Source organism: Croceicoccus sp. YJ47, from assembly GCF_016745095.1.
Taxonomy (GTDB): Bacteria; Pseudomonadota; Alphaproteobacteria; order Sphingomonadales; family Sphingomonadaceae; genus Croceicoccus.
This window is the reverse complement of record NZ_CP067087.1, coordinates 734,000-789,656: the sequence shown is the minus strand read 5'-3', so window position 1 is coordinate 789,656 and position 55,657 is coordinate 734,000. Positions and strand designations below refer to the sequence as shown.

58 protein-coding genes and 1 other RNA gene (2 of these 59 cut by a window edge) are annotated in these 55,657 nt (G+C 64.5%); 44 read left to right on the top strand and 15 right to left on the bottom strand.

What is annotated here, in order from left to right:
- Positions 1-542, top strand: the 3' portion of a protein-coding gene (gene clpP, locus JD971_RS03770) for an ATP-dependent Clp endopeptidase proteolytic subunit ClpP (protein ID WP_299309262.1). The gene continues 121 nt to the left of window position 1, outside the view; the window shows 542 of its 663 coding nt (coding positions 122-663); its start codon lies off the left edge, out of view; it ends in the stop codon at positions 540-542.
- A gap of 176 nt (positions 543-718) precedes the next feature.
- Positions 719-1,975, top strand: coding sequence for an ATP-dependent Clp protease ATP-binding subunit ClpX (gene clpX / locus JD971_RS03765; RefSeq protein ID WP_202086032.1), 1,257 nt, complete (start codon positions 719-721; stop codon positions 1,973-1,975).
- Between the two features lie 66 nt (positions 1,976-2,041).
- Here clpX and JD971_RS03760 read toward each other — a convergent pair whose 3' ends face one another.
- Positions 2,042-2,971: a cation diffusion facilitator family transporter gene (locus JD971_RS03760; protein ID WP_202086031.1), complete on the bottom strand. Its 930-nt coding sequence runs from the start codon at positions 2,969-2,971 to the stop codon at positions 2,042-2,044.
- A 355-nt stretch (positions 2,972-3,326) separates the two neighbouring features.
- On the opposite strand from JD971_RS03760, the gene JD971_RS03755 reads away from it, so the two are divergent.
- A complete protein-coding gene (locus JD971_RS03755) occupies positions 3,327-5,828 on the top strand; it encodes a TonB-dependent receptor (protein WP_202086030.1) in 2,502 nt (833 codons plus the stop codon).
- An 81-nt stretch (positions 5,829-5,909) separates the two neighbouring features.
- Here JD971_RS03755 and mtgA read toward each other — a convergent pair whose 3' ends face one another.
- Entirely contained in the window at positions 5,910-6,602 is a 693-nt protein-coding gene (gene mtgA / locus JD971_RS03750) for a monofunctional biosynthetic peptidoglycan transglycosylase (RefSeq protein ID WP_202086029.1), read from the bottom strand.
- 138 nt (positions 6,603-6,740) lie between these two features.
- Here mtgA and JD971_RS03745 point away from each other — a divergent pair, with 138 nt between their 5' ends.
- Positions 6,741-6,944 carry a ParD-like family protein gene (locus JD971_RS03745; RefSeq protein WP_202086028.1) on the top strand — a complete coding sequence of 68 codons (204 nt, stop codon included), beginning with the start codon at positions 6,741-6,743 and terminating at the stop codon, positions 6,942-6,944.
- Between the two features lies 1 nt (position 6,945).
- Positions 6,946-7,713: a type I methionyl aminopeptidase gene (gene map, locus JD971_RS03740; RefSeq protein WP_202086027.1), complete on the top strand. Its 768-nt coding sequence runs from the start codon at positions 6,946-6,948 to the stop codon at positions 7,711-7,713.
- Between the two features lie 62 nt (positions 7,714-7,775).
- Here map and rpoH read toward each other — a convergent pair whose 3' ends face one another.
- Together rpoH and JD971_RS03730 are read right to left on the bottom strand one after the other, a co-directional pair.
- Positions 7,776-8,675, bottom strand: coding sequence for an RNA polymerase sigma factor RpoH (gene rpoH / locus JD971_RS03735; protein WP_202087311.1), 900 nt, complete (start codon positions 8,673-8,675; stop codon positions 7,776-7,778).
- 131 nt (positions 8,676-8,806) lie between these two features.
- Positions 8,807-9,760 carry an RluA family pseudouridine synthase gene (locus tag JD971_RS03730; protein WP_202086026.1) on the bottom strand — a complete coding sequence of 318 codons (954 nt, stop codon included), beginning with the start codon at positions 9,758-9,760 and terminating at the stop codon, positions 8,807-8,809.
- 29 nt (positions 9,761-9,789) lie between these two features.
- On the opposite strand from JD971_RS03730, the gene JD971_RS03725 reads away from it, so the two are divergent.
- The 8 genes from JD971_RS03725 to rnpB all read left to right on the top strand — a co-directional run bounded on the left by JD971_RS03725 (position 9,790) and on the right by rnpB (position 18,041).
- Positions 9,790-10,155: a M67 family metallopeptidase gene (locus JD971_RS03725; protein ID WP_236672252.1), complete on the top strand. Its 366-nt coding sequence runs from the start codon at positions 9,790-9,792 to the stop codon at positions 10,153-10,155.
- 199 nt (positions 10,156-10,354) lie between these two features.
- The gene (locus JD971_RS03720) at positions 10,355-11,188 is read left to right on the top strand and encodes a UDP-2,3-diacylglucosamine diphosphatase (RefSeq protein WP_202087309.1); all 834 of its coding nucleotides are present in this window, start codon (positions 10,355-10,357) and stop codon (positions 11,186-11,188) included.
- Positions 11,188-12,231 carry a glycosyltransferase family 1 protein gene (locus JD971_RS03715; RefSeq protein WP_202086024.1) on the top strand — a complete coding sequence of 348 codons (1,044 nt, stop codon included), beginning with the start codon at positions 11,188-11,190 and terminating at the stop codon, positions 12,229-12,231. Before JD971_RS03720 ends, JD971_RS03715 begins: the two co-directional genes overlap by 1 nt.
- 99 nt (positions 12,232-12,330) lie before the next feature.
- Positions 12,331-14,451, top strand: a complete 2,121-nt coding sequence (locus JD971_RS03710; protein ID WP_202086023.1) for an RNA degradosome polyphosphate kinase — start codon at positions 12,331-12,333, stop codon at positions 14,449-14,451.
- A 55-nt stretch (positions 14,452-14,506) separates the two neighbouring features.
- Entirely contained in the window at positions 14,507-16,006 is a 1,500-nt protein-coding gene (locus JD971_RS03705; protein WP_202086022.1) for an exopolyphosphatase, read from the top strand.
- Between the two features lie 156 nt (positions 16,007-16,162).
- Positions 16,163-16,819 carry a histidine phosphotransferase family protein gene (locus JD971_RS03700; RefSeq protein WP_202086021.1) on the top strand — a complete coding sequence of 219 codons (657 nt, stop codon included), beginning with the start codon at positions 16,163-16,165 and terminating at the stop codon, positions 16,817-16,819.
- Positions 16,820-16,883: 64 nt separating this feature from the next.
- On the top strand, positions 16,884-17,561 hold the full coding sequence (locus JD971_RS03695) for an N-acetylmuramoyl-L-alanine amidase (protein WP_202087307.1): 678 nt from the start codon (positions 16,884-16,886) through the stop codon (positions 17,559-17,561).
- Positions 17,562-17,568: 7 nt separating this feature from the next.
- Positions 17,569-18,041, top strand: an RNA gene (gene rnpB, locus JD971_RS03690) — RNase P RNA component class A.
- Positions 18,042-18,062: 21 nt separating this feature from the next.
- Here the strand turns inward: rnpB and JD971_RS03685 are convergent.
- Positions 18,063-18,845, bottom strand: a complete 783-nt coding sequence (locus JD971_RS03685; RefSeq protein WP_202086019.1) for a metallophosphoesterase family protein — start codon at positions 18,843-18,845, stop codon at positions 18,063-18,065.
- Positions 18,846-19,113: 268 nt separating this feature from the next.
- On the opposite strand from JD971_RS03685, the gene JD971_RS03680 reads away from it, so the two are divergent.
- The gene (locus JD971_RS03680) at positions 19,114-19,941 is read left to right on the top strand and encodes a TorF family putative porin (RefSeq protein WP_236672250.1); all 828 of its coding nucleotides are present in this window, start codon (positions 19,114-19,116) and stop codon (positions 19,939-19,941) included.
- Positions 19,942-20,124: 183 nt separating this feature from the next.
- Positions 20,125-20,562 carry a VOC family protein gene (locus tag JD971_RS03675; protein ID WP_202086017.1) on the top strand — a complete coding sequence of 146 codons (438 nt, stop codon included), beginning with the start codon at positions 20,125-20,127 and terminating at the stop codon, positions 20,560-20,562.
- A gap of 81 nt (positions 20,563-20,643) precedes the next feature.
- Here the strand turns inward: JD971_RS03675 and nhaA are convergent, their stop codons facing one another.
- Entirely contained in the window at positions 20,644-21,867 is a 1,224-nt protein-coding gene (gene nhaA, locus JD971_RS03670; RefSeq protein WP_202086015.1) for a Na+/H+ antiporter NhaA, read from the bottom strand.
- 185 nt (positions 21,868-22,052) lie between these two features.
- Between nhaA and JD971_RS03665 the strand changes: the two genes are divergently transcribed.
- From JD971_RS03665 to JD971_RS03640, 6 genes are all read left to right on the top strand, one after another.
- The gene (locus tag JD971_RS03665) at positions 22,053-22,724 is read left to right on the top strand and encodes a glycosyltransferase (protein WP_202086013.1); all 672 of its coding nucleotides are present in this window, start codon (positions 22,053-22,055) and stop codon (positions 22,722-22,724) included.
- Between the two features lie 175 nt (positions 22,725-22,899).
- Complete coding sequence (locus tag JD971_RS03660; RefSeq protein WP_202086012.1) at positions 22,900-23,121, top strand: hypothetical protein; 222 nt, start codon at positions 22,900-22,902, stop codon at positions 23,119-23,121.
- Positions 23,118-25,229, top strand: coding sequence for an AAA family ATPase (locus JD971_RS03655; RefSeq protein ID WP_202086011.1), 2,112 nt, complete (start codon positions 23,118-23,120; stop codon positions 25,227-25,229). Before JD971_RS03660 ends, JD971_RS03655 begins: the two co-directional genes overlap by 4 nt.
- Positions 25,226-25,438, top strand: coding sequence for a hypothetical protein (locus JD971_RS03650; protein ID WP_202086010.1), 213 nt, complete (start codon positions 25,226-25,228; stop codon positions 25,436-25,438). Before JD971_RS03655 ends, JD971_RS03650 begins: the two co-directional genes overlap by 4 nt.
- Positions 25,431-25,826 (top strand): HNH endonuclease signature motif containing protein, encoded by a 396-nt coding sequence (locus tag JD971_RS03645; protein ID WP_202086009.1) that lies wholly within the window; start codon positions 25,431-25,433, stop codon positions 25,824-25,826. The genes JD971_RS03650 and JD971_RS03645 overlap by 8 nt, the downstream gene beginning before the upstream one ends.
- 85 nt (positions 25,827-25,911) lie before the next feature.
- A complete protein-coding gene (locus tag JD971_RS03640) occupies positions 25,912-27,411 on the top strand; it encodes a terminase large subunit (RefSeq protein WP_236672249.1) in 1,500 nt (499 codons plus the stop codon).
- On the opposite strand, the gene JD971_RS03635 is transcribed toward JD971_RS03640, so the two are convergent.
- Positions 27,408-27,671 carry a hypothetical protein gene (locus JD971_RS03635; protein WP_202086007.1) on the bottom strand — a complete coding sequence of 88 codons (264 nt, stop codon included), beginning with the start codon at positions 27,669-27,671 and terminating at the stop codon, positions 27,408-27,410. The two genes, JD971_RS03640 and JD971_RS03635, sit on opposite strands and share 4 nt — an antisense overlap.
- Between JD971_RS03635 and JD971_RS03630 the strand changes: the two genes are divergently transcribed.
- The 14 genes from JD971_RS03630 (at position 27,670) to JD971_RS03565 (ending at position 39,142) form a co-directional block, all read left to right on the top strand.
- Positions 27,670-28,032 carry a hypothetical protein gene (locus JD971_RS03630; RefSeq protein ID WP_202086006.1) on the top strand — a complete coding sequence of 121 codons (363 nt, stop codon included), beginning with the start codon at positions 27,670-27,672 and terminating at the stop codon, positions 28,030-28,032. The genes JD971_RS03635 and JD971_RS03630 overlap by 2 nt on opposite strands.
- Before the next feature lie 98 nt (positions 28,033-28,130).
- Complete coding sequence (locus tag JD971_RS03625) at positions 28,131-28,670, top strand: MerR family transcriptional regulator (protein ID WP_202086005.1); 540 nt, start codon at positions 28,131-28,133, stop codon at positions 28,668-28,670.
- Positions 28,670-29,020, top strand: a complete 351-nt coding sequence (locus tag JD971_RS03620; RefSeq protein ID WP_202086003.1) for a hypothetical protein — start codon at positions 28,670-28,672, stop codon at positions 29,018-29,020. The genes JD971_RS03625 and JD971_RS03620 overlap by 1 nt, the downstream gene beginning before the upstream one ends.
- Positions 29,017-30,237: a phage major capsid protein gene (locus JD971_RS03615; protein WP_202086002.1), complete on the top strand. Its 1,221-nt coding sequence runs from the start codon at positions 29,017-29,019 to the stop codon at positions 30,235-30,237. Before JD971_RS03620 ends, JD971_RS03615 begins: the two co-directional genes overlap by 4 nt.
- Positions 30,237-30,779, top strand: a complete 543-nt coding sequence (locus tag JD971_RS03610; protein WP_202086001.1) for an HK97 family phage prohead protease — start codon at positions 30,237-30,239, stop codon at positions 30,777-30,779. The genes JD971_RS03615 and JD971_RS03610 overlap by 1 nt, the downstream gene beginning before the upstream one ends.
- Positions 30,770-31,954 (top strand): phage portal protein, encoded by a 1,185-nt coding sequence (locus tag JD971_RS03605; protein ID WP_202086000.1) that lies wholly within the window; start codon positions 30,770-30,772, stop codon positions 31,952-31,954. Before JD971_RS03610 ends, JD971_RS03605 begins: the two co-directional genes overlap by 10 nt.
- On the top strand, positions 31,947-32,216 hold the full coding sequence (locus tag JD971_RS03600) for a head-tail connector protein (RefSeq protein WP_202085999.1): 270 nt from the start codon (positions 31,947-31,949) through the stop codon (positions 32,214-32,216). The genes JD971_RS03605 and JD971_RS03600 overlap by 8 nt, the downstream gene beginning before the upstream one ends.
- A gap of 11 nt (positions 32,217-32,227) precedes the next feature.
- Positions 32,228-32,461 (top strand): hypothetical protein, encoded by a 234-nt coding sequence (locus JD971_RS03595; protein ID WP_202085997.1) that lies wholly within the window; start codon positions 32,228-32,230, stop codon positions 32,459-32,461.
- Positions 32,454-33,488: a tyrosine-type recombinase/integrase gene (locus JD971_RS03590; protein ID WP_202085995.1), complete on the top strand. Its 1,035-nt coding sequence runs from the start codon at positions 32,454-32,456 to the stop codon at positions 33,486-33,488. Before JD971_RS03595 ends, JD971_RS03590 begins: the two co-directional genes overlap by 8 nt.
- 61 nt (positions 33,489-33,549) lie before the next feature.
- Positions 33,550-34,371, top strand: coding sequence for a glycosyltransferase family 2 protein (locus JD971_RS03585; RefSeq protein WP_256435303.1), 822 nt, complete (start codon positions 33,550-33,552; stop codon positions 34,369-34,371).
- A gap of 862 nt (positions 34,372-35,233) precedes the next feature.
- Positions 35,234-35,557: a hypothetical protein gene (locus JD971_RS03580; RefSeq protein ID WP_202085993.1), complete on the top strand. Its 324-nt coding sequence runs from the start codon at positions 35,234-35,236 to the stop codon at positions 35,555-35,557.
- A 130-nt stretch (positions 35,558-35,687) separates the two neighbouring features.
- A complete protein-coding gene (locus tag JD971_RS03575; protein WP_202085992.1) occupies positions 35,688-36,605 on the top strand; it encodes a sulfite exporter TauE/SafE family protein in 918 nt (305 codons plus the stop codon).
- Positions 36,606-36,643: 38 nt separating this feature from the next.
- Entirely contained in the window at positions 36,644-37,372 is a 729-nt protein-coding gene (locus JD971_RS03570; protein WP_236672247.1) for a TIGR02186 family protein, read from the top strand.
- Positions 37,373-37,468: 96 nt separating this feature from the next.
- Positions 37,469-39,142, top strand: a complete 1,674-nt coding sequence (locus tag JD971_RS03565) for an ATP-binding protein (RefSeq protein ID WP_202085990.1) — start codon at positions 37,469-37,471, stop codon at positions 39,140-39,142.
- A gap of 13 nt (positions 39,143-39,155) precedes the next feature.
- Here the strand turns inward: JD971_RS03565 and JD971_RS03560 are convergent, their stop codons facing one another.
- Both JD971_RS03560 and JD971_RS03555 read right to left on the bottom strand, forming a co-directional pair.
- Entirely contained in the window at positions 39,156-39,899 is a 744-nt protein-coding gene (locus tag JD971_RS03560; RefSeq protein WP_202085988.1) for a 7-carboxy-7-deazaguanine synthase QueE, read from the bottom strand.
- Positions 39,900-39,925: 26 nt separating this feature from the next.
- The gene (locus tag JD971_RS03555; RefSeq protein WP_202085986.1) at positions 39,926-42,688 is read right to left on the bottom strand and encodes a valine--tRNA ligase; all 2,763 of its coding nucleotides are present in this window, start codon (positions 42,686-42,688) and stop codon (positions 39,926-39,928) included.
- 209 nt (positions 42,689-42,897) lie between these two features.
- Between JD971_RS03555 and JD971_RS03550 the strand changes: the two genes are divergently transcribed.
- From JD971_RS03550 to JD971_RS03535, 4 genes are read left to right on the top strand one after another with little or no spacing between them, the layout of a single operon-like run.
- A complete protein-coding gene (locus JD971_RS03550; RefSeq protein WP_202087303.1) occupies positions 42,898-44,007 on the top strand; it encodes an ABC transporter permease in 1,110 nt (369 codons plus the stop codon).
- Between the two features lie 31 nt (positions 44,008-44,038).
- Positions 44,039-44,926 (top strand): ABC transporter ATP-binding protein, encoded by an 888-nt coding sequence (locus JD971_RS03545; protein WP_202087302.1) that lies wholly within the window; start codon positions 44,039-44,041, stop codon positions 44,924-44,926.
- Positions 44,927-44,935: 9 nt separating this feature from the next.
- Positions 44,936-45,880 carry an MlaD family protein gene (locus JD971_RS03540; protein WP_202085981.1) on the top strand — a complete coding sequence of 315 codons (945 nt, stop codon included), beginning with the start codon at positions 44,936-44,938 and terminating at the stop codon, positions 45,878-45,880.
- An 11-nt stretch (positions 45,881-45,891) separates the two neighbouring features.
- Positions 45,892-46,485: an ABC-type transport auxiliary lipoprotein family protein gene (locus JD971_RS03535; RefSeq protein WP_202085980.1), complete on the top strand. Its 594-nt coding sequence runs from the start codon at positions 45,892-45,894 to the stop codon at positions 46,483-46,485.
- Positions 46,486-46,531: 46 nt separating this feature from the next.
- Here the strand turns inward: JD971_RS03535 and JD971_RS03530 are convergent, their stop codons facing one another.
- Genes JD971_RS03530 through crcB form a run of 5 tightly spaced genes read right to left on the bottom strand, consistent with a single transcriptional unit; the run spans position 46,532 to position 49,749 of the window.
- A complete protein-coding gene (locus tag JD971_RS03530) occupies positions 46,532-47,230 on the bottom strand; it encodes an ATP12 family chaperone protein (RefSeq protein WP_202085979.1) in 699 nt (232 codons plus the stop codon).
- Positions 47,227-47,442, bottom strand: coding sequence for a hypothetical protein (locus JD971_RS03525; protein ID WP_202085978.1), 216 nt, complete (start codon positions 47,440-47,442; stop codon positions 47,227-47,229). Before JD971_RS03525 ends, JD971_RS03530 begins: the two co-directional genes overlap by 4 nt.
- Complete coding sequence (locus JD971_RS03520) at positions 47,439-48,095, bottom strand: HAD-IA family hydrolase (RefSeq protein WP_202085977.1); 657 nt, start codon at positions 48,093-48,095, stop codon at positions 47,439-47,441. The genes JD971_RS03525 and JD971_RS03520 overlap by 4 nt, the downstream gene beginning before the upstream one ends.
- Positions 48,092-49,330: an RluA family pseudouridine synthase gene (locus JD971_RS03515; protein WP_202085976.1), complete on the bottom strand. Its 1,239-nt coding sequence runs from the start codon at positions 49,328-49,330 to the stop codon at positions 48,092-48,094. The genes JD971_RS03520 and JD971_RS03515 overlap by 4 nt, the downstream gene beginning before the upstream one ends.
- Entirely contained in the window at positions 49,327-49,749 is a 423-nt protein-coding gene (gene crcB, locus JD971_RS03510) for a fluoride efflux transporter CrcB (RefSeq protein WP_236672246.1), read from the bottom strand. The genes JD971_RS03515 and crcB overlap by 4 nt, the downstream gene beginning before the upstream one ends.
- A gap of 339 nt (positions 49,750-50,088) precedes the next feature.
- Here crcB and rpsU point away from each other — a divergent pair, with 339 nt between their 5' ends.
- The 5 genes from rpsU to gatB all read left to right on the top strand — a co-directional run bounded on the left by rpsU (position 50,089) and on the right by gatB (position 54,352).
- Positions 50,089-50,295 carry a 30S ribosomal protein S21 gene (gene rpsU / locus JD971_RS03505; RefSeq protein ID WP_179408292.1) on the top strand — a complete coding sequence of 69 codons (207 nt, stop codon included), beginning with the start codon at positions 50,089-50,091 and terminating at the stop codon, positions 50,293-50,295.
- A 159-nt stretch (positions 50,296-50,454) separates the two neighbouring features.
- Positions 50,455-51,003, top strand: a complete 549-nt coding sequence (locus JD971_RS03500; protein WP_202085975.1) for an FKBP-type peptidyl-prolyl cis-trans isomerase — start codon at positions 50,455-50,457, stop codon at positions 51,001-51,003.
- 66 nt (positions 51,004-51,069) lie between these two features.
- Positions 51,070-51,372 carry an Asp-tRNA(Asn)/Glu-tRNA(Gln) amidotransferase subunit GatC gene (gatC, locus tag JD971_RS03495; protein ID WP_202085973.1) on the top strand — a complete coding sequence of 101 codons (303 nt, stop codon included), beginning with the start codon at positions 51,070-51,072 and terminating at the stop codon, positions 51,370-51,372.
- Complete coding sequence (gene gatA / locus JD971_RS03490) at positions 51,372-52,859, top strand: Asp-tRNA(Asn)/Glu-tRNA(Gln) amidotransferase subunit GatA (protein WP_202085972.1); 1,488 nt, start codon at positions 51,372-51,374, stop codon at positions 52,857-52,859. Before gatC ends, gatA begins: the two co-directional genes overlap by 1 nt.
- Positions 52,856-54,352 carry an Asp-tRNA(Asn)/Glu-tRNA(Gln) amidotransferase subunit GatB gene (gene gatB / locus JD971_RS03485; protein ID WP_202085971.1) on the top strand — a complete coding sequence of 499 codons (1,497 nt, stop codon included), beginning with the start codon at positions 52,856-52,858 and terminating at the stop codon, positions 54,350-54,352. The genes gatA and gatB overlap by 4 nt, the downstream gene beginning before the upstream one ends.
- A gap of 79 nt (positions 54,353-54,431) precedes the next feature.
- Here the strand turns inward: gatB and JD971_RS03480 are convergent, their stop codons facing one another.
- Positions 54,432-55,657, bottom strand: the 3' end of a protein-coding gene (locus tag JD971_RS03480; RefSeq protein ID WP_202085970.1) for a pitrilysin family protein. The gene runs 1,681 nt beyond the window's last position; 1,226 of the gene's 2,907 nt are visible here — the last part of the coding sequence; its start codon lies beyond the right edge, outside the window; the stop codon is at positions 54,432-54,434.

Genomic DNA, 55,657 nt, shown 5'->3' with positions numbered 1-55,657 from the left:
AACGGATCGTGTTCGTCACGGGACAGGTCGAGGACAACATGGCCTCGCTCATCGTGGCGCAGCTTTTGTTCCTGGAATCGGAGGATTCCACCAAGGACATCTCGATGTACATCAATTCGCCCGGCGGCGTCGTCACCGCCGGCATGGCGATCCATGACACGATGCAATATATCAAGCCGCGCGTCAGCACGGTGTGCATCGGTCAGGCCGCGTCCATGGGCAGCTTCCTGCTCGCCTCGGGTGAGCCTGGCATGCGCATCGCGCTCCCCAATGCGCGGATCATGGTGCATCAGCCGTCAGGCGGCGCGCGCGGCATGGCGTCGGATATCGAGATTCAAGCGCGCGAGATCCTGCGTATTCGCCGCCGGATGAACGACCTTTACGCGCAATATACCGGTCGCCCGCTCGACGAGATCGAGAAGGCGATGGACCGCGACACCTTCCTCGAAGCGGACGAGGCGAAGGAATTCGGCATCGTCGACAAGGTGTTCGTATCCCGCACCGACGCCGAAGGCACCGCCGCCGAGACGAAGCCGAGTTGAGCGGCAAAACGCCGCGGCGGCGATAATTTTGGCAGGGCCATCCGTTCTTAACCTGCGCGTCAGCACAAGTGCGTTATGCACATGCTGATGCGCAGGGCGGACAGCGACCTTGATTCTCGCAGGCGCAGGCGTAGATTTTATGACCCCGCCCGGATTCGGGCGATACAGGATAACTTATGACCAAAGTGAGCGGAACGGACAGCAAGAGCACGCTTTACTGCAGCTTCTGTGGAAAGTCGCAGCATGAGGTGCGCAAGCTGATCGCCGGACCGACCGTGTTCATCTGCGATGAATGCGTCGAATTGTGCAACGACATCATCCGCGAGGAAACCAAGGCGGGCATCGCCGGCAAGAAGGACGGCGGCGTTCCGCCCCCGGCCGAGATTTTCGCGACCCTGAACGATTACGTCATCGGGCAGGACCGGGCCAAACGCGTCCTGTCGGTGGCCGTGCACAATCACTACAAGCGGTTGAAGCATGGCGGCAAGAACGACGATGTCGAGCTGGCGAAATCGAACATCCTGCTCGTCGGGCCGACCGGTTCGGGCAAGACGCTGCTGGCGCAGACGCTGGCGCGCACCTTCGACGTGCCGTTCACGATGGCCGATGCGACCACGCTGACCGAGGCGGGCTATGTCGGCGAGGATGTCGAGAATATCATCCTCAAGCTGCTGCAGGCCAGCGACTATAACGTCGAGAAGGCGCAGCACGGCATCGTCTACATCGACGAGATCGACAAGATCACGCGCAAGGCCGAGAACCCGAGCATCACGCGCGACGTGTCGGGTGAGGGTGTGCAGCAGGCCTTGCTCAAGCTGATGGAGGGGACGACCGCGTCGGTCCCGCCGCAGGGCGGCCGCAAGCATCCGCAGCAGGAATTCCTGCAGGTCGACACGACGAACATCTTGTTCATCTGTGGCGGTGCATTTGCGGGCCTCGAAAAGCTGATTTCGGACCGGATGGCGAAGCGTTCGATCGGCTTTGGCGCGCATGTCGCCGATCCGGAAAAGAAGAAGGTCGGCGAGCTTCTTTCGAAGGCGGAGCCGGAGGATTTGCTGAAATTCGGGCTCATCCCCGAATTCGTTGGTCGTCTGCCGGTGATCGCCACGCTCGAGGATCTCGACGTCGATGCGCTGGTCAAGATCCTGAAGGAGCCGAAGAACGCTTTGATCAAGCAGTATCAGAAGCTCTTCGCGCTGGAGAATGTCGAACTGACTTTCACCGACGACGCGCTCGAGGCGATCGCGCAGAAGGGCATCAAGCGCAAGACCGGCGCACGCGGCCTGCGCTCCATCGTGGAGGCCATGCTGCTCGACACGATGTTCGACCTGCCGACGCTCGAAGGCGTCGCCGAGGTGGTCGTCGACAAGGATGTCGTCGAGGGCCGCAAGGAACCCGTGCAGGTGCACAAGTCCAAGGAAGAGGCCGCCTAAACCCGCGCCGTTTCCATGCGATAGCGAAGGGCCGGGGGGAAACCTCCGGCCCTTTTGCGTTGCGCCCTATACCACCGTGCCATCGGCGAGCGCGCAGCCCGCCTCGGGGTTGAGCTCCACCTGCAACGTGGTGTGATGCACCCCGTGATCGTGATCCAGCCGGTGCGCGACATCGTGCAGGAACGCATCGCCCGGATGTCCGCCCGGCATGACAAGATGCGCGGTCAGCGCGGTTTCGGTCGTGCTCATCGGCCAGATATGGAGGTCGTGCACCGCCGCCACGCCGGGCAGGCGGGACAGCGTTTGCAGCACCGCGCCTTCGTCCACGCTGTCCGGCACGGCGAGCAGGCCCATCTTCACGCTGTCCTTCAAAAGCCCCCACGTGCCCACCGCGATGATCGCGACGATCAGCAGGCTGGTCACGGGATCGATCCAGGCAAAACCGGTGAGCCAGATCAGCAGGCCCGCGCCGACCACGCCCGCCGAGACCGCCGCATCGGCCACCATGTGCAGATAGGCGCCGCGAATGTTGAGGTCGCCTTTGCGCCCGGCCATGAACAGCAAGGCGGTGGCCGTGTTGATGGCAATGCCGATCCCGGCGACGACCATGATCGGACCCGGCTCGACCGGGGCGGGATCGAACAGCCGGCGCAAAGTCTCGATCGCGATGGCGCCCAATGCGATCAGCAGAAGCGCCGCATTCGCGATGGCAGCGAGGATCGAACTGCTTTTCAAGCCGAAGGTGAACCGCGCCGAAGGGGGCCGCCGGGAAAGAACGCTCGCCCCCCATGCGATGAGCAGGCTGAGCACGTCGGAAAGATTGTGCCCCGCATCGGCCAGAAGCGCCATCGAACCGTAGATCAGCCCTGCCAACCCCTCGATCGCGACGAACCCGACGTTGAGAATCACGCCGATGGCGAACGCGCGCCCATAATCCTTTGGCGCGTGTGCATGCCCGTGCCCGTGGCCGTGCGAATGATCGTGTCCAATACCCATGCGGCGACCTATACCGCAAAAGCCACGGATGCGAACCGCCCCACCGCCCGATCCCTTTCGCCGAAGCGTTGCAGATTTACCGCAGTGCAGCGAAAATCTTTTTCGCCCTCTGCTCCCGTGCCAGAATCTTGCCGCAAGGCCGACGCTATACGGTTAACGGCGCCATTTCACCGCCTGTTTTTGAAAGCTTATTACAGGTTCCCAAATGACGCATGTTTTGTCACTCGATTGTCACGTAGGAGGCGTTAAGGGGGCGCCGAAAGCGGATAAACGGGCGAATCGCCGCATCGGGATTGCCCCGTTTTTTCCGCTTTAACGGGATTCGTAGTCACCACCGCATCAGGGGACATCTGCAATGAAGAACTTCCTCCTTGGCAGCAGCGCCGTCGTGGCGATCATGTTGCCGCTTTCCGCACATGCACAGTCGACCGGTTCGATCGACTTCAGCGAAGAAGACGTCATCGTCGTCACCGGCGCCCGCGACCGCAGCGTCGGCGGTGTCGAAATTCCCGACACGCCCAAGGCGAAGCAGGTTCTCAACCAGGAAATCATCCGTCGTCAGCGCCCCGGCCAGACGGTCAATGACATCATCAACCTGGTTCCGGGCGTCAGCTTTCAGAACAACGATCCCTGGGGTTCGTCGGGCGGTGGCTTCACCATTCGCGGCTTTGGCGCCGATCGCGTTTCGCAGACGCTGGACGGTCTGCCGCTGAACGATTCGGGCAATTACGCGCTCTACACCAATCAGCAGGTCGACCCCGAAGTGCTGGAAGAGGTGAACGTGAACCTGGGCGTCACCGACGTCGACAGCCCGACCGCATCGGCCACCGGCGGCACCGTCAACATCCGCACGCGCATCCCCGGCATGGAGCCCGGCATCACCACCACCATGTCGGTGGGCGATGTGTTCGCCAAGAACGATTTCCAGAATTCGCTCTACATGCGCGGGTTCGCGATGGTCGACACCGGCGACATCACCGGCGGCGGCCTGCGGGCGTTCGTTTCGGGCAGCTTCACCTCCTATGGCGTGCCCTACAACCCGTACAGCGAAGTCGAGAAGACGCAGTTCAACGGCCGTATCTTCCAGGATATCGGCAACAACGGCGACTTCATCTCGGTCGCGGGTCACTGGAACCAGAACCGCAACAATTTCGCCGGTTCGGAAGATCTGGAAGACCTGCTCGGCTTCTATGACGGCACCTTTACCAAGGCGGACCGCTTCAACATCTACCAGAAGGAAGGCGAGGCACCGTTCCCCTGCGCCGTTCCCGACGGGCAGGTGCTCGGCCAGGGCGGCGTCAATGGCTTGGCGGAACAGTACGACGATCGCGGCGGCTGCGGCGCGCCGTTCTATCGCCGCTACAACCCGTCCGACACGGGCAATATCCGCGGTTCCTCGCGCTTTACCCTTACCGACAGCCTGACCTTCACCTTCGATCCGAGCTATCAGTATGTGAAGGCCAACGGTGGCGGGCCCGACGATCTGCGCGAAGGTTTCTTCACGCCGCGCGGCACGACGACCCCGCTGACCGGTGCGTTCAACGGCGGCTATTACTTTGGCCGTGACCTCAACGGCGACGGCGATACGCTCGACCGCATCGCCGGCAACGATCCGAGCCAGACGCGCACCAATCGCTATGGCGTGATCGCCAACCTGATCTACGATCTGGCGCCGTCGCATCGTTTCCGTGTCGCCTACACCTGGGATCGCGCCCGTCACCGTCAGACCGGCGAAATCACCAACATGTTCAAGAATGGCGAGCCGAGCGACGTTTTCGCGATCGACAACCCGCTGCTCGACGTGAACGGCAATGAGGTGAACAAGCGCGACCGTCTGTCCTATGCGATCCTGCACCAGATTTCGGGCGAATATCGCGGCCGTTTCATGGACGATCGCCTGACGACCGTGCTGGGCCTGCGCGCGCCGTTCTTCGAGCGTGAGCTGAACCAGAACTGCTACACCACCAGCGCGAGCGGTTTCGTCGACTGTCCGACGCCGGGTCAGGATCTGTCGCAGTACGAGGCGGCGAACCCCAACTATGTCAGCCCGCTGTCGCGGACGTACAAGTATGACAAGCTGCTGCCGAATGTCGGCCTGACCTTCGCGGTCACCGATGCGGCTTCGGTGTTCGCGAACTATGCCAAGGGTCTCTCGGTGCCGGGTACCGACCCGCTGTACGACTCGCTCTTCGTTCGCGATGCGGCGGCGCCGGTTCCCGAAACCACGGACAGCTTTGACGCGGGCGTGCGTTTCCAGCGCGGCCGTATCCAGGCGCAGATCGCGGGCTGGTACACGAAGTATGAAAACCGTCTCGCATCCGCGTTCGATCCGGACGCCAACAATGGCGAAGGCGCGACCATCTTCCGCAACCTCGGCGAGGTCGACAAATATGGCGTGGACGGTTCCATCGCCTATCGCCCGACGACCAACACGTTGATCTACCTCTTCGGTTCGTACAACGACTCCGAAATTCAGGACGACGTGCTCGGCCCCAACAACGGCATCATCCCGACGGCGGGCAACCGCGAATCGGGCACGCCGGAATACAGCTTCGGTGCGCGTGGTCAGGTCGCTCTCGGCCCGCTCGAACTGGGCGTGCAGGGCAAGCGGACCGGCCCCCGCTTCATCAACGACACGAACGAGGATGAAGTCCCGGCCTACACGATCGTCGATCTCGACGCCCGTCTGAACATCGCCGAATTCCCCACGGGCGGCGACGTGGCGGTTCAGCTGAACGTGACGAACCTGTTCGACGAATATTACGTCGGCTTCTTCGGCGGCTCGCTCAACGATTTCGGCTTTGCCCAGATCGGTGCGCCGCGCGCGGCCAGCCTCTCGCTGATCATCGGCTACTGAGCCGCGACAGCACAGACGAAAGAAGCGCGGGAGGAGCGATCCTCCCGCGCTTTTTCGTGCGCGTCGTGCGCCGGTGGTGGGTCAGTTGTAAACGCAGGCGTCGAGGCCGTCGCGCTCCACCTGCCCGATGCGGGCGCGGATGGTATTGCCGTAACGGCGAGTGAAGCCCGACGGGTTCACCACCGAACGTTCCTTGGGCAAGGGGAGGGCGGCGGCCATGCGCGCGGCCTCATCCGCCGAGAGCCGGTCGGCGCCGTGGTTGAAATAGCGGATCGCACCTGCCTCGACCCCATAGGTGCCGATGCCCGTCTCCGCGATATTGAGATAGACCTCCATGATCCGGCGCTTGCCCCAGATCGTCTCGATCAAAAACGTGAACCACGCCTCCAGGCCTTTGCGGAAATAGCCGCCGTCCTGCCACAGGAAGGCGTTTTTCGCCGTCTGCTGGCTGATCGTGGAGCCGCCGCGGATGCGCCCGCCCTGCGCGTTGCGGGCCATGGCATTGGCGATCGCTTCGGCATCGAAGCCGTCGTGGGAGCAGAACTTGCCATCCTCCGCCCCGATGACCGCGCGGACCATGTTGCGGTCGATGTCGGACAGCGGGGTCCAGTCCTTGGTAATGCCATTGTCGTCCATCAGCATCGTGGCCGTCACCGGAACAGGCACAAGCGCATAGGCCCCCACCCATACCAGCGAAAGCACCACGAAGAGCAGCGCAAGGCGAAAGAGGAAGCCGAACAGGCGGGCGAAGATGTTGGAGGAGGATCGTGCCATGCGCGCCACGCTATCCGCGCGCCCCGCATCGGGCAATCCCGGTCGCCAGCAAGGGGCAGGATGCCGTGCGAATCTTGCCAATCGCCGGCCTACGATATACGAACCATATATGAACCGTATCGATAGAGGACTGACATCATGGGCATCGTGAAAATTGCCGACGATCTGCATGAGGATGCCCGCCGGGCGAGCACCGTCATGTGCCGCTCCATCAATGCGCAGGCGGAATACTGGATGAAGATCGGCATGCTGGCGGAGGCCAATCCCGCGCTCTCGTTCAATGAGATCGTCCGGTCGCAACTCGCCGCGGCGGATATCGACATTCCGGACCTCGCCGCCTGAAATGGTGAAGACGCCGGAGGAAATCGCGCTCATGCGCATATCGGGGCGGCTGCTGGCCTCGGTCTTCGAAATGCTGGATCGCGTGGATCTTGCCGGTCGCTCCACGATGGAGATCAACGATCTGGTCGAGCGTTTCATTACAGGCGATCTGGCGTCGCGCCCGGCGAGCAAGGGGCAATATGGCTTTGCCTATGTCCTCAATTGCTCGATCAATGCGGTCGTGTGCCACGGCGTGCCCAGCGCGACCGAATTCGTGAAGGACGGCGACATCATCAATCTCGACATCACGCTGGAGAAGAACGGCTTCATCGCGGATTCGAGCAAGACCTACATGGTCGGCGACGTCGCGCCCGCCGCGCGGCGGATCGTCCGCATCGCGCAGGAGGCGATGTGGCAGGGCATCGCGCAGGTGCGGCCGGGCGCGCGGCTCGGCGATGTCGGCCATGCGATCGAACGCCATGCGAAACGGAACGGCTGCTCCATCGTGCGCGAATATTGCGGGCACGGGATCGGGCGCGAAATGCACGAGGAACCGCAGGTGCTCGCCTTCGGTCGGCGCGGCACGGGGCAGCGGCTGGTGGAGGGCATGACCTTCACCATCGAACCGATGGTCAATCAGGGCACGCGGAAAGTCGCTACGCTGGACGACGGGTGGACCGTGGTGACGGGCGACGGCAAGCTATCGGCACAGTTCGAACATACCGTCGCGGTGACGGCGGACGGGGTGGAGGTGCTGACCCTGCGCCCGGGGGAGCGGCCGCTTCTGTAACGCAGAGGCCCACGAAAAAGGCCCGCGCATCGCTGCACGGGCCTTCTCCTGCGTATCTGGGGTCAGGCCGCGGCGGGGACGAGCCGTTCGCCGGCAATCCGCTGCATCGCTTTCTGCACCTTTTCAAAGGCGCGCACCTCGATCTGGCGGATGCGTTCGCGGCTGACGTCGTAAACCTGCGACAGTTCCTCGAGCGTCTGCGGATTTTCGGTCAGGCGCCGTTCGGTCAGGATGTGTTTCTCCCGATCGTTCAGCACGTCCATCGCATCGACCAGCATTTCGTGGCGGACCGATTTTTCCTCGGCATCGGCGACGGTTTCATCCTGAAGCGGACGGTCGTCGGTAAGCCAGTCCTGCCACTGGCTCGCGCCTTCCTCATCGCCGCGCATCGACACGTTGAGCGAGCTGTCCCCGCCCATCAGCATGCGGCGGTTCATGTTGACCACCTCTTGCTCCGGCACCCCGAGATCGGTCGCGATGGTCTTCACATCGTCGGGATGCAGGTCGGTATCCTCGAACGCCTCGAGATTCTTCTTCATCCGGCGAAGGTTGAAGAACAGCTTCTTCTGCGCCGCGGTGGTACCCATTTTGACAAGGCTCCACGAACGCAGGATATATTCCTGGATCGACGCCTTGATCCACCACATCGCATAGGTGGCGAGGCGGAACCCGCGATCGGGCTCGAACTTCTTGACGCCCTGCATCAGGCCGACATTGCCTTCGGAAATGAGGTCGGACACCGGCAGACCGTAGCCGCGATAGCCCATCGCGATCTTCGCCACGAGCCGCAGGTGGGACGTCACGAGCTGTGCCGCGGCCTCCCTGTCCTCATGCTCCTTGTAGCGAACCGCGAGCATGTATTCCTGCTCCGGCTTCAGCACGGGGAATTTCTTGATCTCCGACAAATAGCGGTTGAGGCTCTGCTCGCCGCCAAGGGCCGGGACGCTGGGTGATTTCGTAATTGCCACTTTCCTTCAAACCTTTCTATTCGTCAGCCCCCGGTCGCAGGCCCCTTCTGGGCACCTTGCATGTCGACGGCCACAAGATGGTCTTAGGCGAATTTCCGTCGTTTGGCCCGTTGAATTTCTTAATATCAACCACCAAGTTCTTCGATAAGTTCCAGCATGTCGTGCGGCAGGTCGCTTGTGCAGCGCACCTCGTCGTGTGTGACAGGGTGGACAAAGCCCAGCACCGCGGCATGGAGTGCCTGCCGGTGAAACGAGATTCGTTGGAGAATCGGCCGAAGCCGCGAATCGGAGCGCCCATAGACTGGATCCCCGATTAGCATGTGACCGATGGACGACATGTGAACGCGGATCTGATGCGTGCGCCCGGTTTCGAGCCTGCATTCGATGAGCGCCGCGCGGTCCAGCAGCCGCTCCGTGCGGTAATGCGTGACCGCGTGCTTTCCCCGCCCCGTATCGTCGGGCAGGACGGCCATCTTCTTGCGATCGTTTCCGCTGCGCCCGATCATGCCGCGCACCGTGCCCGACGGCGGCATCGGGCGGCCTTTCACCACGGCGCGATAGGCGCGCTCGATCGAATGATCGGCGAATTGCCGGGCCAGCCCTTCGTGCGCGACATCCGATTTCGCCGCCACGAGCAGCCCGGAGGTGTCCTTGTCGATGCGATGGACGATGCCGGGCCGCGCCACCCCGCCAATGCCCGACAATTGCCCCGCGCAATGGTGCAGCAGCGCATTGACCAGCGTGCCGTCCGCATTCCCCGCGGCGGGATGCACGACCATGCCCGCCGGCTTGTCCACCACGATCAGATGCTCATCCTCATACGCGATGGAGAGGGGGATCGCCTGCGCCTCCGCCTCGGCAGGAATGGCGCGCGGCACGGCGATGGCGAACGACGCCCCGTCGCCGACCTTCGTCGATGCGGAGGATGCGACCTGCCCATCGACCGTGACGCAGCCCTCGGCGATAAGCGCCTTCACCCGCTCGCGCGACAATTGCGTCGCCTCGGCCAGCGCCTTGTCCAGACGCGCGCCGCCAGCCGCGCCGCCGATCACGCCGGTAATGAGATTTTCGCCCCCCATGCTATGGAAGATGGGTGATGGAACCATGCTTGCCAAGAGCGGTCGCGGCCGCGGTGTTGAACGCGGCGGAAAAGGCGCACCCGCACGAGTGTTGCGGCTTGCTGCTCGGCCATGATGGGCGGATCGACACGGCGCGCCCGGCCCGCAACGTCGCGCCCGATCCCGCCCGCCATTTCGAGATCGATCCGCAGGCGTTGATCGAAGCGCATCGCGCCGCGCGGGCCGGTGGGCCGCAGGTCCTGGGCTATTACCATTCGCACCCCGCCGGCCCTGCGATGCCGTCGGCCACGGACCGGGCCATGGCATCGGGCGACGGGCGGCTCTGGGCCATTGCGGGGGAAGGGCGCGTGCGCTGCTGGCGCGACGGGGCGGGGGGCTTCCGCGAAGAAAACTAGCGCGTGTTTTCAAGGGTGTGCGGGTCACGGCAAGGCGATGCGCAACCTGCGGGTCATACTGCCCCGAAACGGTCATGCGGTCCCGTCATCCTTGTGCCCGTCGGCGGAAAAGGGATGCGGGGGACACATGGCGATCATTGCGAAAATCGGAGCAGGCGCGGCGCGCAGCCGGGCGGACGGCACCGCGGACGGCACCGCGATGAAGGCTCTGTCGAAGCAGGACAAGCGTTTCGGCCCGTCGGGGACGCCCCGCAGGCGGTACCGCTCGATCTGGATCTCCGACGTGCACTTGGGCACGCGCGGGTGCAATCACAGGCTGCTGATCGATTTCCTCGACCATTGCGACAGCGACCACCTCTATCTCGTCGGGGACATCATCGACGGGTGGCGCATGAAGAAGAAATTCTACTGGCCCGAGGGGCACAATGCGATCGTGCGCCGCGTGATGAAGCGGGCCAAGCGCGGCACGAAGGTCGTGTACGTCCCCGGCAACCATGACGAGATGTTCCGCCAGTTTTCGGGGCTGGACTTCGGCGGCGTCGAAATCCGGCGCAGCGCGGTGCACACCACCGCCGACGGGCGCCGGCTGCTCGTCATTCATGGCGACGAGTTCGATGCGGTGGTGATGGGGCAGCGCTGGCTCGCCTTTGCCGGCGACGCGGCCTACACCTTGCTGCTGCGCGCGAATATCGCGGTGAACGCGGTGCGGCGGATGTTCGACCTTCCGTACTGGTCGCTGTCCGCCCATGCGAAACACCGGGTGAAGGATGCCGTCGCCTTCATCTCCCGGTTCGAGGAGACGGTCGCGACCGCGGCGCGCAAGCGCAACGTCGATGGCGTGGTATGCGGCCACATCCATACCGCCGAGCACCGCGATTTCGACGGCATCGCCTATTACAACGACGGCGACTGGGTCGAGAGCTGCACCGCACTGGTCGAGCATTTCGACGGGCGGATGGAAATCCTCCACTGGCCGAGCGAGATCGCCGCGCGGGATGTAGCCGGCATGGCGTCCGGCAGGGCGGCGGCGTGATGCGGATCTGCATGGTTTCCGATGCCTGGCACCCGCAGGTCAATGGCGTGGTACGCAGCCTTCAGACGACATGCGATCATCTTCGCCGGCGGGGCCATGCGGTGACGGTCATCGGGCCGGACGCGTTCCGGTCGGTCCCGTGCCCGTCCTATCCCGAAATCCGGCTGGCCATCGCGGGGGAGCGCAGCGTGGGTGCGCGGATCGCGGATTTCGCGCCGGACATGCTGCATCTTTCGACCGAAGGGCCGCTCGGCCATGCGGCGCGGCGGTGGGCGCTGCGGCGGGGGTTTGCCTTTACCACCGCGTATCACACGCAATTCCCCGATTACCTGGCGCAACGAACAGGCTTGCCAGCTGCGGCCTTCTGGGGCTTCGTCCGCCGGTTTCACGCGCCATCGCATGCGACGATGGCCGCGACGCAAAGCCTGTCGCGCGATCTGACGCGGCGGGGCATCGGACCCGTCGTCCGGTGGGGGCGGGGCGTGGACCTCGAACAGTTCGGGCCGGACGGGCCGCGCGATCCGGTCATAATGGCGGCGCCCGGCCCGCGCCTCCTCTATACCGGGCGTGTCGCGGTGGAAAAGAACCTGGAGGCGTTCCTGCGATGCGTGCATCCCGGCACGAAGTTCATTGTCGGGGACGGGCCTGCGCGGGCCGCGTTGCAACGCCGCTATCCCGATGTGCATTTCCTCGGCACGAAGCGGGGGGAGGCGCTTGCCGCGGCCTATCGCGCGGCGGATTGCTTCGTGTTTCCGAGCCTGACCGATACGTTCGGACTCGTCATGATCGAGGCGCTGGCCTGCGGCGTCCCGGTGGCGGCCTTCGACGTGGCGGGCCCGCGCGACGTGTTGTGCGACACGGTCGCGGCAATGGGCGGCGACCTCGACGCGGCCATCGCAGCGGCGCTTGGCCGGGACCGGGCGGCGTGTGTGCGCCATGCCCGCCGCTTTACCTGGGATGCGGCGACGGATCAGTTCGAGAATGCGCTCGTCCCGATGCGCGCCGGAATGCGGCAGGAGAGGCGTGCCGGACAATCGGCCTGAAGCGCTCGCGCCCCGTTATCGCAGGGCCAGGTCTGCATGGCTTCATAATTCTGTCATACGTTGGCCGCATGCAGCGCCCATGATAGTGCGTGATGTGCGATGAGCTCCGATCCTCAACCCCTGTTCTTCAACCGTGAGCTGAGCTGGCTGGCCTTCAATCGACGCGTTCTCGACGAGGCATGCAATCGCGATTATCCACTGCTCGAACGGCTGCGCTTCCTGTCCATTTCCGGCAGCAATCTCGATGAATTCATCATGGTGCGCGTGGCCGGGCTCGCCGGGCAGGCGCGGCGCGGGATCGAGGAACCCTCGATCGACGGCCTGACCCCGTCGCAGCAATTGCGCGCGATCCACGAACAGCTTGACATCCTCAACACCGATCAGCAGGCGATCTGGCACGATCTTCAGGGCGAGCTGGCCGACGCGGGAATTGGCGTCATCGCGCGCGAACGGTGCAAGCCGGACATCGCCCGCTGGCTCAAGACCTTTTTCATCGAACATATTCAGCCCGTCATCACCCCGCAGGCGATCGACCCCGCCCATCCGTTCCCCTTCGTCACCAATCGCGGCATGGGCCTTTTGTTCAAGCTGACGCGGGTGTCCGACGGCATGCCGGTGATCGAGATGGTGCTGATCCCGCAATCGGTGCCGCGGTTCATCCGCGTGCCGGGAGAAAAAGCGCAATATATCAGCATCGAGCAGATGCTGTGCCGCCATGCCGCGCTGATGTTTCCGGGTTTTCGGGTGGAGGGCAACGGGCTGTTCCGCGTGCTGCGCGACAGCGACCTCGAGATCGAGGAGGATGCCGAGGATCTCGTGCGCCATTTCCGCACCGCGATACAGCGCCGCCGGCGCGGCGACGTGATCCAGCTGGAGATCGAGGAGGATTTCGATCCCGAGGCCGAGCTATTGCTGCGCGAGCAGCTCGGGCTGGACAATGCCATCGTGAAGAAGACCGACGGCCTCATCGGTATCGACCAGCTGTCCGATATTGTGGGCGAGGACCGGCCCGATCTGAAGTTCGAGGCGTATAGCCCGCGCTATCCCGAACGCGTGCTCGAACACGATGGCGATTGCTTTGCCGCGATCCGGGAGAAGGACATCATCATCCACCATCCCTACGAAAGTTTCGAGGTGGTGATCGATTTCCTGCGCCAGGCCGCGCGCGACCCCGATGTCGTCGCGATCAAACAAACGCTCTACCGTGCCGGCAACCAGTCCCCGGTGATCAGCGCACTGATCGCGGCGGCGGAGGCGGGCAAGACGGTGACCGCCGTGGTCGAGTTGAAGGCGCGTTTCGACGAGGAACAGAACCTGCTCTGGGCGAACGAGCTGGAACGCGCAGGGGTGCAGGTGATCTATGGCTTCGTGGATTGGAAAACCCATGCCAAGGTGTCGATGGTCGTCCGGCGCGAGGGCGAGGGTTACCGCACCTATTGCCATTTCGGGACCGGGAATTACCACCCCGCCACGGCGAAGATCTACACCGACCTTAGCTTTTTTACCGCCGATCCCAAGGCCGGGCGCGATGCGGCAAAGCTGTTCAATTTCATCACCGGCTATGTCGAGCCGCGCCGGACCGAACTGCTCCATTTTTCGCCCACCGGCCTGCGCGAACGGCTGTATGAATGCATCGACCACGAAATCGCCAATGCGCGCAAGGGGCGTCCGGCGGTCATCTGGTGCAAGATGAATTCGCTGACCGATCCCGACCTCATCGTGCGGTTTTATGCCGCGAGCAAGGCCGGCGTGCGGATCGCTCTCGTCGTGCGGGGCATCTGTTGCCTGCGGCCCGACGTGCCGGGATTGTCGGAGAACATCACGGTCAAATCGGTCATCGGCCGGTTTCTGGAACACAGCCGCATCTATGTTTTCGCCAATGGCGCCACGCTGCCCAACGGGCGGGCGCGGGTGTTCATCTCGTCTGCCGACGGGATGAGCCGCAATTTGGACCGCCGGGTCGAGGTGCTCGTCCCCTTGCGGAACCGGACGGTGCACGATCAGGTTCTGGAACAGGTGATGCTGGCCAATCTTCTCGACACCGAACGCAGCTGGCGATTATTGCCGGACGGGCGGTACGAACGCGTCGAAGATGGCCCGCGTCCGTTCAACCTCCACCGCTATTTCATGATAAATCCGTCGCTTTCCGGAAGAGGCGACGCTTTGGGCGCAGGCGAGGACGTGCCGCGTCTTTCCCTGCGCAAGGGGATACAGCCATGACAAGTGCCGCAACACGGGCCGGGCCGGGCCAATCCCGAACCACGGACAGCGCGCGATGACGCGCAGGAGCAGCCTGCGTTCGGGGTGGAGCCGCAATGGCCCGCGCCGGGCCATCGTCGATATCGGTTCGAACACCGTTCGCCTTGTCATCTATGACGGGCCGCTGCGCGTGCCGCGACCGCTGCACAATGAAAAGGTGACCGCACGTCTCGGCCGCGATCTCGCCACGACCGGGCGCATCGCCGATGCCGCGGCCGAGCAGGCGCTGGCCGCGCTCGCCCGGTTTGCGCTTCTGGTCGAGGAGATGGAGGTCGCCGATGTGGAGGTGGTCGCGACCGCCGCCGTGCGCGACGCGGAGAACGGGCCGGAATTTTTGAACGCGGTGCGCGGTCTGGGCTTCGCGCCCCGCCTGTTGAGCGGGGAGGAAGAGGCCGAGGCCTCGGCGCAGGGGGTGCTGGGCGCATTTCCCGGCGCGACGGGCATGGTCGCCGATCTGGGCGGGGGCAGTCTCGAACTCGTGCCCGTCGATGGCGCGGCGCCGCAGGCGGGGATCAGCCTGCCGCTCGGCACGCTGCGCCTGCCGCCCCTTCGCGAGAAAGGCGATGCGAAATTTGGCGCGAAGGTCGCCAAAATGCTGAAAGAGGCCGAACTTTCCCGGATCAAGGGGCAGACGCTGTACCTCGTGGGCGGGTCGTTCCGTGCATTCGGCCAATATGCGATGATCCGTGCGCAAAGCCCGCTCGAGGATGCGCATGGCTATATCGTCGACGCGGACGAGGCGCTTTCGCTGGCCCGGACGCTGGCGGATAGCAGCGTCAAGGCGCTGAACGATTTTGGCCGCATATCGTCCTCGCGGCGGGAAACGCTTCCGGACACGGCGGCATTGCTGGCGGTGCTGTGCCGCGAATTGAAGCCGGATACGATCCGCATCTGCGCATGGGGTCTTCGCGAAGGGCTGTTGTTCCGCAGGCTGGGCCCCGAAACGCGCAGCGGCGATCCGCTGGTCACCGATGTTGCCGCCTTTACCGCGGAGAGGGGCGGATCGCCGCGGCTGGCGACGATGATCGCGGGGTGGAGCGCGGCGGTGCGCAAGGATGGCGGCTATGCCGGGGAGAGCCTGCACCTCGCCGCGATATTGCTGACCCTGGCGAGCCGGGACATCGAGCCCAATCTGCGCCGGCAGCATGTGCTCGACTGGGCGCTGCGCAAGCGGTGGATGGCGATCCTGCCGGCCGAGCGCGCGATGCTGGCCTCCGCATTGCTGGCCGCCATTCGCGCCGAACCGGTGCCCGATGACGTCGCCGCCATGGCGAGCGAGAGGCAATTGCGCGAGGGGCGCATCTGGGGTCTCGCCGTGCGGCTATGTCAACGGCTCGGCGGGGCGTCGATCGGATCGCTCGTCGCGTCGGACCTCTCGATCGAGGATGGCACGCTCGTCCTCACGCTGAACCGCCGCCTGCTGCCGCTTTACGGGGAGGGGACGGCGAAGGATCTCGCCAATCTTGCCGACGCGTTGCGGCTGAAACCGGAAATGCGGGTCGGCGCGGTGGAGTAGCCGGGCGCCGCCGGCTGCGTTTTGCGGACGAACGGCTGGCGGGCCTTTCCTGTTGCGCGATGTGCCGCTATGGCACGGCCCTTCCGTTTTCGTAACGGCAAGGATGCGTTGCCGCGCATTGCCCGCCACCCATTCGCTCCGACAAGGTTCCCGCCCATGGCCGACCGTGACTTGACCGCAGACTGCACCCATCTGGCCAGCCTGCTGTGTTCCCGCCTTTGCCATGATCTGCTTTCGCCGGTGGGCGGCATGATCAATGGCGTCGAACTGCTCGAGGATGAGAGCGATCCGGGCATGCGCGAGCAATGCGTGACGCTCCTGTCGCAAGGCGCCCGGCGCGCGTCGGCAAAGCTGCGGTTTTTCCGGCTCGCCTTCGGGGTCGCGGGCGGTTTCGATTCGCAATTGCCGAGCCGCCACCTTCAGGAACTGGTCGAGACGCTGGCGGGCGAGGCGCGCGACGTGAAGGTGGATTGGGCCGTGGCCGTGCCGACCTTGCCCAAACCGGCGGCCAAGGTGCTGCTCAATCTCGCCATGATGGGGATCGAGGCCATGCCCCGCGGCGGCACCCTCTCCGTCGCGGCGGAGGAAACGGCCGAGGCGCATGAAATCGCCCTGCGCGCCGAAGGGCAGCGGGTCGTGTTCGACGCGGAACTGGGCCATGCGCTGGACGGAAAGATCGCGGCACAGGATCTGTCGGCGCATACCGCCGCGGCCGAGCTTGTCCGGCTGGTCGCGACCGACAGCGGCGGCGCGGTGCAGCATGCGATAAGCGAAGGCTCGCTGATTCTGGGTGCGGTCATCCCCCATGACTGACCGCCCGCGCGAAACGGGTCCGCTGCCGCGCGGTCCGCGTCCGGGCGAGATCGTGCATCGCGAGATGCTGTCCCCCAATTTCAACGAACGCACCCTGCCGGTGAGCATGGTGGTCATCCATTACACCGACATGCCCGATGTCGAGAATGCCGTCGACAAGATGTGCAACCCCGACGCGGCGGTGAGCGCGCATTACTGCATCACCCGCCCGGGCGAGGTCATCCGGCTCGTCCCCGAAACGAAGCGGGCCTGGCATGCGGGAAAATCGTACTGGCGCGGGCATACCGACGTCAATTCGGCCAGCATCGGGATCGAGCTCGACAATCCGGGGCATACCCACGGCTACGTCCCCTTTACCGAGGAACAGATGCAGGCGCTGATCCTGCTGTTGTCCGGCATTATCGAGCGTCATGACGTGCCGCGGGCGAATATCGTCGGCCATTCCGATGTGGCGCCGGAGCGTAAGGAAGACCCCGGTGAGCTGTTCGATTGGGAGCGGCTGGCGAAACTGCGGCTGGCGTTGCCGCGACCTGCGGTAAAGCTGGGCGATCCGTTCGACAATGACGGGGCGTTCTATCTCGCGCTCGAACGGTTCGGTTACGACATCACCAATGGCCCCGCCGCCGTCCGCGCGTTTCAGCGGCGCTTTCGCCCCGAACGCATCGACGGCGTCATCGACGGGCAGGTGCGCGCGCTGCTTTTCGCATTATTGCTGGACCGCGACCGCGGAAACGCTAGATAGGGGCGTGCCGGGGGGCCGGGCAGCCGCGTCGCATCACGGGGAAATCCTGATGTGCCGAGGAAAGTCCGGGCTCCACGAAACGAGGATGGCGGGTAACGCCCGCCGGGCGAGGCGATGGTGCAATGCGCACCGCGCCGAAGCTCAGGGACAGTGCCACAGAGAGCAGACCGCCGATGGTCCGGCAACGGACACAGGCAAGGGTGAAAGGGTGCGGCAAGAGCGCACCGCGCGGCCGGCAACGGTTCGCGGCATGGTAAACCCCATCCGGAGCAAGACCGAATAGGGGCGGCGCGCCGAAGGCTTCGTGCCAAAGGCAGGTCCGTTTCGGACCGTGATCGCCCGGGTTGGTTGCTGGAACGCCGTGGCGACATGGCGTCTAGAGGAATGGCTGCCATCGTGCGCCGCGTCCGCCGCCGCCCGCAAGGGCACGGCGGAAACGGGCGCGCGATACAGAACCCGGCTTACAGGCCCCCCGGCATCATATTGGGCGCGCACGGTATTTTACGGCAGCGCAGCCTCGATGAACCACCGCTCGCGCGCCTCCAGCCCGATCGCCGTCAACCGTCCGGAGGAATAGGCGCCGGTGTCGATCCCGATCCGGTGCGGACGTTTCGGCGAGGGCAGGATTTCCACCTCCTCGCGGATGGTGTGGCCGTGCACGATGCAATGGCTGTGCGGACCCGGATGCGACAGGAACGGCTCCCGGATCCAGCGCAGGTCGCGCGCGCTCTGCTCGGCAATATCCACGCCCGGCTTGATGCCGGCATGCACGAACAGGTAATCGCCGATAACGACATGCGTTTCCATCGCGCGCAGATAGGCCAGATGTTCGTCGGGCACGTATTGCGCCAGCAGAGCGCACAATTCGTCCAGCGTCGCATCGCGATACGCCTCGTTCGGGACCGGATAGGACAGGATCGTTTCCTTGCCCCCCACTTTCAGGAAATGGCGCAGCGCATCGGGATCCCCCAGCGCGCGAAGGAACATTTCCTCGTGATTGCCGATGATCGCGCGCATGTCGCCGGCCTGCGACAATTCGCGGGCGCGTTCGACCACGCCGGCGCTGTCGGGTCCGCGGTCGATCAGGTCGCCAAGCAGGACGATCGTCGTATCCGCGGCGGGGCGGGCGGCATCGTCGGCGCGGATCTTCGCGATCAGCGCGTCGAACAGGTCCAGCCGGCCGTGAATGTCGCCGATCGCATAGACCCGCCGCCCCGCGGGAACGGAGGGAGCGGATGCGTCATCGCGCGATCGTCCCATAAGATTGCCCAGTTTTCGAAACATGTCTCTCTGTCTGTTGCGCGAAAGCCGGTTCGCTACGCCAAAAGCCCGTCCGGTCCAAGCCGATCCGCAAGGGTAGCGCCGATGCCGCGTTGCAAAAACCACACACCTTATGGTCGGTCGGCGATGAAGAGCGAGTTAACGCTTGTGCAATGCGGCATTATTCTGCAGTTTTGTTGCGCAAGTGCACATTAGCCCGCAACGAAAAGAGGCCATGGCGCGAGCATCCAGGAGGAAGAGGGTCTTGGATAATTAAAGGGATTAAATCGCTATGACCGCTTTCACCCGCCGCGCCCTGGGCGCCGCTCTCGTTGTCGGGACCATGATGGCCGGCACCGCCCACGCACAGGATGTCGCCCCCCCGGGACCGTTCGAGGTTTCCGCCGATGTGGCACTGGTTTCCGATTACCGGTTCCGCGGCGTTTCGCAGACGGACGAGGAAATGGCGCTTCAGGGCGGTATCTCCGTTTCGCACGAATCGGGGCTCTATGCGGGGACCTGGGCGTCGAACCTTGCGGGCTGGGGCACGTTTGGCGGCTCAAACATGGAACTCGACCTCTACGGCGGCTACGTGTTCGAGCTTGAGAACGCGTCGGTCGATGTCGGCCTGACCTGGTACATGTATCCGGGCGGCTCGGACACGACCGATTTCGCCGAACCTTATGTAAAGCTCGGCTACGGTCTCGGCCCGGCGGACGTGCTCGTCGGTGTCGCCTACGCGCCGAAGCAGGAAGCGCTGGCCAATGTGGCCGCCACGCCGTTCAGCAACGGGCAGAAGGAAGACAATCTCTACATCTGGGGCGACCTGTCGACCGGCATTCCCAACTCGCCGATCTCGCTCAGCGCGCATCTCGGCTACTCGGACGGTAACCCCGGCCTCGGCCCCAACGGCACCAGCATCGCGCCGACCGGCACCTATCTCGACTGGTCGCTGGGTGCGGGCTACGCACTGGGCCCGCTCACGCTCAGCGTTGCCTATGTCGATACCGACATCAGCCGTGCGGAATCGGCCTATCTGCTGCCGAATTTCCAGAACACCAAGAACGGCGGTTCCATCGCCGACAGTCAGATCGTTTTCGGCGTTTCCGCCGGCTTCTGATCGCGTCATCCGGATTTCGGGGCGGTCCGCACAAGCGGGCCGTCCCGAACCGGTCGTCGCCACCCCACTCGATCCGGAAAAACCCTCGCACTGCGCCGCGGCAAATGCCAAGGGGGCCGCTGCGGCACCGCGTGCTCGACAGAGAGCGGGCGCTGCCATCACCGCGTCCGAACGAGGGGCTTCATGACCAAATTTCTCCACACGATGATCCGCGTCACCGACATCGACGCGACGCTTGCCTTCTTCGACCTGATCGGCGTGCACGAAGTGCGGCGGCAGGAATCGCAAGGCGGCCGCTTCACGCTCGTCTTCCTTGCCGCGCCGGGTGAAGAGGGCATTGCCGAGGTCGAGCTGACCTGGAACTGGCCGGCGGAGGATGGCAGCGCGCCCGAGGTCTATACCGGCGGGCGCAATTTCGGCCATCTCGCCTATCGGGTCGAGAATATCTACGACACCTGCGCAAGGCTGGCCGCCGCGGGGCACACGATCAACCGGCCCCCGCGCGACGGGCACATGGCCTTCGTGCGGACGCCCGACGGCATTTCGGTGGAGCTGCTGCAGGACGGCCATCTGCCGCCGCAGGAGCCATGGGCGAGCATGGAGAACACCGGAAGCTGGTGATTCCGCACAGATTACGCATGTGAAAAGGGGCGCCGGATCGACACCGGCGCCCCTTTCTTCTTGCAGATCGCGCAAACCCGCTCAGGCGGCCTGCGTTTCCTGCTCTTCCTCGGTATCGCCGCGCGGACCGGGGGCAAAGCGCAGCAGCGCAAATCCCAGCAGGGCGGAGATGAGCGAGCCCGACAGCACGCCGATCTTCGCCTCCTCCACCAGTATGGGATAGCGCGGGAAGGCGAGGGCGGCGATGAACAGGCTCATGGTGAAGCCGATCCCGCACAGCACCGCCGTCCCCCACAATTGCATGATCGAGGCGCCCTTGGGACGTTTTGCCAGGCCGAGCTTGTCCGCGATGGTGACGGCGCTGAAAATCCCGACCTGCTTGCCGATGACGAGACCCGCCGCAATGCCGAGCGGCAAGGGCGCCAACGCCCCCGCCAGCCCGACGCCGGCAAGCTCCACCCCCGCATTGGCAAACCCGAACAGCGGCACCACGAGAAACGCGTTCCACGGCAGCAGCGCATGTTCGAAGCGCAGCAGCGGGCTGTCCCCCTTCGCGTCGAGGCGCATGGGGATCGTGAACGCGGCAAGGACGCCGGCAATGGTCGCATGCACGCCGGAGTTCAGCACGCAGAACCACAGCACGATCGCCAGGATGGCATAGGCCCACGACCGGTCGATGCGAAACCGGTTGCACGCGATCATCACGCCCAGCACGACCATCGACAGGATGATCCACAAAAGCTTGATATTCGCGGTATAGAACAGCGCGATGATCGCGACTGCGCCGATGTCGTCCACGATCGCCACGGTGAGCAGGAACAGGCGCAGCGAGGAGGGCACCCGGTTGCCGAGCAGGCCCATGACGCCCATCGCAAAGGCGATGTCCGTCGCCGCCGGAATGGCCCAGCCATTGGTCAGCCCGGTTTCGCCCGCGCTCCTGATGACGAGGAGGAATACGGCGGCCGGCGCCGCCATCCCGGCGAAGGCGGCGATCACCGGCAGGCGCCGCGCCTCCGGATTGGACAGCGCGCCATTGGCCACCTCGCGCTTGATCTCCAGCCCGACGACGAAGAAGAAGATCACCATCAACGCATCGTTGATCCACATGTGCAGCGTGTCGAGCTTGGGAATCGGCGTCCAGGCGAGCTTGCCGTGGAACAGGTCGTGATACCCGTGGGCAAGCGGCGAATTGGCCACCAGCATTGCCAGGATCGCCACCACGATGAGCAGGATGCCCGAGGACGCCTCGCTGTCGAAAAACCGCTTGAGCGTGCGGTTCAGCACTTCTTTCGTGGCGATTACCATGGGCGTGCATCCTGCCCTGCGCGGATGAGACGGCAAGGGCCGAAAACGACCGGGCTCGATGCTGTGGATGCGAAGAAAGCGTTCATGCCGCCCCCTTTTCCCGAAATTGGCGGGCCTTGCAAGACACCGGGCGGCTTTGTAAGCAAAGTTGCACCGAGCGCCTCTGGGGCGCGGGGGGATAAGGGATGTGGGTCGCAGAAACGGGGTGGGTGCCTGCATTCTTTGCCGGGGTCGATGCCATCCGGCTGGAATTGTTGCTGTTTGCCGGTTTCTGGTTCTGTGTCGGCGCGCTCGACGAATTGCTGGTCGATGGCGTGTGGGCGGGCCTGCACCTGTCCGGAAAGGCGCGCACACCCGTGCTCGATGCCCCGCTTCGGGCCGAGCTTTCCGGACCGATCGCGCTATATGTCCCGGCCTGGCGCGAGGCGCAGGTCATTGGCACGATGTTGGCGCATTCTCTGCGCACCTGGCCGCATCGCGACCTGCGCGTGTATGTCGGATGCTATCCCAACGATCCGGCGACGGCGCGCGCCATTGCCGCGATCGCGCGGGCCGACCGGCGCGTGCGTCCGGCCGTCGTCGGCCATGACGGACCCACGACGAAGGGCGATTGCCTCAACGCGATCTGGCACGCGATGGTCCGCGACGAAATCGCGTCCGCCCGGCAGTATCGCGCCATCCTCCTTCAGGATGCCGAGGACATGGTTCATCCCGATGCGCTGACGCTGGTGGACGAGGCGCTCGACCATGCCGATTTTGTGCAATTGCCCGTGCGGCCCGAACCGCAATCGCGCAGCACGTGGATCGCGGGCCAGAATTGGCAAACGTCGCAAAATCAGATGCTTGCCGCCGCATAGCGGGAAAACTGTCCCTAACAGGATCAAGGACTTACGTCTGGAGGGAAAACCCCCGCGACCCGCCTGATCGCAAAATAAAAGCCCACGCGAAGGCGGCAACCAACGCGCGGGCGAAAACCAATAGCAAGCAGGCAACTGGCGATCGCAACCCTACCGGCAACGGGAGGGCGGTGCAATGCTGATCGCATTTCCGAACCTTCCCTGCCGCGCATGGCTGATCGAACCAACCGACGATGGCGAGTTCATCGGGCGATTCGTGGGCACCGGTTTTCGCGGGCCTGAGCGCACCGCCCCCGGTTCGCTGGCATTGGTCATGGACGCGCTGACGCAACCGGCCAACCGGCGCGGCTTGCCGATACTGGTGCACCGCGATTGCAAGCGGAGGGCCGTGGCATGACCGACCTTCGAACAATCGCATCTGTCATGGGCGGGGAAGTGAAAGGCAACCGCGCCTGTTTCCCTACGCCGGGGCATAGCAAAACCGATCGGGGCAGCTGGGCCAGCTTGGCAGATAGCGCGCCTGATGGCGTTCTGATCCATTCGACAAACGGCGGCGACCCCTTGGCGATCAAGGATCAATTGCGCGCGGCTGGCGTCCTGCCCCCACGGCTTTCTGAGAACGACAATATCCCCTGGCATCCGCCGATCGCGAAAGCTGAGGTTGCGCGGGACCATGCTGTGCGCTTGGGGAATGGGCAGCGAATCGTCGCAACGTTCGAGTTTGCGGACGGCGACGGCGAAACGATCTATCGCAAGCACCGGATCGAACCGGGCCGCGATGGGCGGGCAAAGGAGTTCGCTTTCGATCATCTGAACGCATCTGGAGGCTGGGTATCTGGCCGGGGGGATGATGCCGTTCCCTACCGTTTGCCCGATCTGGTCACGGCACACCGCGATCTGCCGATCTACATGGCAGAGGGCGAGGCCAAGGCGGATAAGCTGGCCAGCTGGGGCTTACTGGCGACCTCGCACAAGGATTGGAAGAGCTTCGAGTTCAGCGGCTATGTGAAGGGCCGCACGGTCTATATCCTGCCCGATAATGACGAGACGGGCGCAAGGGAAGCCGTGAAGGCGAAAGAGGCGATCGAACGGGCAGAGGGCACGGCGCATATCATCGAACTGCCGGGCCTTCCCCCGAAAGGCGATATTCTCGATTGGGCGGGCACGCCGGATGACCTGAGCAAGCTGATCGACAACGCCATTGCAGGCGATGACGATTGGCCCGCGCTCGACCTTGCCGCCTGTGCAAATGAGAAGGCACCGGCCCGTCAATGGGTGATAGATGGCTGGGTTCCCGCGAATAAGGCGACGCTGCTGGCGGGCGATGGCGGGGTGGGCAAATCCCTGCTGGCGCAAATCAAAGCCACCTGCGTTGCATTCGGGCGCCCGTTCATGGGGCTTAAAACAAAGCAGGCGAACGCCGCCTATGTAAGCTGGGAAGATGACGCCGACGAACTTTGGCGGCGGCAAGAATCAATCTGCGAGGTGCTGGGCATTCCTATGTCTTCGCTGAGCGGGCGGTTGTCGCTTGTGTCCTATACGGAGGAAGAAAACCCCTTCCTGGTTACGGCTGACGATAGCGGCCTACGGGTCACACCGCTTGGCAGGAAGGTCGAAAGGCTGGTGGAGCGGCACAACGTTGGGCTGTTGATCCTCGACAACGCATCGCAGATTGCCGGGATCGACCACAACGCGGTCGAAGAGGTTGCGCCGTTCGCTCACTGGCTGGGCACGCTGGCGACACGCCGCAACGGGGCGGTTGTCCTACTCCACCATACCAACAAGGCGGGGCAGGATTACTTGGGTTCCGTTTCCTACAATAATCAGTTCCGTTCGCGGATGCTGCTGGCGCGGCCAGAGGATTGCGAAAACCCTGACCTGCGTGCCCTGACGAACCCGAAAGCGAACTATGCGCAGGCCGGGAGCGGCATCACCCTTCAATGGTTCGACGGCGCTTTCATTCTGGAAAAGGAAGTGCCCGACGATACCCGCGCAGAAATGGCAGAGGTTATCAAGTTGAACGGCGAGAACGAAGCGTTCTTGCGGTGCCTGCGTGCCCGCATGAAAACAGAGGGGCGTGAGGTGGGGCCATCGATCGGACCGAATTATGCACCCGCCCGCTTCGCTGAAATGACAGAGGCAAAGGGCTTGCGGAAACCGGCGCTGGCGCGGGCAATGGAGCGCCTATTCCACATGGGAGCGATCACGACCGAACAGGTGAAACGCAAAGGAAACGATACGAAGACGATCATTGTCGAGGCTATTCCGGACGCTTCCGAACCGGCTTCCGAACCCCTTCCGAACACCACCTCCGAACCTATCCGAACCCCCTTCCGAACCGTTCCGAACACACACCCTATATATAAATATATACCGGGGGCTGGGCCTGATGGCCCCCGGCCCCCCGATGAAGATGATCCATACAACGTTCTGAACGACCCCGATGGATGGGTGGGAGAATGCCCTGCCGAACACGCTGCACGACTTGAAAGGGCAAAACGATGACCCCGCTGCATGAACTGATCGAAGGCTTGGAAGGCGAAGCACGCGCCGCTGCATTGAAGGTGCTGGACATGGTGAGCCGACCGCTGACCGTTCGCGAGATCGAGGTGCTGTTGCGTCATGGTGGCGTATCGAGGGCACGGGCCGTCAAGCTGGCTGGCACGCTCAAGCACCTGAACGTCATCTCGATCATAGGAGATGCCCGTGGCTGACTGGCCCTACAACACCGCCAACTGGCAAAAGCTACGCAAGGCGCATCTGTCGATCGAACCGTTCTGCAAGGGCTGCGCGGCGATGGGCAAGCCATACGTCATCGCGAACACGGTCGATCACGTTGTGCCTATCAGCGATGGCGGGCTGGCCTTCCCCGGCCACGATGGGCTGACAAGCTACTGCCCTGCCTGTCACTCAGCGAAGACGGCAAGGGGCAGCGAGGCCGGTGCGATACGTTCGATCAAGCCGCGCAAGGGCTGTGATGCCGATGGAAACCCGCTCGACGCATCGCATCCGTGGTCTGGAAAATCGCTCAGGGCTGATCCAGTAGGACCGCCACGGAACCACAAAACTCAATTAGTTTCGAAGGGGAAGCGCAATGGGTAAGCGCGGACCCGGTTCGGGGCGGCTGCGCGAGGCGGCGCGGGCCTATGATGACACGATGGTTGCGCACCCTTGGGAAAAGGAAGGGATGCCGGAAGCCGATAAGGTTCTGGCGTTCCTGGGCACCCTGCCGATTGTATCAGGGCTGCGCGCTGGCGAGGCATTGGAGCTGCTGGAGTTCCAGCGGCAATTCGTGCGGGGCGTGTATGAACCCCGGCATGATGACGGCAACCGGCTTGTAAGGCTGGCTGCGCTCAGTGTGGCGCGCGGCAACGGCAAGAGTGCGCTGCTGTCGGGCTTGTCGCTGGCGCACCTGCTAGGGCCGTGCCTGGAGCCTTACGGCGAATGCTATGCGGCGGCGCTCGATCGGGAGCAGGCGGGCGTGCTGTATCGGCAGACGCGGGCCTATATCGAGGCGACCCCGTGGATGGCGGCGCGGGTCAATATCCGCGACTGGCACAAGGAAATCACGGACGACGAATCGCAATCGGTCTGGCGGGCGCTGACCTCCGACGCACGCAAAGCGCATGGCCTTGCGCCATCGTTCTGGATTGCCGACGAGGTGGCGCAATGGCGGAGCCGGGAGCTGTGGGACAATCTGGCGACCGGCATGGGCAAGCGGGAGGCGGCGCTGGGCGTGACAATCTCGACGCAAGCCGCCGATGATCTGCATTTCTTTTCGGAGATGCTGGACGCTGAGCCGGTGCCAACGGTTTACACTCAGCTTCACGCCGCACCCGATGATTGCGATCTGGACGATCCCGAAGCATGGCAGGCGGCAAATCCTGCCTTGGGGGAGTTTCTTAACCATTCGCAGTTTAGTGACGCGGCGGGGCGGGCGATAAGGTCACAGTCGTTCGCCCCATCCTTCCGTCTGTTGAACCTCAATCAGCGAGTGGCGGCAGAAGGCCGGTTTATCGAACAAGCCGACTGGGATGCAAACGGGGAAGCCTTCGACCCGATCGAACTGGAAGGGGCGCGCTGTTATGGTGGCTTGGATCTGTCCAGCACCCGCGACCTGACCGCGCTGGCACTGTATTTTCCCGATCAAGGCAAACTGCTGGCCTGGCACTGGTTGCCGAAAGACACGATCGCCATGCGCGCAGAACGCGACCGGGTGCCCTATGATCGCTGGGCGGCAGAAGGCTGGGCCGATGTGACGGTTGGCAACGCGCGGGATGACCTCGCCATTGCGATGCAGCTGGCCGACATTCGCAGCCGGTATGATGTGCAGGGCATTGCCTTTGATCGCTGGCAGATGGCGCGCCTTAACAAGCTGCTGTCCGACGAAGGCATTGACCTGCCGATGACCGAGTTCGTGCCGGGGTTCAAATCCTACGCGGCGGCTGTCGATGCGTTCGAGACAGCGTTGTTAGGTCGCAAGATGCAACACAACAATAACCCGCTGCTGCGCTGGCAGGCTGGCAATGTCATCGTGGAAACTGACCCCGCCGCGAACCGCAAGCCTGCCAAAAACAAATCGCTCGATCGCATCGACGGCATCGTTTCAGCAATCATGGCTTGCGGTCTGGCCGCGACCGACGAAGGGCCGAAGGTTTACCGGGGCGGCGGGGTCATGTGGGTTTAGCGCGCGATGCCATCCACCCATTCTTCGTTTGAAACGTTGTCGGAGTTTTCCCCCTTTGTGTTCGCCTCTTCACGATCATTATGGCGTTTTAATTCCGCCTGAATGCCTCGCAAAGCGTTAACGATGTGATTCATCTTCACCGACATCATTGGATCCATTGACGGATTCCCCTGTTTGTGCCCATATCGAGCGGGCCAAGCGGTGGGGTCGCAACTCACCGCCCGGCCCTGACCACAACCGATCGAATGGAGATCAATCATGGCTAACCCTTCCCTACAGGCGGAATCCGCCAACGCAAATACCGTTAACGATGCCTTTATCGAAGCGCACGCTGCCTATCGCTATGCAAAAGCCACCCGCGAAGAGGCGATCTATGCGCCGGCTAATCGCGGGAAAGACCTGCCGGATGATGTTGGCGACCGCCTTTGGGACGCGCACGAAGAAGCGTTGATGCGCCTCTTCCAAACCCCCTCATGCAGTTTGAACGCCTACACGTGGAAGCTACGCATTTTCCGCGAAGAGGCGATCATGGAACTGAACAACGCTGATGAGATCCTCGATGCGCTCATTCGCGATGCCGACCAGCTGAAAGAGGTTCAGATGAAAAGCGCGAGGCGCTGACCAGTTATCCCCCGAATTGGCGGCGGGGATAAAATTGGCGCTTGCCAACCTTCCCATTTTGTGGTTGAAGGTTGGCAGCCGCCAATATGGAACGCACAATGAACATCTTTTACGATCGCTTTACGACGGGGCAGGTGGTTACGGCCACCGAACTGCCGAACCATACTCTCCAAAGCTGGCTCAAGCGCGACTTGCTTATCGGCAAGCCCGGTGCTGAGATCGAGGGTGGCGGCGCGTCGGGTGCGCATCGCAAATTCACGTTCTTTACCGTCATGGAAATCGCGATCGCAAAGGCGCTCACCGATGCCGGTCTTTCGGCGGCTCACGCGATCAAGGCGGCTCAGCACTTCGCCCACATGGGCGAGGGTCCGGTTTACGATAATCCCGGGCGTTGCCCCGGCCTTCCGTTCTTCAACCACGGCATGGCAGCACGCACGTTGCTTTGCGTTGCAGGCGATCGTTCCATTGAAGTACTTTGGAAGGTCAAAACGGACGTTATGCCGATTATCCGCACCCGTTTGGGTTCGAATGCTTTTACGATCCTGGAGGTTGATGAAATCTTCGAAAACGTCGTTGCGCGTCTCGGCTATCATCCGACTAATGTGATGCAGCACGCCTATAAGGCGGACGACGACTAATGAAATCGGCGCTCCCCACGCTGTCCGCCGCCGCGTTTGGCATTGCGGAACCCGTGCACGGGATGGGGACGTATCACCTTGGCCGTTCGACCCGGCCCGTCATGCCCAGCGCCGACGAAGGAACATGCCCAGCGCTGTTTCAGGTCGAATACTTCATTGCCCCCTTCCTTGTGCGGCTGCGCGGTGCGGCCAATACCGGAAAATCCGATGCCGGGGGGCAGGCCGATGTTTCGGCTGTAATGGCGGCTCAATCGGATAACGCCGCAACCTTTTACCAACGTCGCGAGACAGTGGGCAATCTGAGCGCCGGGGCATGGTGCCCCGGCTACATAGAAGGGCTTATCATATGAAAATTGCGGACTTCATGGAACAGCGGGCGGCCATTGTGGACCGCATGACCGCTGCACACGACAAGGACGACAACGCCGCTTTCGAGACGGCGGAAACCGAACTGCGCAATCTCGATGGCAGGATTGACCGCCAGAAGAAGATCGAAGCCGCCGAGCGATCGGAGACGGGCCGTGTTCTGACCGGATCGACGGACGAACATTTGTCGAACGAACTGCGCTCCAAGTTCAGCCTTTGCCGTGCGATCGTCGGGCAGATTGCCCCCGGCACGGTCGATGATGGCTTTGAACGCGAGATGCAGGGCGAACTCGCCAAGCGTGCCGGTGCCGCCCCCAAGGGCTTCTATGTGCCGACCGAATGCTTTGAACAGCGCGCGGTGCAGGTGACTTCGAACAGTGGCGCGATCCTGCCGACCGACTTTCGCCCCGACCAGTTCGTGTCGGCTCTGACCGCCACGGCGGCATTGACCACGATGGGCGCGACCACGCTGTCGGGCCTGACCGGCAATGTGGAAATCCCCCGCGAAACCGGATCGCCTAATGTCGGCTGGGTCGCGGAGAATACCGCCCTGCCGACCGGAAATGCTATCTTCGATAGCCTGACGCTTTCCCCGCATCACGTTGGCGTGATTTCGGAAATCAGCCGGAACATGGTCATGCAGACCAGCCCGAACATTGAGCAGCTGCTGCGCTCGATGATGGCGCGCGATATTGCGCTGGAAATCGACCGGGCGGGCCTGAATGGATCGGGCACGGGTCCCGAGCCGCTGGGCCTGCTGAACGACCCGGAGGTTCCGGCGGTGCCATTCGATACCGATGTGTTCACGACCACGGCGGATATGATCGTGGCGGCAGACCTCGCCAACGTTCCCGCCGGTCGCGGCTTCCTCGCCACCAACGGCATTCGCGGCGACCTGATGAAACTGCGCGATGCCGATGGCCGCGCCATCCCCGTTACCGAGCAGTTCCACAATGAGCCGGTGCAGTTCACCAATCAGGCACCAAGCGATCTTGGCGAAGGCACCAACGAGCACGGGCTGGCCTATGGCAACTGGGCCGATTTCCTGATCGGCATCTGGTCGCAGCTCGACATTCTGGTGAACCCCTATGCCGAGAGCGCCTATAGCAAGGGCAATCTCCTGATCCGCGCCATGGCGACGGTCGATTTCGGCGTTCGCCGCCCGGCATCCTTCGCCAAGGCAACGGGGATCATCATCTGATGGGCGCGGCGGCAACCCTTGAACGGCGGTTCACTGTCGAACTTCGCGCCGCTGGGCGCAAGATCGAGGGCTATGCCGCCACGTTCAACCGTGAGGCCGATCTGGGCGCGTTTCGGGAGCGTATTGCCCCCGGCGCGTTCCGTTCGGCTTTGCACGGCGATGTTCTGGCCTTGCTGGATCACGACCCTGGCAAGGTGCTGGGCCGCACGAAGACGGGCACGCTCCAACTGCGCGAAGACGACAAGGGCTTGGCGTTCACGCTCGACGTTCCCGACACGGCGGCAGGCCGCGATGTTCTGGCGCTGGCCGAGCGCGGCGACCTTGGCGGCATGTCGTTCGGCTTCACCATTCCCGAAGGCGGCGAAGAATGGGACGGGCGCACGCGCACGCTCCGCTCGATCGGCTTGCGGGAAATCAGCGTTGTGAGCGCATGGCCTGCCTATGAGGGCACTGAGATTGCCCTGAGGGCTTTGCAGCACGGTGCGGAGGCTGCACGCCGCCGTAGGGTGCTGGTGATGGCGGAGGCGGCACGATGGGCATGATCGACCGCATGGCGGCTTATATGGGCTTCGAACGCCGCTCCGATGCTGCTGACCCCTCATGGGGCGTTCTGGGATCGAATACCGGATATTACGCGGGCTTGAACGCGCGGGCGGCTGAAAACCTGTCCAGCGTGCTGGCCTGCGTCAACGTGATCGGTGAAAGCTTGGGCTATATCCCGGCGCTGGTTTATCGCCGCGAAGGCACGGCGCGTGTCGAGGTGCCGGCGCATCCGCTTTTGAAGCTGGTCCGCTATGGCGTGAACGATGGCATGACATGGCCTGATTTCGTGTCGCATCTGGTTTGCTCCACGCTGCTGACCGGCAATGGGCTGGCAGAGATCATCCGCAACGGTAACGGGCAGCTGGCCGGGCTGGTCTATATCCCTTGGGGCAATGTCACGGTGGCCGAGCTGTCCAGCGGGCGGCTTGCCTATGATGTAGGCGACGGCAGGGGCAAGGTGCGGCGGCTGTTGCAGGGCGAGGTTCTGCACCTGCGCGATCGCACCGATGATGGCCTGATTGGCCGTTCGCGCCTCTCACGCGCCGCCGATGCGGTGACAGGGGTGGATCTGGCAAACCGCCATGCCCGCCAATTCCTCGCCAATGGCGCATCCCCGTCCGGCGTTATCAAGCACCCCGGCGCGATGACCGCCGAACAGCGCAAGAACCTGCGCGAACAGTTCGACGCGCGCCACGCTGGCGCGGGCAATGCTGGCCGGGCGCTGGTCCTCGACGGCGGGCTGGAATGGCAGCAAGCGCAAATCTCGCCCGAAGACGCGGAATTGCTTTCGACCCGCAAGTTCGGGACCGAAGAAATCTGCCGCCTGTTTCAGGTGCCCCCGCCGCTGGTGCAGGATTACGCGCACAACACGTTCACGAACAGCGAAACCGCTGGCCGCTGGTTCGCCATGTTCTGCCTGTCCAGCTGGGCACGCAAGATCGAGGCAGAGTTTGCGCGTTCGGTATTCCCGACCGGCGGGCCGTTCGAACTCGAACTGGACCTGTCGGGCTTCCTGCGCGGCGACCCGGCGACCCGCTGGAACGCGCACGCGATCGCGCTGACGAATGGCGTTCTGGACCCTGACGAGGTTCGGCAGGTGGAGGGGTGGAACCCGCGTAAACCCCGTAAAGGTGACGCACCGGCTGAGAGCGAGGTAAACCAGACTGATGACTGACCTTGTGACCCTGACCGAAGCCAAAGAGTTTCTGCGCGTGATGCACGATCACGAGAACGACACGATCCTTTTGCTGGTTGCGGCGGCATCCGAAGCGGTGCGCGCGATCGCAGATAGCTGGGATGGCATCGAACCTGTGCCTGCGCGCCTCAAGATGGCCGTGCTGTCGCGCGTCTCGATCCTTTACGACGAGCGCGGCGATGTGCGCCCCGGCCTTGGCGAAGATCGCTTGCTGGCACCGCTGCGGGAGGTTCGGCTTTAGTGGCTTCCCGCATGACCATCCCCTTGCCCCGTGTCCTGCGCGCTGGCGGCGCTGCGGAATATGCAGGCTATAAGACTGCAAAGGATTTTCAGCGGGCGGTCGCCTGCGGGGAAATGCCTCCGGGGTTCGATCATGCGGGCGGTGATGCTTGGGATCGTTTGGAAATTGACGATGCTATTGATCTGCTGAAATCCGCCACGAAGCGGAATTACCGCTGGCAGGAACAGGGGGCGCATCGTGTCTAAGATCGAATTTGCAGGTGTCCGTAAGAAGAAGGCAAAAGGCAAAACCTATTACTACTGGGCAAAGGCGAAGCCGTGGGTGCGCCTGCCTGACCCGCATTCGCGCCCTGACGAGTTTATGCGTAAAATTGCGCACCTTGAACGGGTCGAAGCCGAAGCCAACCGCAAGAGCCGCGAGGGCACCTTTGGAGGACTGGTTACGTCCTACCGGCAAAGCAAGAAGTTCAAGGATAGGGCAGCGAGCACAAAGAAGACATACGACCGCTATCTGCGCCGCTTGCTGGCGCGGTATCATGCGGCCCCGCTGGCTGAGATAACGCCAGAGGATATTCAAGTTCATGTTCTGGACCCCAATGAAGATACGCCGGGGGCTGCAAATGCGATGCTGGGCATTATGCGGGTGCTCTATACCTATGCGCGCAAGAGGCATCCCCGCCTGGACGATTGGACCGCGGGGCTGGAGCAATTCGAACGCGACGAGAACAACGAACGGCAACCTTGGCCAACCAACATGCTGGCGGCTGCGCTGACCGATAAGAACGATCTGTTCCGGCGGGCTGCCACGCTGGCGCTCTATACTGGCCAGCGGCCCGGTGATGTCTGTGCAATGACTTGGGGCGCAATCAAGGGCGACATGATCGAGGTGCGGCAGGAAAAGACCGGCGCGCGACTGGACATACCGATGCACCCTGAATTGCTGGTGATGTTGTCGACGGCACCCCGATCGGATCGGCATCTGCATATTCTGAGCAATACGCAAGGCGGTCGACTGACTGCTGAAACCTTCCTGACCTGGTGCCAGAAGTTCGGTCGGAAGAACGGATTCCGCTGCACGCCTCACGGTTTGCGGAAGAATGCCACCATCGCACTGTTCGAGGCTGGATGTGAAACCGCGCAGGTCGCGGCGATCACCGGGCATCGCTCGCTGCGGATGCTGGAACACTACGCCAAGGGCCGAAATCAAAAGGTTCTGGCGCGTTCAGCCATGCTGAAATGGGGAACGGATACGAAACGAGAACGGGAAAACTAGCGCAAAGAGGGAAAACCCCGTCGGTAAACCTTTGAAGAGAAAGGCAAAATAATGACCTCGAATAACGGGCCATTACACCGACGAGTTTACCGAGGCGCATTTGCGCGAAATGGTCGTGCGAGACCGGCTGGGCGCGGGAATTCCGGCGGCGGGGGTGGGCTGTGCCTTTTCGCGGGCGGCGCTCGCCCGCACGATGGAGCGGGACGGCCGCGATGCGCCGTTCACCCCCGACGCGCTGACCGAGGATTACGAGCTTGGCATGAAGATCGGCCGTGCGCCGCGCTCTCGACCATCGCGCGCCGGTTCGCCGCACGATCGTGCGGGGAAGGGCGGGCGCTTTGTCCGGGTGCGAGCCGCCGATGGCACGCTCATCGCGACGCGTTCGCCGTTTCCGCACCGGCTGGACGCCGCGGTGCGGCAAAAGGCGCGCTGGTTGCAGGGCATCGCTTTTGACGGGTGGGATACGCTGGGCTGGGCCTCGCATCCGTTCGAATTGTGGATGCGGATGCGCGACCGGCGCGGCCCGCTCGTCGCGATCGTGCTGGCGGCGGCCTATGTTGCCTTCGTCCTGACGGGCGCTCTGGGCGCGGCGCAATGGCTGGGCTGGTACAAGGTGCGCGAATTGCCGGATGTGGTCGACTGGATGCTCGTCATCACCACGGCTGCCTTTGCCTGGCGCGCATTGGTGCGCGCGGCGGTGGTGACGCGCGAATATGGCTGGGAAGAGGGGCTCGCCGCGGTGGTGCGCATACCGGTCGCGAACATCATCGCGATCATCGCGGCGCGGCTCGCGCTGGTGCGGTATGCGCGCTCGCTGCGCGGTGAGCCGACACGCTGGGAAAAGACCGAGCATGATTTTCACCCTGCCGAGCGTGCGACGTGAGGCGGCGGCGCGGTGCGCCCCTGATTGCGCTATTCGCGGTCGCAGGGGCGTGGATGGTATTTCGCGCCGCCGGGCCGGGACGCGACCTGCTGCTCCCGCCGCTCCCGCAGCCCGCGGTGTCGGAAGGGCCGGTAAATGGCAGGAGCACGGGCCCGGCTCTGATCGCGCAGAGGGGCGGGCCCGCGCCCCAGAACATGGCCGTCGATCGCGGGGATGGCCTGTCCCGAACCGCTTTAGAAGGCGATCGGCGCGCCATGTTCGGCATTGGGGCAGGCCAGACCGGTTCAGCTCCGCTGTTCCCCGACGCATCGCGCCTGCCGCGGGCGCGCCGTTTTGCGGATGCCGTCACGATCCCGCGCGCCGGCACGCCGCCCGTGCCCGGCGGCCGCATGGAACCGTCGCGGCGGAGCGAGCCTGTGCGCAGCGTGCCGCCCGGCACCGCGCGCTCGCAATCCGGCGCGCCGCCGCTCCGGCGTCCTCGCGAGGCCGCGTCGGGCTTGTCGGTCATCCCGGCACGCGGGGCGGTGGCGCAAAGAGGATCGCGCTGGTCCGCGGATGGATGGGTGCTCCTGCGGGAGAGCGGGGCCGCGGCGGCGGGGATCGGCGCGTCATCCTATGGCGGGAGCCAGGCCGGGGCGATCGTGCGGTATCGCCTTGGTTCGCCGGGCGGGCATGATCCGCGCGCCCACGCCCGTCTCACGACCGCCATCGACGGCCCGCGGCAGGACGAGCTTGCCCTCGGCATCGGGATGCGGCCTCTGTCGCGCGTGCCGGTCGAAATCCTGGCGGAGGCGCGGATCGGGCGCTTTGCCAGCGACACGCGGGTGCGGCCCGCCATCGTCGCGGCCGCCGGCCGCCGGCGGTGTCGCTACCCCTCGGTATCGAGGCGGAGAGCTATGTGCAGGCAGGCTATGTCGGTGGGCGCGATGCCACCGCCTTTGCCGACGGGCAGATCCGGCTCTCGCGGGAAATCGTGCGGGCGGGGCGAACGGCGGTCCGCGCCGGCGCGGGCGCGTGGGCCGGCGCGCAGAGCGGGGCGGCGCGCGTCGATGTCGGTCCCACCGTCGCCGCGCTCGTGCCTGTCGGGCCGGGCTTTGCCCGCATCGCGGTCGATTGGCGGCAACGGGTGGCGGGCGATGCGGAGCCGGGTTCCGGCCCCGTGCTCACGCTTTCGGCAGGGTTCTGATCACCACGATTGCGCGAGAACAGCGAAATAAACCGCAAAAACAATCCCGCCGGGTGCAGACACAGGCGCAGCATTTGTGCATAAGCCGCCATAGCCGCCCATTCGTTGGCGGCAATTCCGGCGGCCGGCGATGGATGTCTATCTCCCGATTGCGAATCTTTCGGTAAACGGTCTGGTCATCGTCCTTCTGGGCGGTCTGACCGGGCTGCTTTCGGGCGTGTTCGGCGTGGGCGGCGGGTTTTTGACGACGCCGCTGCTGATCTTCTACGGCGTGCCGCCAACCGTGGCCGCCGCCTCCGCCGCGAGCCAGGTCACCGGCGCCAGCGTATCGGGCGCCTTTGCCCATGCGCGGCGCGGCGGCATCGATTTCCAGATCGGCGGGGTGATGGTGGTAAGCGGCGTCATCGGCACCGGCATCGGCGCGGTGCTGTTCAACCTGCTTTCCGCGCTGGGTCAGATCGATGTCGTGATCAACATCCTTTATGTCGTGGTGCTGGGCAGCATCGGCATCGTGATGGCGCGCGAATCGGTGCCGCAGGTGTTTTCGCGCCATCTTTCCCGCTTTGCGAAACCGGCGACGAAACGGCGGCACCATCCGCTCGTCGCGACATTGCCGCTGCGCTGGCGGTTCTATCGTTCGGGTCTTTATATCTCCCCGCTGGCGCCGCTCCTGCTTGGCATGGGGGTGGGGGTGCTCACCATGCTGATGGGGATCGGCGGCGGGTTTCTGCTCGTGCCCGCGATGCTCTACGTTCTGGGGATGAGCGCGCAGGTCGTGGTCGGCACCTCGCTGTTTCAGATCCTGTTCGTGACCATGGCGACGACGATGATGCACGCGCTCACCACGCGGGCGGTCGATATCGTGCTGGCCGCGCTGCTGCTGCTCGGCTCGGTCACGGGGGCGCAGGTGGGGGCGCGGTTCGCGTCCAACGCGCGGCCCGAAATCCTGCGGCTGGTGCTGGCGGCGCTGGTGCTTGCCGTGGCGCTCGGCATGGCGGTGGGGCTGACGTTCCGGCCGTCCGAGATCTACACGGTGGAACCGTTGTGAGGCGGTTTTGGCGCATTCTTGCCGGCTTGTGCATCCTCGTGGGCGCGACCGGCGCGCGAGACCCGATCCTGGTGCCGGAAATATCGCAGCATGAAATCGTCGTGCGGCAGGGATTTACCGGGGCGGACCTGCTGCTTTACGGGGCGATTCTCGAACCCGACGGGACGCGTCCCGATCCGGACCGGCAATATGACATCGTCGTCGTGCTCAAAGGCCCGCTGCAATCGATCACCCTGCGCGAAAAGCAGAAGCGCCTGGGCATGTGGCTCAATGCCGACAGCACCAATCTGCGCTCGGCCCCGTCGTTCTATGCGTTGGCTTCGTCGCGGCCCGTCGACCGGATCGTTGATGACCGGACCGCCGCGATTTACGAGCTTGGGCTGCGCTGGCTGCAATTGTCGCCCATCGGCACGATCGACCCGGACGAGCAGGTCCGCTTTGCCGCCGGCCTTGTGGAAAAGCGCGTCGCCTCCGGCCTTTACCGGCAGGACGACGATGGCGTCTCCATCAGCGGCGATGTCCTGTACCAGGCGCGCATCCCCCTCCCGTCGAGCGTGATCACCGGCGAATATACTTCCGAAACCTTCGCCATTGCCGATGGCCGCGTGGTCGCGTCCGCCACGAGCGAGGTCACCGTCGTCAAGCGCGGCTTCGAACGCGGGATCGAGCTGTTCTCCATCCGGCAGGCGTTTCTCTACGGTCTGACCGCCATGGTGTTGTCGGTGCTGATGGGGTGGGGGGCCGGGCGCCTGTTCGCGATGGCCTGACGCGCCGTGATCCGCCGCGGTGTTTAGAGGGCGTTAACCCTGCGGCGATAGCACTCGTGGACGAAGGTTTCAGTCTATCGAGAATGGTATCGCCCAATGAACGACATGGTCTCGCAATTCGTCGCCGATCCCGCCGCCCCGCCGGAGGATGCCGCCGTGACGCCATCCGGCGCGGCGTCCCGGCCGATCGGCACGGTGTGCGACATCGCCGGCGATTCGTCGCGCGCCGTGCTCGATCCGGAGGCGTTGAAGGCCTGCGCCAGCGACGAGGATCCGACGGTCCAGCTTGCCGGCCTCGTCGGGAGCCAGATCAAGGTGCGGGCCGGGTCAAACTGGCTTCTGGCCAATGTCCGCACACAGAAACAGGACCTCGCGACCGGGCGGATCATCGCCGAGATCGACTTTCTGGGGGAGGGGCAGCACGAACGGCTCACCAACCGGATCCGCGGTTTCCGCCGCGGCATCAGCCAGTATCCCGTCCCCGGTGCCGAGGTATACCCCGCGACCAATTCCGATCTGGAGCAGATATACGCCAGTGACGGGCGCCCCAATATCCAGATCGGCAAGGTGTTTCCCACCCGCAATATCCGCGCGGGCCTCTATGTCGATGCGATGCTGGGCAAGCATTTCGCGCTGCTCGGCTCCACCGGCACCGGCAAATCGACGAGTGCGGCGCTCATCCTCCATCGCATTTGCCAGATGGCGCCGGAGGGGCATGTCGTGATGATCGACCCGCACGGCGAATATTCCGCGGCCTTTGCGGGCAATGGCGAAATCCTCGACGTGACGAACCTGCGCATGCCGTACTGGCTCATGAATTTCGAGGAACATTGCGAGGTTTTCATCACCAACGAAGGGCCGGACCGGCAGGCGGACATGGACATCCTCGCCAAATGCCTGCTGCACGCGCGGTCGAAGAACAGGCTCGCCGAAAAGATCGGCAAGCTGACTGTGGACGCGCCGATCCCCTACCTCCTGTCCGACCTGACCGGCGCGATTACCGCCGAAATGGGCAAGCTCGACAAGGCGACCAACACCGCCCCCTTCATGCGGGTGAAAAGCAAGATCGACGAGATCAAGACCGATCCGCGGTATCAGTTCATGTTTTCGGGCATGCTGGTGGCCGATACGATGGCCGGGTTCCTGCAACGCATCTTCCGCATGCCGGGCGAGGGCAAGCCCATTTCGATCATCGACGTATCGGGCGTGCCGTCCGAAATCACCAGCACGGTGGTGGCGGTGTTGTCGCGGCTGGTGTTCGATTTCGCCATCTGGGGCCGCGATGAAAAGACGCGGCCGATCCTTTTGGTATGCGAGGAGGCGCACCGATACGTGCCGAACGAACGCAATGCGGACGGTTCATCGGTCGGGCGCATCCTGTCGCGAATCGCGAAGGAAGGGCGCAAATACGGCATCTCGCTCGGCCTCATTACACAGCGTCCGTCGGATCTTGCCGAAGGTGTGCTCTCACAATGCGGGACTATCCTGTCGATGCGGCTCAATAACGAGCGGGATCAGGATTTCGTGAAGGCCGCCATGCCGGAGGGGGCGCGCGGCTTTCTCGCCGCGATCCCGGCGCTGCGCAACCGGGAATGCATCGTGTGCGGCGAAGGCACGGCCATTCCGATGCGCGTGACCTTCGACGATCTGGAGGAGGAAAAGCGCCCCGCGTCCGACGACCCCAGCTTTGCCGCATTGTGGAACGAGACCGGCGGCGAAAGCGAGGCGGTGGAGCGCATCGTGGGACGCTGGCGCGCGCAATCGCGATAGGACGCGCCCGCGCTCAGGTCCCCCGCGTATCGCCGTAGAGGTGAATGTGGAGCCTGTCCGACAGGCGGAGGCCGTGCTGCTGACAGAACGGTGCCAGCCATTGCATCCGTTCGCGCAATGTCGCGCTATCCGTCCCTTCCGGCATCAGGAAAAGCCGGTCGCCCGCCATGCCGAATGCGTCGCGCAGGCTCAGCACCGTGCGGGCATCGTCCTCGTCCGCGACCACGAATTTGAAGAAGGCCCGCGCGTCGGCGGCATAGGCCGCGATCCGGTCGGGCAGGAGCGCGAGGCTGGCGGGATTGCCGCTATGCGCGAGTTTCGGGCTGACGTTATATTGGTCGATCAGCGGGTCGAGCGCGGCGGGCGCGGCGACGGTGCCGTTCGTTTCGATCTCGACGTGGAAACCGGGCCGCGCCTCTTTCACAAGGCCCACCATCCGCGCCAGCGCCGCCCCTTGCAGCAAGGGCTCGCCGCCGGTCAGCACCAGCCGGTCCGCGCCGGCGCGCAACACGCGGCGCGCGACCTCCGCCTCCGGCAGGGCGAGCTGATTGGCGGGCCGCGCAAATGTCTCGCCCCCGCGATGCGGGCGTTCGTCCCCGGTGAAATGCCAGGTATAGGCCGTGTCGCACCATACGCAGGCGAGATTGCATCGCGACACGCGCACGAACACGCTGGGCCGCCCCATCGAGGGGCCCTCGCCCTGTAACGAGGCGAAGATTTCGGGTTCGCCCGGCGTGACGGTGGCGAGCGTCAGCATATGCGTGTCATCATGCGCGCCCGGCCTTATCCCAGCCGCGCCAGCGCCGCGTCGAGCCGCTCCGCCTCCGCCATGTGATGCGCGTGATCGGCGCGGGCCTTTTCGACCGCCTCGGGCTTTGCCTTTTCCACGAATTTCGGATTGTCGAGCCGCTTGACGAGGCTGTCGGCTTCCTTCTGCGCGGCGGCCTTCGCCTTTTCGAGGCGCGCGCGTTCCGCCGCGATGTCGATCACCCCTTCGAGGGGGATGACGAACACATCCTCACCCGCGCCGACCTGCATTGCGGGGCCATCGGGCGCCGGCGCGAATTGCACCGACAACAGCCGCGCGACCCGTTCGATCGCGGCGGCGTTGCGCTCGATCGCGCGGCGACTGGCGGCGGATGGCTCGGCCAGATAGGCGTCGAGCCGGGCGCCCGGCGCGATGCCCAGCTCGTTCTTCGCCGCGCGCAGATTGCCGACAAGAGCGATCAGCCATTCGACCTCGGCCTTCGCCTCGGCATCGACGGCGGCATCGGGCCGGGGCCATTGCGCCACGATCAATTCGTAGGGGCGTTCCCCCTGCGCATGCCACAATTCCTCGGTGATGAAGGGCATGAACGGGTGCAGCATCACGAAAATCTGGTCGAGCACCCAGCCCGCGACGGCGCGCGTTTCGGCATCCATCTCCGCGCCCGGCGCCGGCTTGATCAGCTCCACATACCAGTCGCAGAAATCGTCCCACACGAAATGGTAGATCGCATTGGCCGCCGCATCGAAGCGCAGATCGCCCAGCGCCCGGTCAAGCTCGCCCTGCACCGCGACGACGGCGCCGGTGATCCAGCGATTGACCGCGCTGGTCGCGGGCGGCGCAGCGACGGTTTGCGATGCGCCGATGCCGTTCGCCTGGCAGAAACGCGTCGCATTCCACAGCTTCGTCGCGAAATTGCGATACCCCTCGACGCGCTTCTCATCCATTTTCACGTCGCGGCCCTGGCTCTCCATCGCCGCCATGAAAAAGCGCAGCGCATCGGCGCCATACTGGTCGATCAGGCCGAGCGGATCGACGACATTGCCCTTCGACTTCGACATTTTCGCGCCATCGGCGGCGCGGACGAGGCCATGGAGATAAAGCCGTTTCCACGGGGCCTTGCCCATGAATTCGATCCCCTGCATCGCCATGCGCGCGTCCCAGAAGAACAAGATGTCGAAGCCGGAGATCAGCAGGTCATTCGGGTAATGCTTGGCGAGAAGCGCAGTCTTTTCCGGCCAGCCCAGCGTCGCGAACGGCCACAGGGCGGAGGAGAACCACGTGTCGAGCACGTCATTGTCGCGGGTGAGGACGGCGCCCGCGCCCGCCTTCGCCTGCGCCTCTTCCTCGGTCATGGCGACATAGGGCGTGCCGTCCGCGTCGTACCACGCCGGAATGCGGTGCCCCCACCACAGCTGGCGCGAGACGCACCATGGCTGAATGTTCTCCATCCAGTTGAAATAGGTCTTTTCCCATGTCTTCGGGACGATTTCGATCGCGCCCGAACGCACCGCCTCGATCGCGGGTTTGGCGAGCGTCGCGGCATCGACATACCATTGATCGGTCAGCCACGGTTCGATCACCACGCCGCCACGGTCGCCATAGGGGGTGGCGATGGTGCGCGGTTCGGCATCGTGCTGCGTCTCGTTGCCATCGGCGTCCTTCGTGACATGGGGGATGAGGAACCCGTCGGCCTTCATCCGCTGCACCACCGCCTCGCGTGCGCCATCGGTGCCATCGCGGCGGAACCGGTGCAGGCCGATGAATTCCTCGGGCACGCGCCCGTCGGCGGTCTGCACCACATTGCCCTCGCCATCGAGCATGTTGAGCATGTCGGCGGGCTTGAAGCCGGCGCGCTTGCCGACCTCGAAATCGTTGAAATCGTGGCCCGGCGTGATCTTCACGGCCCCGCTGCCGAGTTCCGGGTCGGCATGTTCGTCGGCGACGATGGGAATGCGCCGCCCGGTGATCGGCAGGACGATCTCCTTGCCCACCACGCTGGCATAGCGGTCGTCATCGGGGTGCACCGCGACGGCCATGTCGGCGAGCATGGTTTCGGGCCGCGTCGTCGCCACCTCGATATAATCGCGCCCGTCGGCGAGCACCGCGCCATCGGCCAGCGGATAGCGGAAGTGCCAGAAGCCGCCGGCGACGTCCTTCGTCTCGACCTCGAGGTCGGAGATCGCGGTCTTCAGCTTCGGGTCCCAGTTCACCAGCCGCTTGTCGCGATAGATCAGCCCGCGTTCGTGCAGGTCGACGAACACCTTGAGCACCGCTTGCGTAAAATGCGGGTCCATCGTGAACTGCTCCCGGCTCCAGTCCATGGAACAGCCCAGCCGCCGCAATTGCCGGGTAATGGTGCCGCCGCTTTCTTCCTTCCACTCCCATACCTTCGCGATGAAATCCTCGCGCGAGTGGTTGGTGCGCTTGTCGCCCTCGGCCTCGAGCTTGCGCTCCACCAGCATCTGCGTCGCGATGCCGGCATGGTCGGTCCCCACGACCCAGAGCGCATCCTTGCCGCGCAGCCGTTCGTAGCGGACCATGATGTCCTGCAACGTATTGTCGAGCGCGTGGCCGATATGCAGCGATCCCGTCACATTGGGCGGCGGGTTGACGATGGTGAAGGGCTTTGCATCCGGGCGCTCGAGCCGGAACAGGCCGGTTTCTTCCCAATGCGCGTACCAGCGCGCCTCGATCCCGGCGGGGTCGAACGTCTTGGGCAGGGCGCCGCCATCGGCCTGATCGGTGGGGGCGGGCGTGTCGGTTTCGTGCGTCGTCATGGCCCGCGCTTTGCCAGCGGCGGGCGAGGGGGGCAAGGGGATAGCGCAACGCGCGGCGCACATGGTGCATGGGGGCGCACGGGCACGCGCAGCGACCGATCCGGCGGGGCCGAAATGCGGCGTAAAGAATATCCGGAATCGGACCGACCATGCGCGCCGCCTTTACGAAACGCTTGTCGCGGGCCGTGATTTCGCCCATGAGCATGGCCATGCGCGAATGGGCAGATTTCGATACGATCGATGCGGAGGGTGGCCGCACGTTGAAAATCAGTGGGCCGCTGACGGTATCGTCGGTGGGGCCGCTCGATCATCGGCTCCGCGAAATCGACGAACCGCTCGACGTCATCGACATTGCCGAGATTACCGAGATCGACACCGTCGGCGCGTGGACCGTGTCGCGCGCCGCGGGGCATTTCGATGCCGAATTGCGCGGAGTGAGCGAGAAGGCCGAACGGCTCATCTCCGCCGTGCAGGACGCCAAGAGCGAGGCGGCAATCGCCCCGCCGCGGCCCGGCCCGGTCGAACGCGTGCCCGCCGCCGTCGGCGAGGCGGTCGACAATTTCGGCAGCGGGATCAAGGGCGTCGTCGGTTTCTTCGGCGCGGTCGTGTCCTCGTTTTTCACGTTGATCCGCCATCCGCGCCGGTTCCCCTTTACCGCGATGGTCCGGCAGTTCGAGGTGGTCGGCGTCGCCGCATTGCCCATCGTCGGCTTGATGAGCTTCCTCATCGGCATCGTCATCGCGCAGCAGGGCGCGGTGCAGTTGCAACAGTTCGGCGCCGAAATCTACACCATCAACCTGACCGGGCGGCTGTCGCTGCGCGAGCTGGGCGTGTTGATGACCGCGATCATGGTGGCGGGCCGTTCGGGGAGCGCCTTTGCCGCGCAGATCGGCACGATGCGCCTGACCGAGGAGGTCGACGCGATGCGGACCATCGGTGTTTCGCCGATGGAGCGGCTGGTGATGCCGCGCATTCTCGCCGTGGTGTTCCTGATGCCGGTGCTGGGATTTTACTCCTCGGTGCTGGCGATCATCGGCGGTGCGTTCATCGCCAATTTCGCGCTCGACATTCCGTTCTGGACGTTCCTGCTGCGCGTGCGCGAGGTGGTGCCGATCACCGACCTTTATATCAGCCTGATCAAGGCGCCGGTCTTCGGCCTGATCATCGGCATCGCCGGCTGCTATCAGGGGATGCAGGTGAAGGGCAATGCCGAGGATGTCGGCCTGCGCACGACGATCGCGGTGGTGCAGGGGATCTTCATGGTGATTGTGCTCGACGCATTTTTCGCCGTCTTCTTCAGCAATCTGGGTTGGGATTGATGCGATGAGCAGCGCACGCGCCAGAAAGCTGATGAAGCGCGCCATGAACGAGGCGGAATATGTGCCGCCGATGTTCACCGGCGAACATCCCATCGTGGTGAAGGGGCTGGTCAACAAGTTCGGTTCGCAAACGGTCCACGACAATCTCGACCTCAATGTCCGGCGCGGTGAAATCATCGGCGTGGTCGGCGGGTCGGGCACGGGCAAATCCGTGCTGATGCGCTCGATCATCGGGTTGCAGGTGCCCGACGAAGGCTCGATCGAGGTGCTGGGCCGCTCCATCACGGAGGCGGAGGAGGACGCGGACATCGACATCCGCTCGCGCTGGGGCGTATTGTTCCAGGGCGGGGCGCTGTTTTCCACGTTGACGGTGGCGGAGAACGTCGAGGTGCCGCTCCGGCAGTTCTTTCCCGAACTGACCCCGGAGCTGCGCCATGAAATCGCCCGCTACAAGGTGCGGCTGTCCGGCCTGCCCGAGGAAGCGACGAGCAAGTTTCCCTCCGAATTGTCGGGCGGCATGAAGAAACGCGCCGGGCTGGCCCGTGCGCTCGCGCTCGATCCCGAACTCCTGTTTCTGGACGAGCCGACGGCGGGGCTGGACCCGATCGGCGCGGCTGCGTTCGACACGTTGACGCGGGAATTGACCGATACTCTGGGCCTGACCGTGTTTCTCATCACCCACGATCTCGACACGCTTTACGCCATTTGCGACCGCGTGGCGGTGCTCGCGGACAAGAAGGTGACGGCGGTCGGCACGATCCCCGAACTGCTCGAAACCAATCATCCGTGGATTCAGGAATATTTCAACGGTCCGCGCGGACGCGCCGCCCAGGCCACCGACCTGCGCGAGGAAACGCAGGCGCGCGGCCTCGCCGACGAACACGCGCAAGTGGACAACCCGACCATGGACAAGGCATAGGACATCGCGATGGAAACGCGCGCAAATCATATCTGGGTCGGGGCGGTCACGCTCATCCTGCTCGCCTTGCTGGCGGGGTTCATCATCTGGCTCGCAAGGTTGAACGAAGGGGCACAGCAGGAATACGACATCTTCTTCAGCCAGTCGGTCAGCGGCCTCGCCCGCGGATCGCAGGTGGCCTATTCCGGCGTGCCGGTGGGTCAGGTGCGGGAGATCAGGCTGTGGGACAAGGATCCGGAATTCGTGCGCGTGCGGATCGAGATCGACGAAAGCGTCCCCATTCTTCAGGGCACCACCGCCACCATGCAGGGCAGCTTTACCGGCGTGTCCACGATTCAGATGGAAGGCGCGGTCCGCGGTGCCCCGCCGATTACCGAGATCGGCCCCGAAGGCGTGCCCGTCATCCCGACCCGTCGTGGCGGCATTGGCGAGATCCTGTCGAATGCGCCGCTCCTGCTCGAACGGCTCTCGACATTGACCGAGCGGCTGACGATGACATTGTCGGACGATAATCAGCAGGCGCTGACCGGCATTCTGCAGAATACCGAGCGGCTGACCGACACGCTCGCCGATACGAGCCCGCGCATCGATCAGACCATGGCCGAATTGCAGGCGACGCTGCGTCAGGCGAACATGACGCTGGCGCAGTTCGAAAAGGTCGCTGCCTCCACCGACAAGGTCATCAATCAGGAAGGCGGATCGATCGCGGACGAATTGCGCGTGACGCTGCGCACCGCGAATGGCGCGATGGAGGAACTGGAGGCGACGCTCGCCGATATTCGTCCCGCCGCGCGCCAGATTACCACCGGCACCCTGCCGGAGGCGGAGGCCGCGATCCGCGAATTGCGCACGACGACACGCTCGCTGCGCACGATTACCGAAAAGCTTGACGATCAGGGGGCGACCGGACTGATCGGCGGGCAGAAACTGCCCACATACGAACCCGACAATTGAGGATGCCTCCCATGCGTATCACCCGTATCGCCGCCCCGCTGGCCCTGTTCGGCCTCCTGCCGGCCTGCGTCAGCATCGGCGGCGGCGATGCGCCCGAACAGCTCATCGGCCTCACGTCGCAGGCGGTGGCCCCGGCAGGCGCGAGCAGCACCACCGGCAAGGCCAGCACGGCCATCGCCGTGATGGAGGCGGAAACCGAAGACAGGCTCAATGCCAAACGCGTGCCGGTGCGGATCGACGAGACGGGCATCGCCTATCTCGAAAACGCGTTCCTGGTGGATAAGCCGACGCGGCTGATGCAGCATCTCCTGGCCGAGACATTGCGGGCGCAGACCGGGAGGCTGGTGTTCGAGGGGATCGAGCCCGGCGCCGAGCCGCGCATCCGGCTCCACGGTAGGCTGATCGAGATGGGCTATGACGCTCGCGACAGCAGCGTCACCGTCACCTATGACGCCATCCGGATCGAGGAAGGGCGCGAGGTCGTCTCACGCCGGTTTTCGAGCACGGTGCCCGGCATCGCGCCCGATGCCGCGGCGGTTGCGCCTGCTTTGAACCAGGCGGCCAATACGGTGGCGATGGAAATCGCGAACTGGATCGCGCAATAGGCCTGCCGAGGCGGGCGGGCATCCGGCGCACCGCCGGAGCGCCCGCTCAACCGCCGCGCGACAATTGCGCGAAACGCAGCGCCAGTGCAAAGCCGGCAAGCCGGCGATTGCGGTTTTCGAGCGCCTCTGAATCCCAGCCCCACTGCACCGCCTGCCAATCCTCTTCCAGATTGGCGATGGCCCACAGTGCGTCGGCATCGGCGTCGTCCGTCAAGGCCGCCAGTGCCACGGTGAGCGAGCAGGCAAGCCCGGCAAGATTGAGCAGGCCGGTCAGCACGAACGGCCCGAACCCGTAGAGCTCGTCCTGCAGGCGGGCCATGGTCGCATCGGGCTGCCGTCGGTGGACGATGCCGCCTATCCGTTCGAAGCGCACATCATACCGCCGCTCCGCTTCGGTCAGCAACGGCTCCCACGCCTCGTCCTGCCGCGTGCGCAAGGCATCGCCTTCGTCCGCGCGATAGCACAGCGTATCGGTTTCGGCATAGCTGAGTAGCTTGGCGATGGTCGCCGGCCTGTCGGGTGCAACGCGGTCGATCGCGTAATCGGCCATGTCGCGCAAGGGAAAGCCCGCAGGGTCGATCTCGTCCTCCTGCGCGCGCCATTCATCGGCAAGCGCTTCGGCGAGATCGCGAGCCGGCACGATCTGCGGCGCGCCGCCTGCGGTTTTCAGTGGCCGCGTATCGAGCCGGACCTGCCAGCCGCTGTCCTGCGCATCGACATGCACATCGCTGTAAAATCGCTTCACGAACCGCTCCGCCATTTGCGCGCCAGCAGCCGTGGCCCGATCAGCGCCACCGCCGTTCCCGCCGCCAGTACGAGCGCGCCGACCCACGCAGGCGCGCCGCCAAGCCAGGGCGCCCGGCCATAGCTGGCCGACAAACCCCATACGGCCACCACGACGCCTGCCACCCGCACCGCCTGTATCACGAAGAACCGCCGCGCCGCAGGATCGCTCACGCCGCGCCCAGCAGTTTTTGAAGGTCGTCCATGTCGTTCGCCACCGCATCGGCGCCAGCCGCCATCAATTCGTCCGGCGCATGATAACCCCATGCGACCCCGACGCCGCGAACGCCGGCGGCATCGGCCATCAGCATGTCGAAGCTGGTATCCCCGATCATCACCGCATGGTCCGCATCGACGCCCGTATCGTCCAGAATACGTTCGATCATGGACGGATGCGGCTTCGACGGGTGCCGGTCGGCGGTCTGCAGGCTTTCGAACAGGTCGGCGATGCCATGATGGTCGAGGCAATGGGCGAGGCCGCGGTCCGACTTGCCGGTGGCGACGGCCAGCGTCCAGCCTGCCGCGTGCAGATGGCGCAGCAACATCGCCATCCCGTCATACAGCGGTTCATTCACCAGGCCCCGCTCGCGATGGGTGCGAAAGGCGAGCCGGTACCGTTCGGCCAGCATTTCATGCTGTACCGCGTCGCCTTCGGGAACGAGCTGCGCCATGGCCTGCGGGAGGGACAGCCCGACGGCGCGGCGGATGGCAAGCCGGTCGGGCGCCTGCAAACCGGAGGCGGCAAAGGCTTCCTCCATCGCGTCGCAGACATTCGCCTGCCCATCGACGAGCGTGCCGTCGCAATCGAATATCGCCAGCCGGTTCATGGCTTCTTCGGCTTTCCGCCCGGCTTGCGGCCCTGGGGGCCGGGGCCGTTGCGTTTCGGGCCGGGGCGCGCGGGGCCGGCCGTCTTGCCGGGGCGGGATTTCGGTTTGCCGCCCGAACTGCTCTTCACGCCGGCACGTTCGCGCCGTTCGCCGCGCTTGTCCTTGCGCACCTGCTTTGCGTGGCGGCGGGCCTGCTGCTTGAGAATCTCGCGCGGGGGCGGGGGCGGGCCGGTCTCCGGCTCGGCGTCGCTGAGCGCGGGATCGAAGCCCAGCTGCTCCATGCTGGCGGCGAAATGTTCGGGCAACGGCGCCGTCACGTCGAGCGCCACGCCATCGGGATGGTCGATGATCAGGCGCCGGGCGTGAAGGTGCATCTTGCGGCTGATCGATCCGGTGAGGAATGCCTCCTGCGCGCCATATTTGCCGTCGCCGACGATGGGATGGCCGATCGCGGCGAGATGGACGCGAAGCTGGTGCGTGCGGCCGGTCAGCGGCTCCAACTCCACCCAGGCGGCGCGATTGCCGGCCCGTTCGACCACGCGATACCGGGTCTTGGCCGCCTGTCCGCCTTCGTCCGGCATCATCTTCTCGCCGCCGGTGCCGGGCTGTTTGGCAAGCGCGAGGTCGATGACCCCGTGCGGCACCTTGGGCACGCCGACCACCAGCGCCCAGTAGATCTTCTTGGCCGAACGGCCCGAGAACCGCTTGGAGAAGAACGCGGCGCTGCCCGGCGTCGCGGCGATCAGCAGGACGCCCGACGTATCCTTATCGAGCCGGTGGACGAGCCGGGGCCGCGGCGCCTTGGCACCGCCCGTCGCATAGGCGTCGAGCAGGCCATCGACATGTTGATGCGTGCCCGTGCCGCCTTGCGTCGCGAGGCCGGGCGGCTTGTTCAGCACGATGGCCGCACGGTCGCGGTGGAGCAGCATCGCGTCCGCCTGCTCCAGCTGATCGTCCGTCAGCGGGCGCCGTTCGCGCGGCGCCCCTGTGGTCGTCTCGCCGCCGGGTGGTACGCGGATCTGCTGTCCCGGTTCCAGCCTGTCGTCAGGCTTGACCCGCCCGCCATCGACCCGGATTTGCCCGGTCCGCGCCCAGCGCGAGATGGTGGCAAAGCCGATATGCGGCAGGTTGCGCTTGAACCAGCGGTCGAGCCGGATGCCCGCATCGTCGCGGCTGACCACGAATTGCCGGACATTGTCGCTGCCCTTTGCGTGGGGATCGTAGGGCGCGCTCATGCCGCCACCCGCATGATGGAAAGCCCGATGAACAATCCCGCGACTCCGGCGATCACCGAGACCAGAGCATAGGTCAGTGCCGCGAGCGCCGCGCCGCGTTCCCACAGCATGACGAGTTCGAGGCTGAACGAGGAAAACGTGGTGAAACCGCCGAGCAGGCCTACGCCCAGCAGGAGGCGCCAGGCCTCGCTCCCCCCACCGCCATGCCGGGCGAGCCACGCGATCAACGCCCCCATGGCGAGGCTGCCGAAGACATTCGCGGCGAGTGTCGGCCAGGGGAAGCTCCCGCTCGACGCGGGGAAGAGGCCGGTGATCGCGCGGCCGAGCTGATAGCGCAGCACGGCACCGGTCCCGCCACCTGCGGCGACGAGAAACGATGCGAAAAGGGGCGATGGGTGGTTCATGGTGGTCTGGTTCATTATCATGAGCGCCTTACGCGTTGCCGCGCGAATGCGAAAGGGGCGTGTCGCGGCGCGCCGCCAAACGCGGGAAAAAAGCGGCGTTCCCGATGATCGGCGCGCGTACTGGCCCGGATTTGCGCGAAGGCACGTTGCGTGGTATATGATACCGGTTCCGGCGCTTGCTTTTCCGCATTGCGGGTGGTAGCGGCGCCGCCAGCTATGGCCGGTTTTTCGTTGAATTCGGGCTCTTCTGGCAATGTGATTCGTTTTTCATCGAGTCGAGGTGCATGCGGACCGGTCCGACCGGCGGTGGCATCATTGGCCGAACTGACAACAGATGTGAGGTAGTTTCAGAATATGCAAATCATGGTTCGCGATAACAATGTCGACCAGGCCCTTCGTGCGTTGAAGAAGAAGCTTCAGCGTGAAGGCGTGTATCGCGAAATGAAATTGCGCCGCCACTACGAAAAGCCGAGCGAGAAGCGTGCGCGTGAAAAGGCTGCCGCCGTGCGCCGCGCCCGCAAGCTCGAGCGCAAGCGCGCCGAACGCGATGGCGTGCGTTAAGCCATAGCCTTTGCATGAGGGCGCGCGGCACGGCACAAAGCCTCTTGTCGCCGCCGCCTGCATGAGCCATCAGGGCGCCAGATATTTCCGGCGCCCTTTTTGCTGCCCGCCATGGCGGGGCCTTCGCAAACTGACCGTCGTTCAAGAATGGGGAAGATCATGGCCGAAGTCACCCGCGTACCGTTGCAGCCCATCGGCAAGGGCATCATCACCAAGCTCTGGATCGGGATCGCAATCGCCGTCCTGCTCGCCGCCGGTGTGGCGTGGGCCTCGCGCTACGAAGGCGTGACGATCGATACGCTCGCCGCGGGCGAGGGGCCGAGCCCGTCGATGGACGATGTCGTGCTGGTGAATTACGAAGGGCGTCTGCCCGACGGTACGGTCTTCGACAGCGGCGAACAGGCCGCGATGCCGGTCGGCGGGGTGATGCCCGGCTTTGCCGACGCGCTCACCCGGATGCAGACCGGCGGACGCTATGTGGTCAATATCCCCTCCGATCTCGCCTATGGCGCAGAGGGCGCAGGCGGCGGCGTGATCCCGCCCAACAGCGACCTCGAATTCACCGTAGAACTGCTCGAATTCCGCAGCCAGGCCGAGATTCAGGCGATGCAGGAGCAGCTTCGCGCCATGGGTCTTGGCGGACAGGGCGGTCCCGGCGGGGCCCCGCTGCCCGCGCCCCTGCCGCAGCAGCCCGCCCCGGCGGAGTAATTTTTTACACGCCGCCGGTCACACAGCCGCTTGGCAAGCGGCGGCTGTCTGGCTAACGCGCGTGTCATGTCAGTCGATAAAGCAACGGTCACCAAGATCGCCAGCCTCGCCCGCATCGCCATGAGCGATGCGGAGGTCGAGGCCATGGTCCCCGAACTCAACAACATCCTCGGCTGGGTCGAACAGCTGGGCGAGGTCGATGTCACCGGCGTGGAGCCGATGGCGACGGTCGTGCCCAATGCGCTGCGCCTGCGCGAGGATGAAGTGAATGCCGATCCCAAGACGGGAGGCGGCGTGCGCGACAAGGTGCTCGCCAATGCGCCGGCCCCCGAACACGGGTTTTTCGGCGTGCCGAAGGTGATCGAATAATGACCGAACATACCGAAATGGGCGTCGCGCAGATTCGCGACGGCGTCGCCAATGGCGATTTCACCGCGGTCGAGGTGGCCGAGGCGTTCAACGCCGCCGTCGCCGCCGCGTCCGATCTCAACGCCTTCATCGTGACCACGCCGGACAGCGCGCTCGACGCGGCGCGCAATGTCGACGCGCGGCGTGCGAAGGGGCAGGACATCGGCAAGATGGGCGGCGTGCCCATCGGGATGAAGGACCTGTTCGCCACCGACGGCACGCCGACGACGGCGGCGAGCCACATCCTCGAAGGGTTCGTGCCGCAATACGAATCGACCGTTTCCGCAAAGCTGTGGGATGCGGGCGCGGGCATGCTGGGCAAGCTGAACCTCGACCAGTTCGCGATGGGTTCGTCGAACGAGACGAGCGCATTCGGCAATGTCGTCAACCCGTGGCGCGCGAACGGCAGCGATGCGCCGCTCGCCCCCGGCGGTTCGTCCGGCGGGTCGAGCGCGGCGGTCGCGGCGCGGCTGTGCCCGGCGGCGACCGGCACCGACACCGGCGGCTCCATCCGGCAGCCTGCCGCCTTTACCGGCATCACCGGGATCAAGCCGACCTATGGCCGCTGCTCGCGCTGGGGCGTGGTGGCGTTCGCCTCCAGCCTGGATCAGCCCGGACCGATGGCGCGCGACACCCGCGACTGCGCCATCATGCTGGAGGCGATGGCTGGTTTCGACCCCAAGGATTCGACCAGCCTCGACGCGCCTGTCCCGGAATGGGAGGCAGGGTTGAACCCCGACCTTTCGGGCAAGCGCGTCGGCATTCCGCGCGAATACCGCATGGACGGCATGGATGCCGACGTCGCGAAAAGCTGGGACGACGGGATCGCCTGGCTCAAGGATGCGGGCGCGACGATCGTCGACATCTCGCTGCCGCATACGAAATATGCGCTGCCGGCCTATTACATCATCGCGCCGGCGGAGGCGTCCTCCAACCTCGCGCGTTATGACGGGGTGCGTTACGGCTTGCGCGACCTTCCCGACGGGGCGGGGTTGCAGGACATGTATGCCGCGACCCGCGCCGCCGGTTTCGGCAAGGAAGTGAAGCGCCGCATCATGATCGGCACCTATGTGTTGAGCGCCGGATTCTACGACGCCTATTACACGCAGGCGCAGAAGGTGCGGCAGCTGATCGCCGATGATTTCGCCAAGGCCTGGGAAAGCTGCGACGTGATCCTCGCGCCGACGTGCCCTTCGGCGGCATTTGCGCTGGGTGACAAGGTTTCGGACCCGCTTTCGATGTATCTCAACGATGTGTTCGCGGTTCCCGCCTCGCTCGCGGGATTGCCGGCGATGTCGGTGCCGGCCGGGCTGAACCGCGATGGTCTGCCGCTGGGGCTACAGATCATCGGCAAGGGTTTCGACGAGCAGGGCGTGCTGAACGCCGGGCTCGCCATCGAACAGCGCGCCGGTTTCACGGCGAAGCCCGACACATGGTGGAAAGCATGAGCACCTATACGATTCACGGCGCCACGGGTGAGTGGGAGGTCGTCATCGGCCTCGAGGTTCATGCGCAGGTAACGTCGAAGGCCAAGCTGTTTTCGGGCGCGGCGACGGCGTTCGGCGCGGAGCCGAACACGCAGGTCAGCCTCGTCGATGCGGCGATGCCGGGCATGTTGCCGGTGCCGAACCGCGAATGCATCCGGCAGGCGGTGCGCACGGGCATGGCCATCGATGCGCAGATCAACGCGTGGTCGCGTTTCGACCGGAAGAATTACTTCTACGCCGATCTCCCGCAGGGGTACCAGATCAGCCAGCTCTATCATCCGTTGGTGGGTGAGGGGCATCTCGACATCGTGCTCGATGAAAAAGACCCCGAAAACACCACCAAGCGCATTGGGGTGGAGCGCATCCATGTCGAGCAGGACGCAGGCAAGCTGATGCATGATCAGCATCCCACGATGTCCTATGTCGACCTCAACCGGAGCGGCGTCGCGCTGATGGAGATCGTGTCGAAGCCCGACATGCGCTCGCCCGCAGAGGCTGGCGCCTATGTCCGCAAGCTGCGCACGATCCTGCGCTATGTCGGCTCGTGCGACGGCAATATGGAGGAAGGCTCCATGCGCGCCGACGTGAACGTGTCGGTGCGCCGCCCGGGGGAGGAATTCGGCACGCGGACCGAGACGAAGAACGTCAATTCGGTGCGCTTCGTCATGGCGACGATCGAATATGAAGCCAACCGGCAGGTCGAGCTGATCGAGGATGGCGGCAAGGTCGTGCAGGAAACCCGCCTGTTCGATCCCGACACCGGCACGACGCGGTCGATGCGGAGCAAGGAAGACGCGCACGATTATCGCTACTTCCCCGATCCGGACCTGTTGCCGCTCGAACTGGACGATGCGTTTCTGGCCGCGTGCCGTGACAGCCTGCCCGAACTGCCCGATGCGAAGCGTCTGCGGTACGAGAACGAGCTTGGCGTGCCGCCCTATAATGCGGCGGTGCTGACGGCCGAGGTCGAAACCGCGCGCTGGTTCGAAAAGCTGCTGACCACCGCGGCGCAGCAGCAGGGCAAGGCACAAGCCGACGTGGCCAAGCAGGCGTCGAACTGGTTGATGAGCGAATTGTTCGGCGCGCTCAACAAGCTGGGCAAGGATCTGTCCGACAGCCCGGTCACGCCGGAAAAGGCCGGCGAACTGCTCGCGTTGATCGGGGATGGCACGATTTCCGGCTCCATTGCGAAGCAGGTGCTCGAAATCATGCTGGAAACCGGCGACGGTGCCGGTGAAATCGTCGAGCGTGAGGGGCTGAAGCAGGAAAGCGACACCGGCGCGATCGAGGCGGCGGTGGATACCGTTTTGGCCGACAACCCGGACAAGGTCGAAGCCTATCGCGGCGGCAAGGACCGGCTCTTCGGGTTCTTTGTCGGACAGACGATGAAGGCGATGCAGGGCAAGGCCAATCCGCAGGTCGTCAACGACATCCTGAAGCAGAAGCTGGGCTAACCACCCCAAAAACACGAAACCACGAAAAAGGGCGCCGGAAGCAAGTTCCGGCGCCCTTTCCTTGTGCCTGTGTGTCGGTCTATTCGCCCGAAGGCGTGCGGACCTCCACCGGAAGGCCGAGCGATTCCAGCTGCGGTTCCACCACGTCCGCATCGCCGACCACCACGAAGACGAGATCGTCCCCTCGAAAGGCGGAGCGGGCCTCGGCATCGAGCTGCGCCGCGGTCAGGCCGCGATAGCGGTCGGCGAGCATTTCGTAATAATCGTCGCTCCACCCGTTGCGCACGATGCTCGTGATGCCGCCCAGCACGTCGCCCTGCGTTTCGAACGAACCGGGCAATTCCCGGATGTTGGAATTGACCAGGGCGCTGAGCTCGGACGCGCTCACGCCCTTGTCGGCGGTGAAGGCGGAGAGGTCGCGGCGCAATTCCGCGATGGAGTCGCCCGTCCGGTCCGCCTGCACCGGGGCATAGATCATGAAGGAGGAACGATCGACGGGCCGCGACACGATGCTCCGCACGCCATAGGACCAGCCCTTCGTCTCGCGCAGGTTCATGTTGATGCGCGAGAGGAAATTGCCGCCGAACACGTAATTGGCGCTGCCCAGCGGCACGAGATCGTCAGTGCCCTTCTGATCCAGCACGCGCGCGCCCAAGACGATCGATTGCGGCGAATTGGGCCGGTCGATCAACACGATGCGCGATTGCTGTGCCGGGACATCGACGTTGAAGTCCTTCGTCGGCGCGGACGTCGCCGGAGCCTGCCAATCGCCGAAACTCGCCTCCAGCAGCCGCGTGATTTCACCGAGCGAACTGTCCCCGACGACGAAGATCTTCGCCAGATCGGGGCGCAGCCATGTGTCATGAAAGCCCGCGATCTGGCCTTGGGAAACCGCCTCCACCGCGGCGCGATTGCCGAGGCCCGACGGCGGAATGCCATAGGGGTGGTTCGGCCCGTAAAGCAGCGGGAACAGCGCCCGCTGCGCAATGGCGCCGGGCGAGGTCAGCTCATTGTCGAGCCGGTTCAATTGCTGCGCACGTACCCGGTCGAGATCGTCCTGCGCGAAGGCGGGATTGCGCACATAGTCCGACAGGAGTTCGAGCGAGGGCAGGAGATTGGGCGCCAGGGCGTCGAGCTGAAAATAGGTTTCGTCGAGGCTCGCCCCCGACCCGATCGAGGCACCGAGCCGTTCCTTCGCAATGGCCAGCTGCTCGGCATCGAGCGTCGCCGTGCCTTCGTCCATCAACGACAGCATCAGCGATTGCGTGCCCAGCGAATCGCGCGGATCGGCGGCATAGCCTGCGT

Bases quoted from the DNA above. Each gene is read 5' to 3' on its own strand.
- JD971_RS03675 (WP_202086017.1), top strand. From the start codon at position 20,125: ATGACCAAATTTCTCCACACGATGATCCGCGTCACCGACATCGACGCG.
- gatB (WP_202085971.1), top strand. From the start codon at position 52,856: ATGAGCACCTATACGATTCACGGCGCCACGGGTGAGTGGGAGGTCGTC.
- mtgA (WP_202086029.1), bottom strand. From the start codon at position 6,602: ATGGCACGATCCTCCTCCAACATCTTCGCCCGCCTGTTCGGCTTCCTC.
- JD971_RS03500 (WP_202085975.1), top strand. From the start codon at position 50,455: ATGGCCGAAGTCACCCGCGTACCGTTGCAGCCCATCGGCAAGGGCATC.
- JD971_RS03535 (WP_202085980.1), top strand. From the start codon at position 45,892: ATGCGTATCACCCGTATCGCCGCCCCGCTGGCCCTGTTCGGCCTCCTG.
- JD971_RS03710 (WP_202086023.1), top strand. From the start codon at position 12,331: ATGAGCTCCGATCCTCAACCCCTGTTCTTCAACCGTGAGCTGAGCTGG.
- JD971_RS03665 (WP_202086013.1), top strand. From the start codon at position 22,053: ATGTGGGTCGCAGAAACGGGGTGGGTGCCTGCATTCTTTGCCGGGGTC.
- rpsU (WP_179408292.1), top strand. From the start codon at position 50,089: ATGCAAATCATGGTTCGCGATAACAATGTCGACCAGGCCCTTCGTGCG.
- JD971_RS03625 (WP_202086005.1), top strand. From the start codon at position 28,131: ATGAACATCTTTTACGATCGCTTTACGACGGGGCAGGTGGTTACGGCC.
- nhaA (WP_202086015.1), bottom strand. From the start codon at position 21,867: ATGGTAATCGCCACGAAAGAAGTGCTGAACCGCACGCTCAAGCGGTTT.
- gatC (WP_202085973.1), top strand. From the start codon at position 51,070: ATGTCAGTCGATAAAGCAACGGTCACCAAGATCGCCAGCCTCGCCCGC.
- JD971_RS03560 (WP_202085988.1), bottom strand. From the start codon at position 39,899: ATGCTGACGCTCGCCACCGTCACGCCGGGCGAACCCGAAATCTTCGCC.
- JD971_RS03745 (WP_202086028.1), top strand. From the start codon at position 6,741: ATGGGCATCGTGAAAATTGCCGACGATCTGCATGAGGATGCCCGCCGG.
- JD971_RS03550 (WP_202087303.1), top strand. From the start codon at position 42,898: ATGCGCGAATGGGCAGATTTCGATACGATCGATGCGGAGGGTGGCCGC.
- JD971_RS03600 (WP_202085999.1), top strand. From the start codon at position 31,947: ATGACTGACCTTGTGACCCTGACCGAAGCCAAAGAGTTTCTGCGCGTG.
- crcB (WP_236672246.1), bottom strand. From the start codon at position 49,749: ATGAACCAGACCACCATGAACCACCCATCGCCCCTTTTCGCATCGTTT.
- JD971_RS03515 (WP_202085976.1), bottom strand. From the start codon at position 49,330: ATGAGCGCGCCCTACGATCCCCACGCAAAGGGCAGCGACAATGTCCGG.
- JD971_RS03700 (WP_202086021.1), top strand. From the start codon at position 16,163: ATGGCCGACCGTGACTTGACCGCAGACTGCACCCATCTGGCCAGCCTG.
- JD971_RS03635 (WP_202086007.1), bottom strand. From the start codon at position 27,671: ATGATTGATCTCCATTCGATCGGTTGTGGTCAGGGCCGGGCGGTGAGT.
- JD971_RS03620 (WP_202086003.1), top strand. From the start codon at position 28,670: ATGAAATCGGCGCTCCCCACGCTGTCCGCCGCCGCGTTTGGCATTGCG.
- JD971_RS03650 (WP_202086010.1), top strand. From the start codon at position 25,226: ATGACCCCGCTGCATGAACTGATCGAAGGCTTGGAAGGCGAAGCACGC.
- JD971_RS03715 (WP_202086024.1), top strand. From the start codon at position 11,188: ATGCGGATCTGCATGGTTTCCGATGCCTGGCACCCGCAGGTCAATGGC.
- JD971_RS03720 (WP_202087309.1), top strand. From the start codon at position 10,355: ATGAAGGCTCTGTCGAAGCAGGACAAGCGTTTCGGCCCGTCGGGGACG.
- JD971_RS03595 (WP_202085997.1), top strand. From the start codon at position 32,228: ATGACCATCCCCTTGCCCCGTGTCCTGCGCGCTGGCGGCGCTGCGGAA.
- JD971_RS03755 (WP_202086030.1), top strand. From the start codon at position 3,327: ATGAAGAACTTCCTCCTTGGCAGCAGCGCCGTCGTGGCGATCATGTTG.
- JD971_RS03760 (WP_202086031.1), bottom strand. From the start codon at position 2,971: ATGGGTATTGGACACGATCATTCGCACGGCCACGGGCACGGGCATGCA.
- JD971_RS03520 (WP_202085977.1), bottom strand. From the start codon at position 48,095: ATGAACCGGCTGGCGATATTCGATTGCGACGGCACGCTCGTCGATGGG.
- gatA (WP_202085972.1), top strand. From the start codon at position 51,372: ATGACCGAACATACCGAAATGGGCGTCGCGCAGATTCGCGACGGCGTC.
- JD971_RS03660 (WP_202086012.1), top strand. From the start codon at position 22,900: ATGCTGATCGCATTTCCGAACCTTCCCTGCCGCGCATGGCTGATCGAA.
- JD971_RS03555 (WP_202085986.1), bottom strand. From the start codon at position 42,688: ATGACGACGCACGAAACCGACACGCCCGCCCCCACCGATCAGGCCGAT.
- map (WP_202086027.1), top strand. From the start codon at position 6,946: ATGGTGAAGACGCCGGAGGAAATCGCGCTCATGCGCATATCGGGGCGG.
- JD971_RS03545 (WP_202087302.1), top strand. From the start codon at position 44,039: ATGAAGCGCGCCATGAACGAGGCGGAATATGTGCCGCCGATGTTCACC.
- JD971_RS03705 (WP_202086022.1), top strand. From the start codon at position 14,507: ATGACGCGCAGGAGCAGCCTGCGTTCGGGGTGGAGCCGCAATGGCCCG.
- JD971_RS03540 (WP_202085981.1), top strand. From the start codon at position 44,936: ATGGAAACGCGCGCAAATCATATCTGGGTCGGGGCGGTCACGCTCATC.
- JD971_RS03695 (WP_202087307.1), top strand. From the start codon at position 16,884: ATGCTGTCCCCCAATTTCAACGAACGCACCCTGCCGGTGAGCATGGTG.
- JD971_RS03615 (WP_202086002.1), top strand. From the start codon at position 29,017: ATGAAAATTGCGGACTTCATGGAACAGCGGGCGGCCATTGTGGACCGC.
- JD971_RS03605 (WP_202086000.1), top strand. From the start codon at position 30,770: ATGGGCATGATCGACCGCATGGCGGCTTATATGGGCTTCGAACGCCGC.
- JD971_RS03565 (WP_202085990.1), top strand. From the start codon at position 37,469: ATGAACGACATGGTCTCGCAATTCGTCGCCGATCCCGCCGCCCCGCCG.
- JD971_RS03685 (WP_202086019.1), bottom strand. From the start codon at position 18,845: ATGTTTCGAAAACTGGGCAATCTTATGGGACGATCGCGCGATGACGCA.
- JD971_RS03630 (WP_202086006.1), top strand. From the start codon at position 27,670: ATGGCTAACCCTTCCCTACAGGCGGAATCCGCCAACGCAAATACCGTT.
- clpX (WP_202086032.1), top strand. From the start codon at position 719: ATGACCAAAGTGAGCGGAACGGACAGCAAGAGCACGCTTTACTGCAGC.
- JD971_RS03680 (WP_236672250.1), top strand. From the start codon at position 19,114: ATGACCGCTTTCACCCGCCGCGCCCTGGGCGCCGCTCTCGTTGTCGGG.
- JD971_RS03730 (WP_202086026.1), bottom strand. From the start codon at position 9,760: ATGGGGGGCGAAAATCTCATTACCGGCGTGATCGGCGGCGCGGCTGGC.
- JD971_RS03640 (WP_236672249.1), top strand. From the start codon at position 25,912: ATGCCGGAAGCCGATAAGGTTCTGGCGTTCCTGGGCACCCTGCCGATT.
- JD971_RS03610 (WP_202086001.1), top strand. From the start codon at position 30,237: ATGGGCGCGGCGGCAACCCTTGAACGGCGGTTCACTGTCGAACTTCGC.
- JD971_RS03575 (WP_202085992.1), top strand. From the start codon at position 35,688: ATGGATGTCTATCTCCCGATTGCGAATCTTTCGGTAAACGGTCTGGTC.
- JD971_RS03655 (WP_202086011.1), top strand. From the start codon at position 23,118: ATGACCGACCTTCGAACAATCGCATCTGTCATGGGCGGGGAAGTGAAA.